The organism is Bacteroidia bacterium (genome assembly GCA_023228875.1).
In the GTDB taxonomy this organism is placed as follows: Bacteria; Bacteroidota; Bacteroidia; order NS11-12g; family UBA955; genus JALOAG01.
This window is the reverse complement of sequence record JALOAG010000011.1, coordinates 1-56630: the sequence shown is the minus strand read 5'-3', so window position 1 is coordinate 56630 and position 56630 is coordinate 1. Positions and strand designations below refer to the sequence as shown.

The following is a 56630-nucleotide window of genomic DNA, read 5'->3' as shown; positions in this document are numbered from 1 at the left end:
ATTAATTCCCATACCGCCATCGGTTTTTGTGTCTCACGCGTAAGACGTGCTTCTAATTTGTGAACTTTACATAAGTAAGTTCCTTCTGGTAATTCGGCAAAGGAATCAGGGAGATTACCTTTTTCCAAGCCCGCCTTAACAAGATCTGTTAAGTGCGATAAATCAATGTTATCAAATAATGCCATAACTATTTATTTCCTTTCTTCGCATTAGCAATTTTTTCTGCAATTTCTCGATGAATACGCGCAATTCTTTCTTGCTGCGTTTCTGTAACCGGGACACTGCTTTTTGTCGGTTCAACCTTTTCAACCGGTGTAGGTTTAACTTCCTCTTTTTTAACCGGTGCAGGTTTAACTTCAACTTTTTCAACCTTTTCAACCTTTTCAACTTTTTCAACAGGTTCCTTAACTGGTTCAACTTTTTCAATAGATTTCTTAATTGGTTCAACTTTTTCAATAGGTTTCTTAACTGGTTCAACTTTTTCAACAGGTTTGGCGCGCGTTTTGGTAAGTTTGTCTTTATAATCGCTCGCGGTTTCTGTCATCATTTCTGACGAATCCGCTTTTACAAAACTACCCGCATTTGCAGGATCGGCTAAACGATCAAATAATTCGCGCACGCCCTCATAGGTGAGTTCGATATCTTCCAGCGCCACTGGAGTGCCATCAGTATCAGTAAACCGTGTCACACGGAATTCTTCTGACTTCGGTGTCAGAGACAACATGCGCACTGCAGTGCTCTCTTGGGTTCGCTCATTCGTGACATCTTTCCAATAACCACGTAATGTGAACCCTGTCCCGCTCAATGGTTTTAAAAACTTATCGTCGACGTTCGGGGTGTAAAAAGTATACTCCCTCCCTACCCGGTCTTTGATAGTAAGCTCCTTCTCGTGTGAGAGGAGAATAACATTAACTGGCAGCGCCCGTAATCTGTTAATTTGTGTCAAAACCTCTGAACGAATCATCTTATACACTTTACCAAAGGGTATATCACCTTCGTCTTGTATATTAAATTCGCGCAATTTAGCAGTTCTACATAAGTTATAAACACCTTCGAGTAAGTCAACAACAATTGTTTTGAACCCTCCGCCGTTAGTCATAACTAATTCTTCGACGATATTCACAAAACTGCTTGCGACGGCTTCTTTATCGCTGTTACCAGGATGTGAATACCAATGTTTAACAACAACCCCTGCAGCATCTAAATATTGTAAGTTGCCATCCGTGTTTAAAAATAACGGATCAGGGAATTGGTTTGCCCAGTAGGATTTACCGAATCCAGGCGGCGCATATAATAATATTTTTAATGCGCTGTTTGCCTCGCGCTTTACGCGAGAAACTTTTGGTAAAATACTCATAATTTCATTTCCTTTCTTTCTTTTACTCTTTTATATCGTGATCCGGTTTTAACAACCGGTTCATAATAACTTTAACTAATTCGTCGTCATACGAGTGAGACACGTGAAGAGGGTGTAATATTGAATCTTCCTTTCGCACCTCTTTAAACCAGCTTATCGTTTTTTGAAACGATAAATGATTTTCTCGTGAACGGATTTCGTAAGTATAACTTTCATCATAGAGCGAACCTTTGATCTTATCATAAATAATATTTTCATCGTGATTGCACTCAATGGCATACAAATCATACTCTTTAATGTCTTGTAAATGCCGAATCATATTCGTGTCCGTGGCGTGAACGATCTTATAACCATTATTAATAATTATTGAATAACCGACGTTTGGCACATCGTGGAATAATGGTAATACTTTGATTAGATACGGACCGGCGACATATTCTTTGCTCGTTTTCGTTATTATAACGCGCGTATGAGGCCTTTTAAGCGCTAAAAATTCTTTTTTCATATAATTCGGTACCATCCATGTAATTTTTGGATATAACGCGCATATTGTAGCGATCGTCGACGGAGCGAAATGATCGCCGTGAATATGTGTGAGTAATACGAGCTTCACTTTATCCAGGTACGGTTGTAATGTTTTAAAAGGCAGTCCACAATCAACCATTATCTTACCTTCATCATATAATACTGCGTTACCCGCGGAACTTGAACCAATAACTTTAATCATTTCTTACTCCAAATCATAATCATAATCATTGATTAAAAGAAATTCTAATAATTTTTCAAGCTGCGAAGGAGTCGCTTTGACGGTCAATGAATAATGAGACAATTCTTCGACCTCGATAACAAAATCTTCTTCTGCTTCTTCTACTTCTTCGGGCGTTGTAATTTCTTCTACTTTATACATTTCACGCGCAAGTGCTTCGCGCGCTTCGCGTTCTTTAATTTCTCGTGCTAATTGTTTTTCAACAGCAATATCATTATTTAGTTGTGTAATGGCCTCGACCAAATTAAAATTAGTGCGTAACCAAATTGCATATAAACGCCCTTCGTTTTCACCGTAAGTTTTGATTATATTTAAACTCTTGAGGATATCATCGATGTAGTTATCAATTGATAACCGAATTTGTTTTTTATTCGCATAATTAATTCGAATTTGATCAAACTCAATTACACCGGGGTTGTTAACCGCCAAGCGCTCATTAAGGTATTCGAGAGCGTAATCTTTTAGTTCTTGATCCTGCTCACGCTGAATCTTATCAATAGCCTCTTTTAATGTTTTATCGGTTTCGTCGTAAAGAGTTTTAATTTTTTTCTTGTATTCTTCTTCAAAAACATTATAGTCCTTTAAAAGCAACTCTTTAATTTTTTTGCGCTGTTCTTCATAATCTTTAATTTCTTTATTTAAATTGGCCCGGGTATCTTTTAATAATTTCTTATTTTCTTCCGTGGGTTCAATCTCTTCGATTCTTAATTCAGCAATTCTTTTCTTTACAACAAGTGCGAGCTCATCGACTGATGAACGTATTGTGGGCACCGCGGTGATTCTGATCACGTCTGGTAGTTGGGTCATAACATTTACTCCTTTATTCTTTATATCTTTATTATATATGAATTGTTTTCATATGTCAAGCAAGGTAATTATTTTTTTAATTCTTTTTCTTATAATTTTATTATACCGTAAATAATATTAAAGGTCAAGCGATATTTCTTTTGTTTTTGCCTCTTTTAATTTAAAATGTTCGCGCACAAGTGATTTGTAACCGAGTTTATGTAATTCGTCATAACTCATCTTACCCCCGACTTCTTTACATTTCTTTAATAAATACAATTCAATCTCTTTAAATTCATCGTCACCGGCGCCGATGACGAGCGGGCTATACCATCGTACCCATCCGCGCTCGCTTTCGCTACCAGTCGCATACAACTTGTCATTTATACCTCTCAAGTATGTTCTTAATAATTGCCGCCGCGTTCGTTTTAAACCAATTTTATCAAACTGATAATTGAACCAGTGCGCGCGACGTCGGATCGAACTCTTTATCTTCTTAACTGCTTTCCTGCTAATACGAATATGATGCTTATTTATGGTGACACCCAGAAAAGTTACTTCGTTAATACCACTATCAGTTTTGTTTTCATTTGCTCTTAGAGCGCGCTCATTGAGCGCAGAAGTAAATAAATCGATATCGCGCGAAAGTTTATTTTTGTTTTTAGCCATAATTAAAATGTCGTCGGCGTAACGGAAATAAATTACTTTCGCGTGATCCATTTTTTTATCGAGCGGGGTTAAATATATATTCGCCAATAGGCCTGCGGTTGGTAACCCAGCGCCCACACCTTCGGGGATTATGTTAATTAAATCATTAAAGAAGTTTATTAGTTTTTCGTCACCGGCGAAAAAGTCTTTTATTTCTACCCGTAATTTTTCCTGATTTATTTGGTTGAAAAAATCCTTCAAGTCGGTCTTATAATAGTGAGGGGTATTCACAAATAATTTTTTTACTTTTTTAATATTATAATTCACTGACCGACCAGGAATATAAGCGATCGCTGATCTGCTGAATTTATTTATATATATATTATTATTAAGGATCACCCAGTTTAAGAACTTCAAATACGTCTGGTACGGCTCAGGAAAAGTGAACACCGTGCGGGGTTTATCGTTGCGGTATTTCTTAAGTATCTTTTTTCGCGGTGCTGGGAAATCGAAATCAACTTTAATTTTGTCCTCAATTATGTTCGTGACGGTTTTGGTTGCGGCAGCGTCACGGGTGATGCGTTCAGGATCCGTTAAGTGTGTGTGGAACGCTTCCCAAGTGTTTTTGTCGAAAAATAAATCAATAATGCTCATAATTTTTACCTCATCTTTATTATATATAGAAAGTGAAGAAAGATCAAGGCTTATAATAGATAATTTTTTTGTTGCTGTGAAAAGCGCTAAAGTGGCGAGAGCGTTAAGAGAAAATGAGAAAAAAGTGTGAGAAGTAAAAACAAAAAATAAATAAAAGTCAAGAATTTTTGAAAGTCTTCTATATATATATTTATAATATTTCTCTCTCTCTTTGCGATTTTCTGGGTTTATATTTTCTATATTATATATATTATATATATAATATAAATTTGTTTTTCAAAAACAGCGCTTGTTGTATATTATATTTATATAATATACACCCAAATATAAACCCAGAAAATCGCAAAGAGAGAGAGAAAAATTGTAATTGCTATAATAGGTCATAGATTGACATTTTACAAGTTTTTGTATATTTATTTAAAAAAGCCTATTTTCCTTGACATTAGGAAACAAATACATTATAATATTAATAAGAAACAAAGGATTTACAAAGAAAACATGGCACACACTAAAGACACTGAAAACACGGAAAACGCGCACGTAATTCCCGCAGGAAACTCGCTCGCTAACCCCTCGCCCACCGCACGTGACGAAATAGCCGGCGACTTGCAAATCAACCGCGACGAGGTTGAGGTATATTTCAACTACTATGAAATTAATAACCGTTTTCCTATTCGGACTCTTACGAGCAAGGAAACCGATTTTGCACGGGCTATTTATAATATTAAAGTAATGAGCAAGCTGGAAATTCTTGATCATCTCGCGCGCTACAACATTCTTGAAGAAGATTTTCATAACGACCCTTTGAGCTTGGCCCGCGCGATTGCCGGATTAAAAATTGACGATGATTATTATTTAATGATTAAATGGTATCCGTATTTATTAGAGCCATTTGTTATGTATGGTAATAGTACTGCGCCGTTATTACGCCCGCTAACTAAACCTGAATTATTTATTATTATATCAAATATAGCGATCGGTAATTCGATGATCCCTAACCAGAAAGTAGAGATAAAAGATCAAATGAACGCCGTGCAAAAACTCATCGATGCTTATGCCTTAATACCGCAGACGCAGGAGCATCTTAACGAGGAAGATTTATATCAAAATCTAAGCGTAAAAGAGCTGAAAAATATGGCCCGTTTATTAGAATCATCAGAGCTACAACAAAAACTTGCTGCCGATAAAAAGAAATCAAAAGCAAAAACAACAAAAGCAAAAACAACAAAAGCAAAAACAACAAATAAAAAAATAACAAAGAAAAAAGAGGAATAATTTTATGCAGTTAAAAAGAACAGTAAGATGGAAATTAAATGATCGGTGGATGAGTGCAGAATCTTCATACGAGATGCTACCGACCGCGTTCCGCGTAAACACGAGTCAAATGCGTGCCCCGAATATTTCATCGCACGCGCTCGTCGATCTCTGCGGTCTCAACCCGTGGACATCGCCTGGTAAAACATTATTACGAACTTTCGGGTTTTTAGAAAAAGAACATATTGATCTCTATCAAACCCTAAAAGGTGGGATCGTTGAACATTTTGCTGACCAATATTTATATGAGTTATACGGCGAGAACATTGATTTGGAATCGTTTACTTTAACACAATTTGTAAACTTCAATCAATTTCCTGAGAGCATCCCTTTCAGCGGCGCACTCGACAAGCTCTTGCGCGCCCCAGTGAAATTACCGATTGAAATTAAAGCGAAAGAAATGCGCGAATGGAATAAAATTGTTGTCAACCAACAGTGGCCGAAAGACCATCTGGTGCAAGGTATGAATCAAGCCTATTTTGTAGGCGCCAGTCGTTTTATGATGCTATACGGCTTCCTTACCGAAGAAGCGTCGCTCTTATTACGCAAAGCGGTTGATACCGGATTAATAGCAGAAATATTCGGGACGGATACGTTTAATATGGATTATAAAGCGTTGGTAGAAACATTTGGATTTACCTATGAAATGTTTAACTTCGCTCACAAAATATTCGAAGTAAATAATAATGAAATTGAAAGTTATCGCAAGAAAGCTTTAGACCTTTATAACAATTTCTTCGAAACGCGAATGATTCCTAAATCATATTTTAAACCTGACGAACTTGCCGCGCTCGCGCGTTATAAAACGGTGAACTAATACGATGAAAGCGTCGCTCTCGACAATTTTAAAAACGCTATATACGAAAAGTCCGCATGATTTTTGCATGGATATGTGGGAAACATGTGATCAATCTACCCCGCAGGATCATTGGTTATTGCGTTATTATGCTGATCTTTTCATGTGGCACACGAAACATTTTTTACCAGAATTAACCAAACAAGACTGGTTGGATGATAAAACTTATGAGCGCGAGTTGAATAAAATAATTAAAAAATACCCTAATTATAAAATTGTTAATGTCCGTAATAATAAACGGCATTTAAGTATTAATGTCGGTCCTCGGCACACTAAATCCATGTATCTTAACATTGAACTGCCGACGTGGCTTACTACAGTCGCACGGCTTCAAGTCGCAAGTGTCAGCCACGTTGCGGCGTTGAGTGGTAAGATGAACACAAAACGGCAGCGTATTTTAAATTCGACAAAATATAAGAAAGTGTTTGGTCGCGTAAAGTTGTTAGAAAATACTAAAACAGATTTATTAATGGATACTGGTTCACAAATGTATTCGGTACCATTGGGGACGATGACCGGTTTCGGTGGCGACGTTATCGTGTTAGACGATTTAATTAATGCTGAAGAAGCGAGCAAACAACAAGAGTCGTTTAAAACAGCAATGGCGTTTTTACAGCACACGTTACCGTCGCGGCTTAATAACCCGAAATCAACCGGCGTGATTATTAATATTCAGCAACGGCTCGCGACGAATGATCCTACCGGTTATTTTGCAGATACGCAACCGGAAGATTTTAATTTCGTCGTAATTCCTGCCATCATGAAGGAAAACACCATATATGTTTCCCCTGTTGATGGCTCATATCAAGTGTTTAATGAAGGGGATCCGCTGTGGCCGGAGCGTTTCGGTGATTACAGCAATTTGCGCCGGAGTATTAATAATGAAAGTATTTTCCGTACGCAGTATTTGCAAGAACCTTCAAAAGAATCGGCGTATTTGAAAGAAGATGATTTTAATTATTTAAACATTTACGAAGCCGGCGATATAATGGAAGAACCAGAGTTTATTTACGCGTCGCACGACTTTCCTATTAAAGATAAAGAAACGTCGGACATGCTCGGCTCGGTGCTCGCCTATTATAAAGATCATAAATTATTAATTGTTGATTGTTTTGAACAGCGCATGGCATATAATGCTTCGGAGCGGTGGGTTAAAAACTTAACCGATACGACGCCGATGTTGACGCAGATTGTCGAATCGAAGGCGAATGGGGAAATAATTATTCAGCGTCTGCAGAGCATTATACCCGGGCTCATTGCGTATGATCCGAAATCTAATAGTAAGGGCCAGCGCTTGGAAATTGCGGTGTCGCGGATGGTTTCAAAAAACGTTTACTTCTTGTTAAACGAAGTTAATGAACTTTCGCCTAACTTAAAGATGTTGAAAGATCGGCTCTTGTCATTCCCGATGGTTAGTAATGACGATATTGTTGATGCTTTTTCACAACTTGTTATTCATGCGTTTGAAGAAAAATACTTTGGTATATTTGCTTCGGCTATGAGTAAATATAACGTTTTAGAACGTAAACCATTCACCAGTCGTGTTAATGCCGCGGTAACGCGCGAGGGGCAATTATACAAGTTTTTAAAGTTTACATATGATGCCCCGAGCGACTCGCTTTGGGTTTTAGAAGAAGAAACTTTTTATGCTACGGAATTCGACGCAATAACGCGCCTTAGAGAGCTAACAGAGGACGTGCGCGCGATAATCGATGCAAGCGAAGAACAAGTGCTGTATAACGCGTTTATGGGAAAAGTACGCGGGTTGATAAATTATAGCGATGATCGGGCGTTATCGCAGAAAATGACGCAGATACAATTAGGCATCGGCGCCGCTAATATTAAGTGGGCAAAAGAGTGTGTCGAGTTTAAACGCGACCTCGCAATTTGTGCATATGATAAAAACGCGCTCAAAGACGGAATTGAGCGCCTGGCAACGCGCGAGGGGTTTGTGGCATGCCTGCGTGCAGCAGTATATTTTTATAAAGGCACCGGCGAGTTTAGAATTCTTGATCAAAATAGAAGATTATAATTTTATTTAATTCTATATATCTAAAAAAATCGTGTTTAAACACGATTTTTTATTAAAATTATACCTAATACGATTGCATTATTCTTTAAAACTTATACCATGTTTGCGGGCGTAATTTTGAGTATCGATACGATTACTACAAATTGATACTTCGAAATCAGGATCAAGTATAACCCATTCTTCACCGTGGGTTGCTAAGGTATAACCATTTTTATTTTCTTTAATTATAAATAAATTGTAAATATCTTCATAACGGTCTCTTAATATCTCGTTGCCGCTTGCGATATGTATTTTGTCTTTGTATTCAATAAGCCGATTTTTACCGCTACGTCCCTTCTTAATAAGGGTCGCATGCGATATAATACTCTTATCTATATCTTCTTTCGACGATAAAGGTTTAAAGATTGAATAAAAATCACCGCCGGCTAACTCACTTATTTCGGCAACTGTTAAAGACCGGTCATTTCCGCCGCAGTCGTGATTCCACCGCGTGGTAGCAGTATTTAAACTGCCATCAGGTTTTACTGAAATCGCAATAAGGGACAAACCATATTCATCTTTCGGTGCACCTGGACCGCGTTTGCGTGGCACATCTTCAAAACCTTTTTTGGCCATGAAATAAAACAAATCGGCTTTATTCAGGTTCCCTACTTCTACATAACTATTATAACTACCGCTAGTTACGCACCAGCTGGTATATTGGCGCCATTTTCGCGCTTCCTCCTGCGACCGTATAGGAATAATCTCGTAATCAGTTTCTCGCCGTTCAACTTTTTGTGCGGCTTTACGTTCACGTAGGCTGATTTCTTTTGCCTCAACCTTAAACAAGTCGATAATCTCACGCGGGCTGAGACCGTTGAAGTTTTCGTCATATTCATCGTAATGAGCCTGGGCCAACAATTCTACCGATCTTATAAAATCTTGAATAAAAGCGATGTTATCTTCGCGTAAGGTTTTATTGATATACCACTCGGTAATTTTTTTCCACCATTTATCGAAAATATGATAATTACTATAAATATTCTGCAAATAAGCGGCAAAATCTTCCGCGGTATACATTTCGCCGTTCGCGGCACGAATAGGTTTATTACCGATTTCTTTACGGAACATTTCTGCGGATCCCGCGAGCGCTTTATTGCGCGCCTCACGCGTGTGACGTGAATGCTCTTCTGAGCCTCGCCGTGTGAAAAATTCATTTACTATTTCTGGCGCCCAGTGCGCTTCCACCGCGTTTTCGTCATTATATTCTGCTTTTAGTTGATTAAATAAATCGCGCTGTGTTTTATATTTTTGTTTGTACGCCGAATATAAAGCATCATCAACGGAGATATTTCCAAAAACATCAAGCGCCGCAACTTGTTTATTATTAGCAAAAATCACATAAGCGTCGCGATATTTTTTTAAATGATACTTTTGTTCACGTGCTAATCGCAAAAGAGCGAACAGATTACTGAGGTCAAAATTACGATCGTTCCAACGCCGATCGTCCAGTAAACGTTTTTTGGTTAATTTAATTATTATCTTCATACATATATTATAGTATACCTGATAACAAAAAACAAAACCTTTTACCATAATAAACTTGACTTTTTTGAAGATATTATATATAATAGAATTAGGAGGTAGTATGATGAACTATCAAGAATATTTAGAAACATGGGTAGAATTATATATAAGAGGTGAAATAAATAGTCGAAAGGTTCCTTTAACGGAAAAAGAATATAATGAAAAACATGCGGAATAGACTGGTGGAACAACTTTCGCCAGAAAATCTTAAAAAATGGAATACTTTACAATACCGTTTTCGCAACTATTTAGCACTTAGATATAAACTTGCGGATGAAGAAATAAAAGATGTTAACGCGTGGATAGAGGTGCATCTTGATTTTTATATAAAAAATTATAAACCGCTTAAAAAATATAAAAAATCCGGACCTTACAAAAAGCGCGTTTAACAGATAATTTCCCTCGCGGTAAGTATTTATACAGTTTTAAAATAAATCCTTTATAAAAGCGAGTATTGCGCGCTAATAAGGTATGATAAACAATCTAACAACAACTTATTTTGTGGTATAAATAAAATTATAACTATATTGCTTGACCTTTGATGACTTATTATATATAATTAATATATAGAAAGAAGGAGATTAATTATGAGAGATTTATTATTTGATGACAAACAAGCCGCAGAATATATTGCTAAAAGTATTAATGACAACTTTTTTGACAAAAAATTACCACCGGTTTGTATTACTTTTTCGCCACAGAAAAAAAGTTATGGGCATTTCGGTGCTAACCGTTGGCGGCGGTTTGATGATTTATACCATGAAATTAACCTTTCACCGATCCACATTGACAGCATTTTACAAGCCACTGTCACTTTGTTTCACGAAATGATCCACCTTTATCACTTCGTAAACAACGTGAATGATGTTTCCCGAAACGGGCGGCACAAGAAGGTATTTTTAAATGCTTGTTTGGATCATCATCTTTTCGCACGCTCGACGAAAGCACATTTTAAAGTTGAAACCCCGGCGGTTTTAGAATTACAGGACGAAGCATTTAAAACGTGGTTTGAAAAATTGCTTGAAGAATTAAAAGAAAAGTTTGGAGAAGAATATTTAGAAAAATTATTTGTAATAAATTATTTACCAATCCAATCACCGACTGCGAGTTTAGAAAATAAAAAAATATCGACAAGTTTTATTTGCGAAGATTCGGGCAGACGCTTTAGATTACCAAAAAAATACGTGACCGATCTCTTAGCCGAAGACGAAGATTTATCAGGCCGCGTATTTTCACCTTATACAGGAGGACTAGCTATTTATATTAATAAATAATCATTTATTTACCGAATTCACCGATTGCGTCACGGGCGATAAACCCGTCCGCGATGAGTTCTACTAACGCGTAGTGCGCGTCCTCACCTTGTAAAAAATATTTATTACCACGCCGGCGTTCGTAAAAAACATTGTAGTCAGCTAAATAATTAGTTAATTCTTCAAACGTTAAATCAGGAATACTTATAAGTATTCCTTTTGTATTAGTTAAATGTGCCTCGCTGGTTAATAATAAATTCCCGTGGCGCACGAGTATTGCTTCATTGTCGAATTCGGCGAGCGTTTTTTGAATGATTTTGATTTCCTCGCGCGTCAGGTCACTGAATGGATACCAGCCGTCAATATAATATTCTTCGAACACTTCTAAATAGAGTTCTCTTATTTCGTCATATGATTTTTTATCACCGAACATAGATAAGCTATCTTCGAGCGATATCCCGTCGAGCCAAACGTTTAACCAACCGCTTAAATAATAAGCTTCTTCGTTGTTCATTTTTCGTATTATTTGATTATAAAGCCATGCTTGTTTTCCTAATTCCATATTAATTACCTCTTTCTAAATATTCTATAGTTGCCTGTTTTGTCTAAAAATCTAATTGCAATTTGAACACTACTCACGGGCGGCGGAGTTATTGGTCCGTTCCAAAACATTTATTTTTCATACTCATAATCTACGTCTCGCTTTCTGCCCACATTTCATTTTCTTCATCCCATTTAGGCTTAAATAGACCTTGACTTGGTTCAACGTCTAAACCAATTTCAGTTTCTTCATCAAAGACAAAATCGTCTCTCAAGAACAGTTTTGTGTGCTTGTCAATAATTCGTAAAAGTGTCATTATCCTTTTCTCCTTTAATTATGCTGCGGGATACCTTATGGATATATGAATCGTCCCGCTGTTGTAGAATACAATATCACCATTACTACCAACATAGACTTGAATATGAGTTCCATTACCAAGCATACCAGGGAATAAACCAGCAAGTGCGAGTCTATAATTAGATGGTAGATTAAATGCAGTAATAGATGGATTATCTCCCAGATCAACCGTTATTTGTCCGCTTATATCAACGAATCCGTTTTGGTCTTTTGTAAAGAACACATTATTGGAAGTTGCCCCGTTTGATAGGGTAGGTATATAGCGTTGTCCGCGGGCTTGTATTAAGCTGAAAATGTCTTTTAGATTTAGGGTTAATTCTTGAAAATATCCATAACGATTAATAAGTAAGTCCATTACTCCTTGGCTTGGTTCGTTGCCGGCCCCAAAGGTTTCAGTAAGGTTAATTGCCCCAATATAATCAGCCTCAACTTCAGTCCAATCGCCCGTGTTTCTATCAGTTATTTGAGCAATTGTGTAAATATTCACAAATTTACCACAAGTAGATAAAAACTCAAAATTACCAGAACCAGAATGACTAATACCAGCTCCGATAGGAGTTGAAATGGTGACATTGGTTCTTGATGATTTAAATCTCGCGAAATTATAAAAAACATCGTTTGAGTTAAAAATATTAGTCGGATTACTTAACAGAATTCTGGCATACTGCGCGGTTGCTGTGAATTTAGCAATTCCGCCACTTAAAGTAATATCGGTTAAGTTTGTATAAGTAAATCCTAACGCTTGATTTTCGTTCGGACTTGGTTTTGCTGTCAATAAATCACCGTTCGGGACTAAGTTCCTGAGTGTAAAAGTATTTGCCTTTTGTTTAATTAACTCATCTAATTTAAGTTGTTTATGCTCAAAAAAGGGTTCACTATTAAGTAATGCATCCATTTGTTCTTTGGTGGGCTCATTACCTGCACCGAAAGTTTCAGTAAGGTTAAGTGTCATGGTAGTATTGACTACAAATCTTTTGTTTAACGCCTCTTCTGCATTTGCCCACCGTGCATTAATAAATGTGCGGTTATTAACATATTCTGTTTTCGTAACAATATCACTAAGACTATACCAGGTATCTTTTATAGGGTCATTAACTGCGAGGTCTGAAGTAGATGTTCCAAAATTTCTTAAGAAAAGTCTGGTTGCCCCATCATCTAAAACCTTTGCTTTGAAAAATCTGTAATACAAGTCATTTGGTGAGGTTGAAAAGAGCACTGCTGTTCTGGTTTGTATGGTCAGTCCTTCGTTTTCTCCAGAACCTGTTACTAATAATCCTTCCGCTGTTGTTTCAATAGTATTATTATATAAAGGCATCCAGTGCGTCGTTCCTTGCGTAAATGCCCCGTCTTCAATAAGGTTTTCCATAATAATATCATCGGCTTTTAGTGCCAATTTATTATCATTATCAACGATATTTTCTTTTAGCGAAAGCTCTGCATCTATATAAGTTTTATCAGCTTTTAATGCTAATTTATTATCACTATTTACAATAGTTTCATATGTATTTTGAGCGTCTACTTTAGATAACTTTGTGCCGATTAAATTACTCATCGTCGTTGCAAAGTTCGGGTCATCATTTAACGCTTGGGCTAACTCTTGTAAAGTATCGAGCGCGGCAGGCGCGCCGTTTACTAGTTCCGCAAACATATCAGCAACAATCCCTACTGTCGTCAATTTATCAGTATCGCTCGGATCACTCGCTTTGAGCGCATTGATTAATGCCTCCTTACTTATGTCCCCGCTTAACACAATGTCGGCAACTTTGCGCGTGTTACGCACGTGCCCCGCGTGCGTTAAGTAATCTGCTTTAGCAGCCACAGATAAACCTGTTCTTGATGTGCTATCGGTAGCGTCGAACAAAACAATATCGGACGTTACGTACCCATTCGTGCTCTCACTCGCTAACCATAAATTCATATTACCGACGGATGGCAAGACAAAAAAGGATAACGTGTTAGTATCCGAGTGGTAACGTATATTAAAATTATTTTCACCGAACCCGTAAGTAACTAACCATTTAATACTGTTTGATGCAGGGGCCTCGTGAATATTCCATTCTAGAATACCGAACCAACTTTCACTTGTCGTAGAAGTATTGTTTTCACAGTTTATAAAAAAGATTGCACTCTTGCGTTCGTCGGCACTTGCTGGCAAAGTGACTTCTGCAACTTTCGCCCAACCTGAAGTTGATTGATAACGCACGCGTGCAAAGCGCTGGAGCGGTAAATACTCGTTGCTTTCGCTAAAATAATTATTAGGTGATCCCGCGGGTTTATCAACTTTAGTATCAAAACTCGGGCTCTCTAATTTTTCAATTTCTACTGTCCCGTCACTTTTAATTACAAACGGGGCTTGGTTCAAATCAGTTTTTTCAATCTTTAAAGAACCGTCTGTTAAAGCTTGAATATTATATTCTTCAACCTCGGTCTCACCGTGAGCGCGCATGCGTATCTGTGGCGAGGGAGTATTGGGAGATGCTGCCTCAATTATTAAATCTTCTTTTTTAACATGATAAGTATCACTTATTTTACGATCAAGATCATCGCGGGTTGTTTTACCGCTTTCTTCAGCGTACGGCGCAACTGCCCCACCATCTATAATTTCTCTTTTAACTATAGGTAGTATATAATCAACGGCAGCGACTAACGGATCGCTTGCGGTTTCCACGAAATCACTTAATCCCACAACATCAAAATAACCGATAGCTTCATTACCATGCGCATCAAGCACACGAATATATTGATAACTTTTACCGGGCTCGGAGTGTTCATCGATCGCTATTACTTCAACGATCACCGGGCCGGATAAAAAATTACGTACTTCGCCGCGGGTATAATAAACAATTCCCCCGGTTAAGTCGCCAATAATATATATACCGATACCTTTATTTATTTTATCTGCCCATTCTTGTAAGGAAGCGACCTCTGGTATTTTTATGAATTCGCTGTTTACAACTTTGAAACCGTCGTGGAGCTGCATTTTTGACAAATAGGTTATACCGTTATAGACACTTACGACAAAAGGCCCATCAACGACGTGGTTTTTATCCGTGGCGATAAAAGTGCGCGCGAGCGCGTGTTCGGTTTCGTGTTCGATATAATGGTTATCAACTAATTTCAAATAACTTAATAACATTACTTCGCTGTTATTTGAAAAAGCAAAATAATTATTAACTCGTTCGAACCCTTCATAATTTGCTTCTATTTCCACCATAAAAGGCGAGTTCTTATCAAACTGATGGTCTACTTCTAATATAAATGGACGAGATAATGAACCATTACCTTGTGCACGAAAAATTACCTTTTGCATGCTGATCCTCCTTTTCTAATTAATTTAGCCATGTTTTATTATGAAGTGCTTTAATGTAACCGAAGTTAGCAATCTCCTTCTTTAAACTTCTAATATAACTCTTCTCTAAAATCTCTTCCCAGTTGTCGCTTGTAAAAACAGCAGCGAGCGAGCGTTGGATAACAGTACCCTTTTCCATATTCCGGTCGATTGCGACATATGCTACGAGTTCGTCATCCTTATTAAAAATACCATAATTGTAAAGCGAGACCTTTTCGCGGTCAGCCACTTTTTTATCCTCGTGTCGTAGCCATTTGTTCAACTGCGCAATTGAAGGTTTATTATATTCTTGATCAGTAGTAAAATCATAACGATAATCGAAAGCTTTTTTAAACCGATCATATTTTTCTTTATTTAGAGCAAGCCGTCTAATTTTGCGATCGGTATCACCGAGTTTTTGGCTGATTTCTTTTTTTATTTCTTCCTCGGTAGGATCTTTATATTCAACTTCTACAATATCGCGAATCAAACCCTTTACGACGTCATTTTCATCAAAAGTGAAAGCAACAGATTTTGAAATATGATCAGTAATTAATAATAATCGCTGCGTACCGCGCTTGATGATTTTAATAACTTCTACAAAACTATAGTCGCCATCAGCATTCGTTAAATATAACCAGTCACCGACTTTTGCTTCTGTAACAGGCATTTCTGTTAAAAAAGTATCAAATCGTTGGCGCAAAGCGTCCAAAATCCGCGTATTGCCCGCGCGACCTTCTTCAACAAGTGCAACGTGCTCACCGACAATTTTAGTAACAACGTGGCCTTCTGCGGAATAAAAATAACCGCACGAGATATCACGCATTTTTTTGGTTTCGATTAATTCAATCATTTTCGGATCACTAACAACGATATCCGCTATTAACATTTCTTTTTCATCATCAGCGCGCACGTTTTGTACGTGCCCTCCTTGTAAAGCTTTAATATTTTCAACCGTAACATCATCTGCAGGGTGGCCCTTAATAAAGGGCTTACCTTCAAATGAAGGAGCGGATTCTTTAACCACTTGCCACGGCCGTTGTAATTTAATAATACGGGTAGACCCGTTACCATTGATTTCATCTTCTAAATAGTCCTGGGATCCACTGCGTGCGATAGGAACATCAGTACAAATAAGTTGGCCGATATTATCGCGTGCGATATGCTCAGATAACTTTGCTTCATATACATATTTCATAATTTATACCTCTTCTCTTTATTATTATTATTATATACTATTTTTAGTAAAAATTCATCATTATTTAGGTTTTTCCCAAATAATAACTGATCCTTTTGTTATTTTCTTTAATTTAGTATCACCTTTATATATAACCAGGTCCTTATTGTTTTTCTTTATGCCGCTCTTATACCGTTCCCATACAGCATAATATACTTCGTTATTTATTGTGCCATCAACGGCGTTGGGCAAGGATCCCATTTTACCTAAACCGTGAGTAATATTATTATTTCCTTCGATATAAGAATATGAGGGTGTATTATAAGCATCGTCGGTATAACGAGTCCCGTCTTTTGTCCACCCGATAAATCGGTAAGACCAAATAGAACCTTTTTTCTTATCAAGAAGAGCCATGTTACTTAAATTAATGATTATATCTTCATCATACTCAAACAGTTTGGTAGGGTTAGGATTAACATTAACTTCATGAACCTTGCCGGTTTTATATTGAATATATTTATTATACAGCACCACGCGCGCGGCACGCTTTTGCCACTTCGCATAAAAGATTTTATTGCCCGTGCTGCCTTTGAGAACCTGTGTAACAGGGTTCCCGTTAAAACCGGCATTGTCATACCAGCCCTTAAACCAGTACCCTGTACGAGAAACGCTTGTACATAAATTAAACGTCGGCGTCTCAACTGTATAAGTACGGTCACTACAACCGTTACCCTCGTTCATATTATAGGTGACATTGTAAGTAATTATTTCCCACTTCGCATAAAAGATTTTATTACCCGTACTACCTGCTGGTATTTGTGTTATAGGGTTCCCATTAAAACTAACATTATCATACCAACCTTTAAAAGCATACCCCGGGCGCGAGGCGTCGTGTAACGTGGAAGGTAATTGTTCAACCGTGTACCCGTCTTTATTAGAAGAGGGATTAGTACCACCGTTTAAATAATAAATAATGTTATAATCGACAACTGACCACTTCGCATAAAAGGTTTTATTACCCGTGCTACCTGCAGGAATATTTGTAACTTTATTTATGAAGCTCTCTTCTTTATACCAGCCCTCAAAAGAATACCCTGCACGCGAAGCATTTTGTAAAGTAATAGGTACTTGTTCAATCGTGTAATTAAGGGGATTAGATCCGTGGTTGGTACCTCCTCCCAAGTGATAGGTGATATCATAAGTAACCGCGCCCCATTTTGCATAAAAAGTTTTGTTACCAGTACTTCCTTTACTAATTTCTGTTACTATACCACCGCTGAAGTTGCTATTGGTATACCAACCATCGAAAGTGTAACCGGTTTTTTCAATAGTTGTGCACAAAACAACCGTTTCAGATTCAATTGTATAAGTGCGGTTACTACAACCCAAACCCCCGCTCATGTTATAAGTTATATTATAAGTTACGAGGGACCAGCGCGCTGATAACGTTATATCCCCCACGCTGCCTTTGGTTATTTGTGTTACCTTATTATTGTTACTATCATACCAACCATCGAAATTATATCCCACCTTTGATGAAGGAAGTAAATTAAAAGTATTTGTTTCAATGTTATAAGTGGCAAGGTTATCTGGATGGCTGGAACCGCCATTTAAATTATAAGCAATGTTATAAGTAATTATTTCCCACTTCGCATAAAAGATTTTATTACCTACACTACCTGCTGGTATTTGTATTATAGGGTTCCCGTTAAAACTGGCATTGTCATACCAACCTTTAAAAGTATATCCTATACGAGACACATTCGTGCACAGGTTAACTAACCCGGACTCAACCGTATAAATGGTATTATTACAACCCGAACCCCCGTTCATGTTATACGTAATATTATAATTGATTATATTCCATTTTGCATAATATGAACGATCCCCAATACTACCTGCTGGAATATTAGTGACTTTATTATTAACATCATACCAGCCATCAAAAGCATAACCGGTTTTCGTCGGTACGCACAGGGTAATCGTTTCAGATTCAATTGTATAAGTACGGTTACTACAGCCTAAGCCTCCTTTTAAATCATAAGTAATATTATAAGTGATTATTTCCCATTTTGCATAAAAAGTTTTATTACCAGTACTTCCTTTAACAATTTGCGCCACTGGGTCGCCGCTGAAGTTGCTATTGGCATACCAGCCATCGAAATTATATCCCATTTTTGATGAAGGAAATAAATCAAAAGTATTTGTTTCAATGTTATAAGTAACAGGGTTATCTGGATTGCTGGAGCCACCGTCCAAATAATAAGTAATACTATAATTAATTGCTTCCCACTTCGCATAAAAGGTTTTATTACCTGCACTGCCTGCTGGTATTTGCGTTGTGGAGCTCCCATTAAAACTGGGATTGTCATACCAACCTTTAAAAGTATAACCAGATCTCGTGGCACTTGTACACAACGTCGTTTCACCCGATTCAACCGTGTAAGCATGTTCAGCGCATCCGCCACCATCTACGTAAGAAATAGTATAAACTGTCGGTACCCATTTTGCATAAAAAGACCGGTGACCAGTACTACCCTGAACAATTTGAGTAATAGGGTTACCAGTAAAATTAGCATTATCATACCACCCTGCAAAATCATAATTTTCACGTGAAGGGTTAAGCAAATTAAATGTTTCGGTTTCAATGGTATAAGATGTTTTATTATTACTATTATTTGTGCCACCGTTTAAATAATAAGTAATATTATAATTAAGCGCATGCCATTTCGCATAAAAAGTTTTATGATTAGTACTTCCTTTGGGTACCTCGGTAACTTTGTTTATGAGAGCGGCCTCTTTATACCAACCCCCAAAAGTGTAACCAGTGCGAGAAGCGCTCGTACATAGATTAAACGTTTCGGTTTCAACCGTATAAGTAGTATTACTACAACCTGAACCTCCGTTCATAATATAAGTAATATTATAAACAATCGGCTCCCAGAGAGCTGTTAATGTAAGGGGACCGGCAATGTATGGAGGCAAATTATAATCCACGATATCCACAAAATCTAGAATACCTCGACGCACTTGCCACCCGTTGGTAGCGTACCCATTTTTCCACCTACCTACCCCAGGATTGAACGTAGGGGCGGCACCGAAGGCGTACGTAATACCAGAAGGCGCGGCCCCGGTCCATACACCGCCGTCCAAATCAAAAGAAATACCAAAACGAGTACTATTAAAAATAGGATATATGCTGTTATTGGTTCTTAATAACTGATCTATTTTAGACTTATCTAAATGAGAGCTATTTCCTGAAGCTATGCTAAAATTAATAGGATTACCAGCCTCCATCTGAGACCACGCCAACTGCGTGTAAGGAGTAAAAGCATAAGGGCCCGCTCCAATTCGCCACCCTACGATAGCGTCCCCGGTATTTAATTTCGCATGACCAGGAGGTAAATCATAAGACGCAAAAGTACCAGAACCGAGAGGAAAAACAGTATCTGGCTCGCACCAGTAGTGAGAAAATACCCTCGATCCGTTGACAAGGGTTGCGCTATTTGGATCAAGCGTTACCGCATTGGATTTCCGCTTACAATATGACATTACTTATTTAACCCTTCTTCGATATTTATATTAACTCCATCAATTTGAATCAATTTGTCCTTTTCTTTAAAATCAACCGACTGAGCAATATTAAGATTAATAATAAAACGTCTCCTCATCCACCACTGTTGGTTTTCAAAACCATCAACTACATTAATTTCATCAGGTAATTTAAATACGCTTATGAGTTGTTCATTTAGCCATTTGGTTACTTCATAATGTTGTAAATAAACAATCATGAATTGAACAAAAGAATCGCTATCGCGCCCGTAAAGATTAACAACCAAGTCAAAAGACCACATTGATGAAGAACCCTTCTCATCGCTCTCGTAGGCCACATTTTCTTTAGGTACGACATCAAATAAAATAAAATTATCGCTTTCTGGTATATAAGGAACTGTTTTAATTTCTTCTTTGTTACCTATCTTGTTTTTGGTAATACGCATCGGAAATTGACCTGCATCAGCCTTTAAATAACGAATATCATCATATTCAATTTTTTCTTGATCAACAATTTTCCATAATAATTGTCGCATAATTTGTCTTAATATACTTATAGTAATCATACTTGATCGTCAAATCGCTCCTCAACATATTCATCAAAATTATATGTAATAATTTCCTCGTAACCCAAGCGCTCGATGATATACTGCCGAACACCACCGTAATCATAATCTTCTACTTCGGTTACCCGGAAATGCATATCGTGTTTTTGTATAATATCACCTACGTTTAATTTAACATTATACTTACAATAGAACTTCCCAGTGCGCACACTGGTATTAGCGTTCTCGCCTTCGCCGTATCTATAAGTCTTTTTCCACGCTTGTAGCGAACCTCTTATTTTATACTTACGACGATTATATGTCATCGCTCCTTCCGGGTTTAATCCTTTCGGTGATTTAACAAAAACCCAAAAGTCATAAGAAAAAGCCTCGATCACATCATCGAGCTTACCATATATTTCTGGGTCACGATAATCAATATAATCGTTGTTCATATTAGCCTCCTACTAAACCAATTCCAAGTGGTTGTTTCGGGGCCCAAATAGCATAAAATTGTCTCCCATATTCGGTCTGGTTCCAAAAAATAGTATCAATACCTTTCTCATGCATCGTATGCGAGAAATCATAAGATTTACTCACTTCACCTACTGAGAGGCTGGTTAATAAACCTTTAGGTTGGCCTAAAGCAGCAACCGCGGAAATCGTGGCACCTGCGCCGCGTTCAGCAAGCGTCGCATTCTGTGCCCATAGAGAAATATAATGTGCAATACATAAGGCCATAGCCATTTGCCATTCGTCTCCCATCATTGAATGGAAAACTTTGCTATTAGCGATCGGTTTATAAATATCGAAAACTTCTCGACCCCGCTCAGTTTCTACAAATTGTTTCATCGCTGGTATAAATAAAGTAAACTGCCGAAGCGTGAACTGCGGATTTTTACGACTAACGCGCGGGCGGATAACTTTCGGGAAAGGGTAACGATTATTGTTATACATATAAACCTCCTATATATATATTATAATATAATTCGTGGTGATAAAAAAGAATAACCACCGTAAAAGTAAGCCCCGGGAGTTATTTTTGTCCCGGGGCGCGCTTTTAGGCTTCTTTTTCTTCAGGGGCAGGTTGAAACTTAACTGGTTTCTTAACTTTCGTTTTTACCACAGGTTCTTCATCGGCTCCTAAAATACCGGTAGCGACAATAATAATCCCGCGCCGGATAAAGGCTCTTACTGTTGGCCACTCTAAAATACTTTCGATTGGCTCACCTGCGAAATTGTTAAGCAAGTCCTTATCGGTATACTCGTGTAACCCCTTGCGAAAAGTGATCATAACCGGATCCAAAACTGCCACCCGGGTATAATTACCGTCGCTGCTGCGCGCCGTATCCGGATTTAAACTGTTGTCACGGTAATTTAATTCTTTCATGACCGTAAAAGTGCGTTCGGCGCTAATTCGTAATGACATAAACTGTTCCTCCTTCGTCATTAATAAATCAGGCAAAACCTTTAATACTTTTATATATATTTATTATACACTATAAGTATATATAAGTCAAGCGATATTTGATTTTTTGCTCTTTTATATATATGGCAAAAAAAAAGATCTCCGAAGAGATCTTTTTGGTTAATATTTAATCAATTCTAATTAGGAGGCGAGGTCGTAATAAGAAACTGCTCCGTGCGTGTCACTGCTTTCGTTATAAGGAAGTTGAACTTGTGCAACTTGACCAACGAATAAAGTGACGTAAGCCATTGATGTCATATCAGGTGCGGTATGGAACGATTTAAAGTCAAATGGAATATGAAGTTTTAAGAACTTAATATCACGTTTGTAAAGTGTTAAACGTCCTTTGTCTGCGACACCTAAGTCATCAGCTTGTGCCCGACCAACGATTTCTAACCGATGCCCTTCAATTCCGTTTGCGCGCGCTGTTGCTGTCGCTAAATTGTGCGTGCTTAAGAAGTTGATAAGGTAATCAGTGTACATCGGTGAGACACGGTTTGCTAATGTTTCTGCAATAGCTGTTGGAACGATAACCCGATCCGGTAAGGTATTGATGTTATAGTTTGTTGCTACGAGATGGTTTTTAATCATCGTGTTGAACGCGGCAATTAAGACTGCGTCATCAACAGTATGAATAGTCGCGCTCGTAACACCTGGTAAGGTATAAACTTTAACGGCGCTATGATTTAATAAACCACCTTCACCGCCGATGCCGGTGTAGAACATTCTATTAACAAATAAATCCCAACCCGCGTTAACCATGTCAATATAAACTTGTTCAATAGCGAATGGGGTATTTTTACCTGCTAATTTTTCTAACTCGACGAATTTAAATTCATAAGCGAGTTCGAAGTTATATACAGGTAAGCGACCTTGGATTAAACCTCCGGTGACGCGTGGGATAATATCTCCCTTTGCCCCGAAGATGTTATTAACGGTATCAGCTAACCCAGTGTAGTCACTGGAGTAGAATTCAACCGCATCTACTAATTCATTACCAACTTCGATACAGCCTTTGGCGTCTTCGACATAAGTAATATTTAGTAAAGGTTTATAAATCTCTTTATCAATTTTGGCAAGATTATTTGATAAAAAAGTGAAACTAGCGTCGTGTGCCTTGCGTTGAGCGCTTGTCATTAAACGATAGCGTTCAGGGAACATACTTTTAACTGAATATTTACCTGAATTATAATGAGCGAATGCTGGGCGATTGTCATGTGCTTTTTTTAACATACTTTATCCTCCTTAGAACATTCTCTTGCGAACCGCAGTTAAGTTGACGCCGTCAACTGTTTCCGTGATACCTAAGAATCTTAATGATTCAATTTCTTTAAGTGTCCCGGTTTGCGTTGCGACCTTGCCGTCGCTTCCGATGAAGACTTTTCCGCCTTCAACAATTCCTGTTAAATCGCTGACGTCAGCTGATACAGGAACCGCAATGTCCCCTTCTACTAATATATCGCCGAATTTACCAGGGGCGATGCTGGTGTTGTTTCCGGTATATTCGATATGAGTCATATCGTGAACGACGATACCGGCTAATACGTCGCCGCTTGTTTCACTGCCGTCGAGAGCCTCGTAACGACCAGTGGCGGATCCGAATTTGACGAGTGACCCATAAACAAGTGCGTCTTGCTCAGGTGTGCCCCGTGAAATCCGATTGAACGTGCTAATTAAATAACCCGCTCTAAATGCTGGAATTCTGGTTCCTAGAATTTTAGCCATAATCTATTTTCTTCCTTTCTTTCGATATTATTCATATCTATTTCTAATTTTTGGTGCTTCTTCAACCGCGGCGGGGCTTTCGATATCATAACGGTTTGTAAATAAAGCCGCTGCGTTATCTTTTCCCTTAATTTCACGCGGGCGCCGATCGAGTAATTCTTTGAGCGCTTCCTTCTTACGAGGGTCTTTTAAGAGTTCGGTTAATCCAACTTCGTCTTCAGCTTCACCTTCTAATTCTTCTTCAGGTTCTTCTTCAGGTTCTTCTTCAGGTTCTTCTTCAAAATCTTCGAATTCTTTTTCCTCGTCCCCAGGATTGTCTTCAAAATCTTCTTTTTCGACTTTTTCTTCTTCAAGCACTTCTTCGGTTACAGGTTGTTCTTCTTCAGTTTCAACAACTGCACCCATTTCTTGAAGAGCCTCGAGCAGAGCTTCTTTTACAAGCGCGCGGAAGTTTTCTTCCGTGATTTCAAATGCACCGTCGCGAAGCGCGCGTTTTTCTTTCAACAAACGTTGCCAACGACGTTCAAGCGAAGCTTCTCGAGAATCAAGAGCTCTTTTTCTTTCCGAGTCTGCAAGAGTTCTTGGTTTCACCGTTTTACGAGAATCAAGAGCTCTTTTTCTTTCTACTTTTTCAAGGTCTCTTGTTCTTGTTATTTCGCGAGACGATTTTGTTGATACCGGTTTGCGAGAATCTTTTAAGCGCCGGACCGCCCCAACAGGCGTAGGTCTTTTCAATGCCATATACTGCCTCCTTTTATTATATTTATATTATATATGCATTTCGAATAAAATTAAACACTTAATTGTCATTAAAGAGAGATTTTCTCTATTTTGTTGCAAAATAAGCAATAACTGCGGTTAATAATGCCAAGAAAAAGATTATTTTCAAGGCTACTGCCAAACCTTTAAGTTTATAAGCAATCCATTTTAACATTAAGAAGAATATCGTAACGCTGATTGCCCCGGCAAGAAAATATACGTACCATTCAAGATTTTGAAGATATTCAATCATCTATCGTATCCATTCTAACCACGAAGGTAACGGCATTCCGGTAGCGTTTGCAACAATCGCAAACACCAGAAAAGCCAAACCAAAATATAACAACATGGTTAAGATCCATTTTAACGGCGAGTTTTTAATTTGTACCCCAAGCGACTTAGCTAACATAACAATCGGGGTGACGGTGAAGAACGATAAAATCACTATTACTATTCCCCAAAACCCGCTGGTAATTTTTGCTAATCTGATTAACCACATTGGTGACCCTTTGCGTAACCCGGCATTTTCGAGCGCATCTTGGTTGGCGTCGTATGTCGCGTCTTGTAATCGTTGTTTTTGACGCTGTGTCCCAACTTCTAATTCACCGAGTAATTTCTTTTCCGAGTTTACTAATACTTTCTTTTGTAATGCATTATTATGGGCCACTTGGAAAATAATACCAGCTTGCTCTAATTTCATCGCCAACTTCTGTGTCTCTACATCAATATCTTCCGCACTCACTTCGCGATCTGATAAATTGGTAAGCGCAGTTTTAAACGCTTCCGCCACCTGTGCAGCAGGTGCGCGTGAATTAGGATCTTCACCCATTGCTAAAGTAAAACTATCCACCAAACGCGCCATATCTTCATCTTCGGTTTTGGTTTTAGACGTTGATTTTTTTGCCTCAAGTGAAGGTTTCACCACCGCGTCTGCTCGTTTTTCGATGACTTCGTAAACCTCTTCGATTTCATCCTCATGTAGCTTTTTTCGAGATTTAAAAGTTTTCCCGTTAGGGTAGCGATAAAAATAACGCCCCTCTTTTTCGTATAAAAACTCGAACTGCATTTTTTCTTTGTCCATATTCATATCCTTTCATTAATGATAGATAACGGGAGGGAGAACCGCGTTGTCAAAGTAACGCGGTTCTCAAGCAAGAAGGAACTGTGTTAAGTTAATTTTTCCAGCAACATTTCTAATGCTGTTCTCAAGAGAATAACTTCTTCTTCTAAATGTTTTACCCGGTTTTCCAACGCTTTAAAACGTTTTCTTTTACCGGTTTTAGATACCTCTGAAGATACAGCAGCATTTGAATTTTCTTCCGCAGAAATTACTGATTTAGATGAATGCTTTTTCGTTTTTGATTCCGTAACTTCACTTACTTCGCCTTTTGTTTTTTCAAAAGTATCTTCGGTGATTTCTTTTGAATCTTTTTGAAAATATTCAACGTCAACCGACTTCGTTTCAGGCATAGCTTCAAACGTTGTTGTATCTTTAGAAGTATCTATAGCAAAAACTTTATTAAATTCTTCCCTCGAAACCTTAACAATTTTACCATTTTCGGCTAACGTAATTATTTCACCGTTCACGCGTTCACCATAAATACGCTCCGGGCTTTCTGCTTGTAATTTGCGTAATTCGCGTTCGCTGTTAATGATCAAATGTTTTTTCATTGCTTCTGCTCCTCTCCCTTTTTTTTTATTTTTTAGTGCGTTTATTTAATAATTCTTTAACTTCTTCGAGTGTGCCCTTACCGAACTCAACGCTCTCGCCGATTGCTTGAGCGGAATTTTCGTATTCGGTAGCAGCCTTCACTACTGCGTCATCTGTTTCCTTTTTGATTCTCTCTTTTTCTTTTTCTGCGGCTTTTTCTAAATCCTTATCTAAAACCGCAACAAAAGGCTCATCAATTTTGCGATGATCGTTCATAATTAAGATAGTGCGTTCAATCGCAGTGCTCATATAAGCTTTATCAACAGGAACCCCGGCCTTAACGGCTTCATTTTCTAACCAAGTCATAACGTATTCTTTCTTTTGAGGCCCAGTTAAATTAAGACGCTCTGCGCTCATGACTAAATTGCTCGCAGTAAGCAAATAGAACTTGTCGCGCGCTTCGCGTTCTCTTAATTCTATTTCTTTAGTTTTTTCTTCTTTTAAAATATCATTTTGGCGTTTAAAAGCTCGCATGCGAACGAAGAATAATGCTCCACTACCAACAAGCGCAAGCGAACCAGAAATGATTGTGATAATAGTTTCTAATTCCATGTTTTATTCCTTTCTTTTCCATCCTAATAAGGGGACAAATAATAACTGTGAAAATGTTAATAAAATTACTGATAACTGCGTCACGGGTTCAATTGCCGCGAAACTGATCCATTCAATGTCTTTTAAACCTAATAACATTGTTTTAAATGTTTCCCACTTGGTAACCAATGTATAACTAACGCCCCCTACCATCAATAATCCTAATACTATTCCCCAAGCCTTTGCAAGCCGGGTACGATGTAATTGTAGACTGATTAAACTTAATAAGAATATACCTATACCTAAAACAGCTGCTCCGGCAAAAACCGAAAATACTAAGTTGTTGTCCCAAGTTTCAATGTGCGACAATAATTGAGTGAAAATCTCATTAACGTTTTCTGGTAATTCAAATAATTTTAAATACCCGAAAACAACAAAGCCAATTCCTGCTAATAAAAGCCAGCTCATGGTATAAATTAAATAATCAAAAAAGCGTCGCACGCGGTTGATTTTTCTTTTTTCTTGTCGGTCTTTAACCTTTTTTTCTTTTTTTATTTTTAATTCTTCCTTTTTCTTCGCTTTTAAAGCTTTCTTTTCATGCTTCCGAAAACGTTTTGCTTCTTTCGCACGCTTACGACGTGTTTTGCGCGAAGTATTATAAAGTTGTTTTTCTAATACCCGTCCGTCCGCGGCACGTTTTTCGACCGGAACATCTTTTTCTTTTTCTAGTTTGGCTGCTTCTTTGTTGACCCACTCTGCTGTTAACGAGGCCCTTTCAAAAGAACGGCGCTGATCCCCTTTTCTTACAACCCAAAGAATACCTGCCCGGCGAATGGATATTTCACCGATAACAATTTTTTCTCCTGGTCGTAGACTCACTAATTGTTGAGCACTGATAATAATCTTTTCCATTTATAATATTCTCCTTTTTTATCCTGTTATTCGAGATTTAGTTCCTACTGCCCGTGAGCTGATTTCATCGAAAGTTCTTTCTTCGATCTGCGCAACAAGAAACTCATATGTTCTCGTACCAACCTCGGCTGATACTTCCCAATCGGGATATTTACTTAACATACAACCCATTAAGCTCACAACTGGTGCGGAACTACTGCCGCTCCGGGTAATATCAATGTTAAACGTCGCGTCCTTCCAAGCGGTTGGTTGTTCTAAATATTTTTCTTTAACTACTTTTAACAGCTCGTCTAAAGCTGTTGATACGAAGCTTAATTCTAATGACACCGTTCCGGAGTGATCATTAGAGAACGAGTAAACAGTGCTACCGGTCACGTCAGTTGTTTTTGTAATATTAGCCTTCTCGCGCTGTACCGTTAACCTGCCTAAATAACTTTGACTACCACCGAGCGTTACTGTAAGAGGTGTTCCGCGGTCGGTTGTAATAACTATTATATAATCTAATAAAGAATAATGTTTTACTTGCGGGGTCGCCATATTAATTTCCTCCTATTACTAGGCCTTTCAATTCGATGGACCTAATTTGTTGTTCAATAGCCACATATAAGTATGCGCCTGTATACACGCGTTGCGCATAATCGTCGTTAGTAACAGGTAAAGTTAATAATTTATAGCCATAATGAAGAGATTCCCCTGTTTCAATTACCTGATAGTTAATCCCTTCCCGCGTTAAAACACGGGAGATAGGTGATTTAAAACCAAGATCTAATAAACGATTGCGAGTAAAAAGATCCATTACGGCTGCCACTTCTGCATATATGACGGCATATAATTCTTGTGAAAAACGGATCTTATTTAACACGAGCCGTGCAAGAGCTTCCGTTACCAGTTGTTCTATTACGATCATAAAATATTCCGTTAATATTCTGGTGCCACCAGCTGTTATACCACCCATTAATAAAGGGCGTCGCTCATTGGCATTTAATATTAATTCTACAACCGCGTTGTAATTAGCGCTGCGATCATAGCCTTTGACTCCTTTTACGTTACCTACCCAAGGAGTATATTCAACATCGTTGATCTCTTCGGTACCATTGAATAAAATAGAAGATAAATACGCCATAATTAGCGCGGATTCATAAACAGCAGGAGAACCTGTTCCCTCTTCCGCCGATTTCACCCACACCAAATTGGTGTCAGTAGTAGCAGAAGTAGGTTCTTTCTCACAAGTAATGTACAAGATTTTACGATCTACCTCGTCCTCGTTACCTTCTACTTGTTTTGCTAAAGCCTTGACAAGCGTTTCATTCGTGAAGAAATCGTGCCACGCAAGATCAACTCCGCCACTTCTTTGCCACAAAAGCTGTATCTGTATTATATTAGTGGGCAGCGCCTCTTGTTCCGCGGACCCTAAAACAATATTTTTAAAATCACTCACGAGAGAGTTTATTTCTGGTAATTCGTCCCCGACATATATTCGTTTGAATACTGCTTGAGCGATGCCACCTCCGTGATTAGTAAAACTAGTCGCCCAGGTTTTTATTTCTTTGATAATATTTTCCGAACCCGTCATGTCTTCCGTTGCTGTTTCGTAAGTAACCCATTCCTTGTCATCTATGCTGGCATTTTCTTTATGGAATATCACGCACGCGGTCGCTTCACGATTAGTAAAGGACCTGCTCGTTACGGGGAGTTCGTTAATTATATTAACTTTTACTATATCAGTAATTTTCATGGGACCTCCTTCTATATAAATATATTATAAACTATTATCTTTTCTTTTAACAGCATAAACAGAATTATTGTTCACCTTCAACCCATTTTCCGCTTTCATCGAAGTATCCGTATATGCCCAAAATCTCCAAAAGCCGCTCTTCTCTTGTCATGTCTCGCGGTTCTTCACTAAAGTGAATTGTTATTAACGTTTCTTTTTCTTTCATATCAATACACAAAGTACAGCGTGTTAGGATCCTTTTCCGCAATGGCATCGTATTGCGCTTCCGTTCCGTGCCATATATTTAAAACGCTATTTAAAGAGTTGCTTTTTTTAAACGGGATCCCCTCATCCAGTGCATCTATTTTAGGATCAATGGTATTGTCCAAAGCAGTGATAAATCTTGAAACAGACATTTTTTCTGCTTCGCTGGCGTTTTTGTCGCTCCTTACATTTACACCGGTTTTATTCTCTATAAACTCCGCGAGCGTGTGCGATGCAAGCGTCGTTTGTCGTAGCACCCCGTTTAAAATATCAGAAAAAGCTACCGCCTGCTTCGTTATTATTTTCTTGGTACCGGTAAATTCTGCGTCCACTATAGTATTATAACTAGTGGGCGACGCGTCCGTGTCATTTTCGAATTTAATAAAATAATTTGTTGCCATATTTTCCTCCTTTAATTATTCTAAACTGGTTTCACCGCGATCATATTTTTTGTCGCCATCATATTTAGATGCTTCAATATCATAAACCAGGGCATCACTATTAACAACTCTATAGGTATAAACTATACCCAAAACAGGTATATTATAAAAACCATTAGTAAATAATGTTTGATCAGTTTCATTAAATAAATAAGAAGCGCCCCCCGTACTTTTTATTAAAGATAATGTGCACGTGGCGGGTTGAGTACCGATCCCGCTCTCATCACCGGTCATTGTTTGGATAACTAATTTCATACCTGCGCCTAGTTCTATATTATTAAAAATCTCTTCCACTCTTTGTTTTGACCCGTCAAACAACCGCTTGCGAGTGGCGAATAATAAAAGGCGCAACTGGTGTGCGAGTGATAAGCGACCCGCTACAGGATGGATATCACCGATGTTATAAAAAGAACATATTGACAATATGAATTTATAATGTTCATAATCCTCGTCGTAGAGATATTTTGGTTCAGCGCTCTCGTAATCGGTTTTTCTATCGCTGTCATTTTTTATCCAGTCAAGATAATCAATTAACAACATTTGAATATCAAAAGGTACAAGGCGCGCTCTTATCCAGTTTTTTCGTAAATTATCCAATAACTCCCAGTGGAACTGCCACTCGTGCCAGAGTGTAGTACCCTCGTTTAATAAATAACCAGGTAAAAAACGAACAAAATAGTCTTGTTCAAAATCATCTAAATACTCTTTATATTTTTCCCACATTTACTATTCGTCCCACTCTATTGTTATAGAATTATTCGTATCTTCAATATACCAATAACCGTATTTAACATCTGTTCCTCCGACTATAGATATGCCGCCCCCTATGGCGTCGTCGTCAATTACATAGGCATTTGGTACTCTATCATAAGATTCAACAGCCGTGCGCAGCTCGGTCATATTAATTGGTTGATTTATAATATATTTTAATGAAAGTTGTTTTATGGCATCTTTTATATGTTTTTCCAATGCCGCTTTCGCCCCTGGATCGAGCGCGGCGTAATTGTTACCAGCTTTTAAATTAATAGTAATCTCAGGATCATGCCGCGTGGCTATTTTATAACGCACGTGCTCTTTGATGTCTGCGTATTCAGAATGAGCGGGTAATTCTTTTCTGATATAACTGGGATCGTCCTCAAACCCGCTCCCAGTTTTTTGCATCGTACTAATACCTACGGTGATTAACCGCTGTAATATTTTAGCGACACTCAGAGAAGTGCTCTCCCCTCCTAAATCAACCCCCAAGTGAGGCTGTAAGATAATGAGAATATCATGCTGAGGGACAGTCACGGTACGAGGGGTTGGTTCATTTGCCGCAGTCAGGCCTTTTACGTTCAGAGCGGTTCCTCCTGATTTTGTCGAGTTAATAACCATCGAATCTTTAATAACCCCAGGCATTTCTTTTCTTAACGTTGTCATAATTGACTCGCTCAAGGTTAAAGAACCCTCGGCAATAAGTTCACGGTAACGGTTCCTAAACGCGTCGTCGTCTTCTTCATAACCCCCAAGACGCCCAACAATGGGTAAATTATCGGGATCTATCAATATATCATCGGTTTTATAAGTACCGTCAACATACAAATGTTTAAATGTAGTTCCCGCGGTTATAGTATGAGGCCCTAAATTGTCGCACTCTACCGCGAATTGATATATCTCAGTGTCGTCATCTTCGTCTACTAATTGTTCTATTTCACCGGAAGAAATCCAGGGGATACCGTCCAGATCTGTTAGCACCCATCTGCTGTTTGTTAATTCATCGGGATCGATGATACCCGCCGGTAATCTTACCGTTAGCGGCGATATTTTTGTTGTATTGTTTTCCATTCTTTTTAAACCGCTCACGAAAGAAATGAGGCTTTCCAAGTGACCCCCGCGAGCGCTATTTAACTCAAAAGCCTTTTCGATATCATACATCGTCCCAGTGACCGAACTCAACAATTCTGCAAAAAAGAAAAGTTCCCGTCTCTGAAAAGATTCGGAGCTCATGTCTATTTCTGCACCATATATTGCGCTCAGGTTATCGTAAAGCATTCTAAGGATGTCTTCCTTGTTTTTAACAAACAAGTTACCTTCTTCGTACCTTATTAGATTTCTATCGTTTGCCATAAAGTATCTCCTTCTTGCGTTATAATCTCTACTCTGCACTCGTAGGCCAGTTTTTCATTAACATTACTTTCAAAAGTGTTAATTCTGTTGACCCCAGGTATTTGCAGAATTAATTCAGTTAATAATAGATCAACGTCTGCTTGTCTTTTTTTAAACCACGAAGGGGCCCCATAGTAAGCCAATTCCGGTAATTCCGATTCGGCGAATGATAATTCTCCGCGCTGCGTCAAGAGCACGTCAACCAAGCGCGCCTCGACCGCTTCCTTGGTGTTTTTACTATAGTCATTTGAAAATCTTCCACTTGTGCTATATTCAGGAGAAATAGATTCATACACGAAGTCGGAAGAAAGATCTCTGGTATATGAGTTCGGTTTACCCTTTAACCAGTCAATAAAACTGTTTTCATCTTTGAGAACAAAAACGTGACCCTCATAATCCTTATCTTCGTCATTGATAGCTGATAATATCTTAATTCTTTTTTCTATTATTAGTTTTCGTACTCTCATAACTCTCCTTTATATTATTATAACATATTATCCTTGCAAAGATAACGCCTTTTCTAAATCTTTGTTTGTCATTAATATATCTACTATCACGCAGGATTTATCAATGCCTCGGGTTGAGCGGTTTGATTTGTAATTGTTTGGCTCAGATTTTGTAATATTAGTACTATTTATATAAAATTCATAATAAGGGCGCATTTCTTCATCAAAATAAACAATATAAACAAGCACGCTTCCTGTATCTGACAAGAGCTCCCCCCAATAGGAATATGACTCAAGCAATTGTCTACCAATAAAAAATTCAGTAATTTTCATCGGCGGTGTCTGTATGTTTTTCATTTTTCGCTCTTTGCCCTCATTTACCAGATCATTAATATTACGAGAGGGTATAGGGTATAATACTAATCTTTTACCTTCTTTTTTTAACAGCGCCAACGATGCAAAAGCTTCGTTACGTTTGCTCTTAACATGAGTGGCTTCGGTTAGCCGCCGGTCATCGCGTTTGAGGGTTTTTTTGTCCATGATTCTCATAATTTAATTTTCTCCATATATTTGATTTGTCGCAGTAAATCTATTGTATTTGCTGTAAGAACGAGCCCGACAAGAGACGGTAAAACGATTAGGGTAATTTTCCAACGAATAGCGCACCTCGGTAATTAGATATTGGTGTGAGGGATCCCAAGCCCATACAAAGGCGCTATCGTTACCCATCGTTGAAACCCATTTATTATCTAATCTTACCAACCGACCTGGGACCAATGAGTCATGATAAACATGATTGAAAGATATTTCTAAATCAGAAATTGTGGGAGCGTCCAACAAACCTGTTTCCGGTCCTATATTCAGCGCTCTTATTGGTTCATTGCTAGAAAAAATACTAAATAGTCCGTCGCTGTTGTTTTCAGAAGCGGTTAATTTATAGTCAAACCACGCGGGTGTATTTGCCCCTATCGGCTTACGCTCGTTTACTAAAGTAACCAAGTCTTCTATTATTTCGACCGGTGATTTATGGGCATTATAAGATTCTTTGATGTGAATTTTTTCTAAATCTTTATCTAAACCGTTACGCAGGTTTATTTTTTCACCGTAATGTATATAAATCGAATCCTCTAACACCGCTAGCGCCTCTTTAATAGCCCACCCGTTCATACTCGAATGCATTGTTATTGGAACCACCATGTTCGCTAAAATATCGCTCGCGCGGGTGAGACATATAAACTCTACCTCGCGCTCGACAGCGCTCGATTTACCGACGTTCACCATCCGTATTTCGCCGTTAAAAACAATTGTCGCTTTTTTGTTTTTTTCTTCTATCTGCACTCGGATGTAACGATAACCTCGTGATAATGCATCCGCCAGTAGAGCATAATTGATGTTATGTAATTTAATTACAAAATTATCCTGTTGGATACCTATAAACTTGCTGCCCCCTGCGGTTATTTTTGAACCTCTAAAAGCTACACTATTATAATATTTATCAAAAAGAACTACTACTAATTCTCGTTTTAAATATGCGCTGCGTTCATCGTATGTCATTTTTAATTAGTTAATTTCCTATCTAAAGTTATTGCCCGTGACTCATTAACCCAAAGTTGCAAACGCTCTTTTATTTTTTGCCAATACACTGGGTGAATCCAAATAAAATTCATATACATCAGATAAGTACTATAATTAAGCAGAAATCTAAACCCGTGCGTAGAAAATGTCGCATTGTACAAATATCCAAGAGAATCATCACCTAACAAATTAACCACCGTGCCCCACTTGTCTTCTTTCACAGGTCTTAAAAAACTCCAACCCTTTTCTTGCGCGCGAACAGCCTTCGACTCTTCATCCAAAACATAATGAGAACCCCCGCTGACAAAAAACTTATCACCGGAGAATTTTTTTTTCATTAATTCGGCCGCAGGATGAGGGTGTCTTCCGTACGCTTCTTTTTTTGATAATAAAGTATCACCTTTATCAGAAGAGAAGAAAAGCCATATTTTATACCCACCTACAAGATAATCCCTCGGGGTATTGTGCGTGCCTACTCTTTCTGTTTCCTTTCTGGCAGAAAAATTAAATACTATATGAGGATGGGCATCAATAAAGTTTTCTCCGGTTCTGTCCAAATAAGAAGTTAATGTGTTTTTTGTTGTAGTAACGGTTATATTTACTGGTTTGTCCCAACTTTGATCATGAGCTATTTTTAAATCAGCTTCACCATTTTCATTAGCCTTTACCATATATCTTTTCAATTCATAATCAACATTATAAGCTCCGCTTTTTTCTAAAGGAGCACCGATTATCGCCCTCGCATGAGAAGGTAATTTATAAACCATATTAGCTATTGCTCGTTGTATATCTTCTTGACTGCTGGATTTTGGTTCAACGAATTTAATATCTGCCGTTACTTGACTATTAGTTAATGTTTTTTGATCGGATGAATCTGTTTCATCTTTTAGATCAAAAAAAGGATTTTCAAACATCAAAACTTCTTCAAAGTTCAACGAAACCCGCAACGCATCAATATTCTCTTGGCTATAATTAATTTGTTTCAATATATAGTTACGATATATCATTTTCCCATTCTGTGCATATATGTCTAAAAAGATTGCTTCGTCACGCAAGTATTCTAATAACTGTTGAATAACAACAGTACGAGGAACGGTTTGAGAAAGTGTTGAAAAACCCTGCCCCTTTTTCCCACGTGTCTGAGTAGGGTTAATATACGGTTTACGCTCACCGCGAGCAAAATGGTGTTCACCGATTAAACCTTCTATCCGTAAGGAGCCCGGTTCACGTGACACATTTGTCATGCGCTGGCTTCCATCCAAAACAGGCTGCGTAGTAGTATTAATATTTTTTGAAAAAGAAAACCCCGAAATAACATCTAATAAGAATTCGTTATCGCTTAATCCGAATCGATTTTTATCAAACGATTCGTTTTTTATTTTAAATAATGCCACATAAACTTGACTCATAATTATCTCCTAATTCACCATTCCGTATTGATTCGACCATAAATCATTACTTATCTGATTATATTGATTTACCACCTGATGAGTATTATTAGTGTTAGCAGTGCTAACAGTATAAGAAGTAGTATTTTCACTGCGATCCGGTAATTTTATACCAATCCATCCAAGCCACTTCTTAAACATATTATAAACAGCGTTGTTTAGTTGATCAATAAAATTCAAAACCTCAGTTACTAATTGTATCACCCAGCTCACGACTGCGATAACTGGTTTTAATAATTCTCGTGTCATCTCCAGTTGCCGCACCAGTATTTTTATCAACGGGACTATCATATTTAAAATATTCCCTATCAAGGGCATAAGATCTTCTAAAACACCAAAAACAGTATCTATCAACGGGGCAACTGCGTCGACGATTTGTTCAACCGCACCGCTTTCGCCGAGCATTTGCGTTAATTTGTCACCGAGCATATCACGCATCGTTGATAATTTTACTGCAAACTCTTGCCATTTTAAAAACATTCCTTCAGAAGCTCGGTTGCTTTGTTCGATAGAATTGATATGCTCTTCTCGTAGCTGCTGGAACATTTCCATTTGGCTTGCCGTAATTTTACCACTCTGAATATCGCTGAGACTAATACCCAACGTATCTAATGCTCGCTGCGTCGCCGCGCTTTCGCTAGCGGACTGACCGGTGCGCTGCATCATATCCATCGTATTTTTGTCGGTAAACAGACTATTATGAGAAATTGCACTTAAACTGCGCGTTTCAACATGTTCCATTATTTTCATGAAAGCTTCAATTGCTTGAACTGCTACTCCGATAACTGCGCTTAGTTTTTTAAAACCGGCGCGCATCGCGGCTAATTTTTTAGTCGTTTCGCTCGTTTCTTTTAACAGACCTTCGCTTTTTAACTTTTGTCTTTCTTCTGACCCAATATCTACTTTTTTGTCTTTACTTTTAGCTTTTTTTGATTTTTTAAAACCGTCCTCAATACCTTTGACGACAGTCTCTGCTATATCCTTGCGTAGCGCCGCGAGGGCGGCGGCAGGAAGCTTTATAATAATATCACGATCTATTTTTTTGTTTGCCATAATTCCTCTTTATATTATTATAACATATTATTGTTTCATTTTTGATAGAGACCGTAACTTTCCTAATTCGGTGACTGCTGCAATTTCTACCAAGTACAAAAAATCTTCTATATCATAATCCTTAAGATTTTTTAAAGTTTCATATTTATTAATAATCAAAAATTCAAACAAAGTATGATAGGACATGTTTTGGTTTCTTAATTCGCCATGCGCTCCAGCCGACGATAACGCATTCATTTGATTAAAAATATTATTTATTCGCTGGAACGCGGTAAAAAAGAATCAAGCAAATTAAGAATCTGCGGAATAATTGCTGGATCTGTGAAAGATGGAGCCAGGGCATCCACAATGCTCGTGCCGCTTAACTTGTCGTAAGCAGCAACCCAGACCCCTCCTATTTCAGCTTCAACCCAACTAAATAATTCTTCATAACTCTTTGATATGGCGTCAAAATCATCGCTCTCTAAACCTTTACCGTAAACGGTTAAAAAGGCCATTACTTGGGGAGCTTTTAACTGTTTTAACCGCACTTTTACACCGTTAATCGTTGTTGTTTTTTGTTCCATTCTGTTTTCCTCCTGCTATTTTTTTAATTTTTATAACAAACCGCGAGCGTGGTTTGTCATTACCTTTGCTTAATTTATTGGTTAAATAAGCAAATGAGCTATCTTCTTGTTTTACTTCTTTTTCTTGTTCTGCTTCTTTTTTAATTAATATATTTAGTTTTTGTCGCGCGTCTTTTAAAACTTTCTCCATCTCTTCTAAAGTTTTAAATTCTTTTAACAAAGGTAAAAACTTTTTACTAAAAGGAATAAATAGTTCTTTCCACCATTTACTGTACTCAGCCATGATAATACTATAGTTATTGGAGTCCTCTTTTTCTTCGCTTTTATCGTTGTCTGCTTTTTGTTTCAATTCTTTTAAATTGGGAATTGATTTTTCGAATTTTTTAAGGTTTTCATCAACTTCAATAGCTGAAGCCGCTTCTTTACCGCGCATTTTTCCTAAATCTTCGGTCATTTTTCGACCCCATGATTCTAACTTGCTTTTTAATTTTCCTATATAAGAAGTTGCAACTCTTGCGGTACTATGAATACTTCTAAACTCATCTGGCATATATTATTTCCACCCTTCTTTGTTTTCTTTAATTATTTCCTCGCGGGCGAGCGTATCTTCCGTAGTGCTCAGCTCCTGCTTCATTATTTTTTCGGATTGCTCTCGATAATAATTTATATAATCTCGCCGCACTTTTGGCCACCAAAACGGCATCGCTCGTAAAACGGCCTGGGCATGCTTGCAAGCATAGAAAGCGTCCTTTTTTGCCTTATTTGGATCGCGTGGGGCACGGGACTCGCTAACGATACCATAACCCATCTGGTCGGCCTTATACGCAGCGCCCCAGTAGAGGAATGACGGGCAAGTGCAGTAAATACCAACGTCAGTTTCGTTCAATAAATTAATAACTTCTTTTTTATTACGCGGTGCAAGATTGGCAAAATCAAAAAAGCGTAACTTTAACTGATAGCGTTGTGAACCATCTTGTGAATCACTGCTAAAATGTAAGTCCCGCGGATCGTGGGGATCCATCCCATCGTAATTTATACCACGAATGAATTTCGACCGTGCTTGTTGCTGTTGGGCGTTACGTTCTACGAACGCTCGCAACTGGCGTGCAGTATAGTCGCGGCCTTTGTATTGCGTCCGTCTGCTTAAATCAACAGGTATAAAATAAGGTTCAAAATTAGTGTTTAGTTTAATTTTCATTGTTTTACCTCGCTGATTAATGTGCGAAAATGAAATACTTGAATATTGTAACCTCCGGCCCCGATCGTTAACACTTTTGCTGTTCCTTTGTCACCGTGAATAATACCGTTTAATTCGCCGTTACTACCCACTCTTATTGCGGCAACGTCAATAATATTTCCGACAATGTCTGTCACTTTATTAACAAGCGTTTCATATTTACGGGTTGCTTCTTTTTCTAAAACTTCTCTTATTTTGGTTTCCCAGTTCATTGCGCGTTCGTAAGTTAAGAGACTAACCCAACGTCGCGATAACTTACCGTCCCACGTTTTATAAAACAAACGACGCGCTTTTTGTTTTTCATCATAAGAAAGACCTTTTAATGAGCCTTCCATTTCGCGATACGCTTCTTTGTAACTTTTATATGTATCTAAAACGAAGCCAGTTACGCGCTCTACCCACTCATTCAAAAAATCACGCAGCACTTTTATTTCTGGCAATGCTTTATAATTAGCAATTTTTTGCATCCGTAGCTCATGCCGCGCAAGGGTTTCACGAGCTTCTTTTATCTTGAGATAGGTGCGCATATAATCATCAATTGCCCAATCGTTTCGATCTAAACGGCGCTCATTATAAGGCAGATCTCGTTGTTTCATAACCTCTTCAAAAGCCTGCGGCGAAAGCGCTTTTTCGTATTTTTCTAATAATTTTTCGAGGCGTTTTATTTCTTCTTCCTTTTTAATAATTAACTCTCTAATTTTAATAGTTTCCATTTTATTACCCCTTTCTTTATTCTGTCGGCGGTAATAACTCTTCGCCGTTTTCTTCTTCAGTAGCCGGTTCAGAATCTTTTTCTAAACCTTCTTCTAAACGCATTTGTTCAACCATTTCTTCCGTAACAGAATCACCAATTGCTAACTCGTCGCGCTTATTTCTTATTTCTTCTAAAACCATTGATTTTTTATAAATACCCATATCAAGTGCTGTTTTCCACATCTCAAAATGAGCATTGGTGTTTTCAACTTTTTTGCTTTCGGGTACCGGTAAAGAAGAATTAAATATTACTCTAATTGATTCTGTTTCATAACCCAAATAATCGCATATCCATTTTGAGGCTTTTATAATAGATCCCTCTAATCGCTCATGCCGCAAACTCATCAAATGGTCTTCATATAATAATAAATCGTCAAAAGAATTACCACTCAATCCTGTCTGCTGGTCACCGTATAATAACACTTGCGGCATCGGTATGGCACCTGCTACAAAGCGCGAGTTTGTGTCCATTAGTTGTGATAAAGTCCCGATCGGGCCGCCCTCGTGACGTGAGTAATCATCGTCTTTATCAAGAAACAGTAGCGAGTTAAAAGAACGATAACGATTAATCATCGCTAGTTTATTATCGAGCTCTGCCTCCATCTCCGGGGTTAATTGATCACTCATGTATTGTTTCATACCACCCATTTTAATAATTTCTAATGAGTTCTTAGCGAGCGCACTTGTGATCATATTTTTAATTTTTTCGTCGCGGTTTATTTCGTTAAAGAGTCTCACCCCGTCGGGAATACCCCAACCCATTAACATACGGCTGATTAATTCTGGGGCCGCGCCGTTTGCGAAACGCAGCACACGCGTGTGGTGAAAACGAAATGATCCTGCATCCGTCCTCACCGAATAATACTCGGGTGTATTATAATCAATACTTTTAACGTCCGTTACCATATTGGCTGACGGAAAAACTTGCTGCCAACGGTCAGCTGGCAGCAAGCGAAAGGGTTTGCCTTTTTCTAATTTTTCTAACGGTTTTTCATATTCAGTAACATCTTCTTCTTCGGTTAATAAGCAACAAATTGCTCCACCATAAAGACGTGACCATTTCAAAGCTTGAATGATTGGTTGAATCATTTCGCGCATTTTTGTATTAAATAACGAGTGATCAAAACGAATATTTTGGATAACTATTTTTCCAGTTTCATTTTTTATTTCTAATTTATCTTCTTTCAATTCCGGAACAATTTTCCAACCGGCACGAATCATATCCGTTGCTGGTCGATCAATCGCACGTGCAAATACCCAACTACTCACGTACAGCGCTGTCCATAAATACCAGTTATAGAGCATGCCGTTTATATCATAAGAATCAAAAGAGGAAAAGGCGTCGCTGCGACCAATCATCATCGCCGCGTTGTCGTAGGCGTCTTGTAAACGCCGCATCTTGCCAAGGCTTTTTTCGCTACCCTCTTCTTTCAAGTCTTCGATTTCTTTTTTATAGTGTAATTGGCGAGCAGTAATATATTCTTGATTACTGTCCTGCAAAACTTTGGCAAAATCATCAATAGGCATAGCGAATAAATTGGATGGTTCCATTTTTGCTATTTTTGCGATTTCTTGAATATATTGTTCGTAGTTCATTTTTGCTCCTTATTATTTAATTATAATTCATTTTTAAATAAATATCTATAGTTTCCCACGCATGTTACGCCACACTCTCGCGGTTATACCAATTTCCGCTGCGTAAATAAGTGCTTTTATCATTTCTTCGGTCTCAATATTTTTATCTACTGCGGATTTATTCGAAGTTTTTATAATACCAATCTCTTCCAAAACCCGAACTAACGCAGCTGTTAATGGTTCTTTTGCTTCTAAGGTTTCAGGAATATCTTTCACCCACTCTTGTAAAAGTGTATGAGGCTCACTGCTTGTAACTCTTAACCAAGTACCAGCAACATACCGCTGATTGTTCCATTTTTTAAGGTGCATTTTATCTTTCGTCAAATAATAACGACTGTTTTTAAAAGCATATTCGATTTCTTGGAAAGCATCAGTATATTCGGCTATCTTATTTAATATCAATAAATCCCATTCCGACTCCGAAAGATAATCAATATTGCGACTATTAAACTCATAAAAATCCGGCAATACATTAACTAAGTAACTTATAACCCGTGCACGATTTTCGTTAAATTCTACATCATCGAGTTCACTTGTGACCTGGGTTAAACGTGGGCGTTTCATATATTTTTCTAAAAAGTTTGACGCGTCAACTTTCGCTTCACCTTTATACAAAAAGTGCCCCGTCAGGCGCACCATGCGGGCGCCGCTTATTAAACAATGTTTGGCGTCATAATATTCAATACCCAAAGCACTGTTCTTTACATAATATCGCTTGATATCAAACGGTGTATCGGTCTTAAATAAAATTCTTATACCGGTCATACTCGGCGAAAGTTCTGCATATGCCCCGAGCTCGTTTATAATATTTAATGCCAGCATGCTTATATGCCCGTCGGTCAAACAATTGTCGATATCGATCGCCGATATGTTTGCGCTCCCGACTTTTAAACCCAAAGTCCAGCTAGGGTTTTCTTCAATCACATTACTCACGTGTTTAAAAGAATAAAAAGGATCCAAAGCACTTATTCTTAGTTGCTTAAACGGATCATACGGATACTTCGTGTTAGGTAACGTCACACAAAATTCGCCTTTTTTAACAAACTCTGGTAAATCTTTAAATCTTTTAGAACTCATAACATTCCCCTTTTCTTTTAAAACAAATAATATTTGGTCGTCTGATAATTATCGAATGGTTGATAGACCAGCTCCAGCGGATGATGGAGCTGACCACGCATCTCCGTTGGTGCTTCCAACCTCACACGTGTGGTGATTTTTAGGACACTCGTTCTCGTAACTTAAGGCTACTCTTATTACAATTACGGCAAGTGTCTTTTGGTAGCGGGCGATAATTATCAGACGATCTACGACAATATGCCGAATAGTTGATAGACCCGCTCCATCGGATGAGGGAGCGGATCCCGCGTTCATGCGGTTGAACTTCATTCAACCCAAGCTCCGCGGGAGTAATTTTTGGACACTCGTTCTCATAATTTAAGACCACTCTTATTACAATTACGGCAAGTGTCTTTTGGTGGTGAACGGTATATTGCCTTTTATAAGATAGACAATTAATATTTATCTTATATATTAATTATAATATATAATTGATAAAATGTCAAGAATAATAATTATATTTGTTTAATAAATGCGCGTTCTAATTTATCATCGGTATCATATACATCACCGTAATAATTTTCATCATCAACCAACTGTAACCAACGGAGAACACCTAATAATGTTTCCTTATCACCGGTGACCTTATTATTTTTTAATACGATTTCTGGCCACCGTTCTTTAATTTCTTTTATAAACTCCGGGTTTGTTTCTACATTTAAAAAATAATAATCGCTAGGGACCTCAACACGCAGCGACCGCTTATAAATATCTACTAGTTCGTCTACGTCTTCTAAATCCAGATTTTCATACTCCGAAAATAATACTAACATATCATAAATATAATTTTCTTCCCAACCCAAATACAAAGACGGTTCGCGGTCAGCGGCCTCATTCATTATACGTTCAACCCAGATATTTGGTTTACCACCCAAGATAGATAAAATATGATCAGTGTAACCATGAATATCTCTTTCTTGTAAATAATTGTCTACTGCATCAAATGTCTGTGCTTGTTGTTTATATTTTGTCATATTCACCTCTTAAATTAATTATAGGATATTTAATAAGAAAAAACTACTTATATTTTACTTCGAGCGAAGCAAATAGCAATCCTTGCGAGCTGCGCATAATAACTTTATCATACAATTTATCACAAAGAGCCTCCCCATCAATCCCATATTTTATTCTATAATCTAATTTCCAACTGCTATCTAACCATTTAATCATTCCGATTTCGCTGAAAATAGCTATTACATTCCAGCCCCAGTTAGCGCCGGGCAAATACCAAATATATCTATTTTCGCCGAGTTTTAATAGTTGATCAAATACTGGGTCCTTTAACTGGAGCGTCGGCGACATCCGCTGATAACCCCAATCGGTACGGCTTAACATCGCTAATCGTTTCGCTTCTTTTCTTGATAATTTTTCCCATTTTAGTTTCTCTTTGTTTGGTAAAAGTATTCTTCTCTTATTGAATACTTTGGTAAATTCCTCGCGTGTATAATCAAGCTCTGCAAACATTCCTTCGTCACGAAAACCTATGTTATTAGCCTGCATATACCTAAAAAGATGATCAAGATCGTAAAAATATCGATCTAAAAAATTAACAAAAATAAGTCGCATTCGCCCCATTATTCTGTCTCGTCCTCGTTAAGGTTGCTTTCGTAAATTGCATAATCAACATTAATTATTTTTAATAACTTCATAATATGATCATTATCCAGAAGAACAGTGTTTGCATTCAATATTGCCCGGCGTTCGTTAACCAACTGCGGCGCAATCTTCTTAATTTGTTTATAAACCTCTTCATAAGCAATCTCGCTGTCGTCGACATCAAGATAACCTTCGATGCGCCGACTTGTGTCTCGAACAGGTTTATAAATAACGATGCTACCATTAATATTTTCTAACTTGAAACGCGTGCCCTTCGTGATGTGTTCGACAAGAGTTTTGGACCAGTCGCTACCATCAACAGCCTCGTTCCAACCAAAAATGGTTTCTAAAACATATTTAATATTAATTTCTTGGCGCATATTTATACGCCAGTACAATTTTTCAACATCATTTTCAAATATTAAAATAAAATCTTGTAATTTTTTATCCTGATCAATACCAATTAACTTATAATCCCCTATTGCGGCTGATGCTTTTAATTTGCGGCTGTCACCATCATAACGAACATACCCTCCTTCGGTGCGCGCACTTTTGAGATTTAATAAGTTTATCATAAACAGGTTCATTTGTTCATCAAAATACGGAGTAGAAGGCTCAATAGCAAGAGAACGCCCGCTCGCCATTTGTTTAATTCCTCCGCTCGCGGTCATTAATAGGTGAACCAGATCGTCATGCGGCTTATTTAAGTTGCCATGATAATCCGCCCATTCGCTGCTCTTCCACGCTGTCAATAAGTCACGTATTGGTGCGTTGTGGCGCACGGCCCAGTCTTTCATATCGTAAATAAATAGTTTACTAATATCAAAACCTTCGCTCGCAAACTTACGAATACAATAATTCGCTAACCAATCTTTGTTTACTTGTTGTCTCACGCCTGCACCGAAGTCCGCTCGGGTATCAGGCCAATCCGGTGCCGGTTTCGTCGCATTTAACACTTTGATGCGGCGCGTGAGTGCCCTATCTTTAAAGAATTCCGACGATAATGCATTCGTCGTAATATAAGTAACAAAGTTTGTTTTCACGTCGTAAGGTTCCTTTTGCATCGGGCGAATATTTAATACGTCGTTACCTGTCAAGGCTTTGAATTTACCGATAAAACGCTCATCAACCGCGCCACTTTGTAATTCGTCGAAAAACAACATGCGTTTGTTATAAAAACCGGCCGAATAATGAGTATCGTTTAAAAAGGTTTGTAATTCCATAGAGAATGAACTTGCTTTTAAATCATATATCAATCGCGCTAACGTGGTTTTACCATTGCGCCCAGTACCGAACATAATCAGCGTACTTGCCTCTTTCCGCTCGTTCGTTAAAGTATAACCAATATAGGATAATAAGTCGTCATAGCGTTGAAGGGCCCAAACATCGGTTGTGTCGTCTTTACGTACCCCACTCACACCTTTTAAAAGTGCCTCGAGAAACGCGTTTGGTTTAAGTTTTTTATATTCTTTGCTATCATCATCATACCAATTAGCATCAATAGTGTGAAATATAAAATCATCGGCACTGAAGGGTCGAGATGTCATCGTATTTAAATCAAGCACGCGTTTATTTTTGAATAATAATAAATTGCTGTCTAATTCTTCAATTACTTCGACGTATTTCGGATCATACAAGTAAGGGATGAGCGAGTCCATAATTGCGCGTTTAAATCGCTGTGAATATTTTTTCGTTTTCATCGATAACATAATATTAAACGTATCATAGTCTTTAATATTAAGTTCAATCCATTTTTGCAATTCAGGATTAAAATAATAAAAAGTATTATTATATCGCTTGAATGTATACTCCGATAAATACTCCTGTGCCAAATCATCGGGTTGATCATCCTTGTTTTCTTCTTTTTGTTTCAACAAATCGCGCGGAAAGACCGGTAAATCCTGCAACTGGGCAGGTGCTGTTTTGGGGTCCATAACCGCACTACCTTTTAAATGTAGTGCGCAATATTGTTTGTCGATAAAAAAACCTCGGCCGTGGTTTTGACCCACGTGTAACGCTGCTTGAAAGAAATAATAATAATTTTCTTTGTCGCGTCCCACACACTCTGTGAGATCATATAAGTTTTTATTTTCCCTACGGGTGATCACAACAGCCAAAGGCGCCTCTAATTCAACAAGCAGACTTTCCGAATTACTTAGACGGGTTTCGACATTTAACAGGGTGTTTTCTTCATTTACTTTTACTCGCATATAAGACTCCTTTTACATTTATATTATACCATATTCTTACTTAAAGGTCAAGCAATTCATTATATCGTTTTATTTCGCGCCTAATTATACCAAGCGCTTTTTTAGCGGTAATATTGCCACGGGCGTTTGCCTTTGATCCGCCTATCAATTCTAATAAATCGTTCTCCTCACCTGCTGAGTATCGGTGTTGAATTACAGATATAATGTTTTGTTCTTCGTGTAAAACTCTAATTTGAAACCCCTTACTGTCGCCCCGTACAGTAAAACTATGAGGAATATTATTTTTTTCCAATAGCACTAATAATTTAAATATTTCTCTATATTTTGTTGTAAAAGATAAAATTGCCATATAACTATTTATTTGTCCTCCCAAACTTTTTATTTTTATTTTCTAAATCTTTATATATCATAGATATTACTCATCACTTAGCGTTATAGCGGTAATACTGCCTATCACACTAAACCTTGAATATATGAGTGTAAATATATTAACATTAGGTTCTACTTGATATATATCATCTACATCTATAATTTTGATAGGTATATTGGTTTGGTTGCTAATTGGTAATTGAACCATATGAGAAAACTTAACATGGTATTTATTCATTTTCTAACTCCTTTATTTATCTTCCAACTTACTAATCAACCCTTTTGATAAAAGCAATTCAATGCCATCTTTATTTTTTGCCTCGTTACTAAGCCCAAGTAAACTTCCATCTTTTCCTAAAAAATATAACTTAGATTTATCATTTGATATTTCTTTCATTGCTTCTGTGATTGAAAATGAATATTCGTTAATATCACCAAAATATAAAGTTTCGACAGGTTCATCATAGTCATCTAAGTCTTCTTTAACTAAAAATGATTTCCCCCTGACCACCGCGGTTCCAATACACTTGATTTTGTCTAATCTGTATTTTACACCCATAACACTTGCAAGGGTTACTTGTCTTGTTATTTTTTCGCCATCTTCGGCTTTATAAACTTTATCTGTATAAAAATCTAATTTACCAGACATTGTAAAAACAAATTTATATAATTCAACTTCTTTATTTTTCTTTAACATTTCTGCTACTTGTTCATAAGTCGATTTCATTTTCTAACTCCTTTATTTTTTCTAAAATGTGTAAATTAACTTGTAGATTTTGATTTACTAAGCGTCTATACAACTGTAATAACCTCTCTTGCTTTTTAAGGCGTTCTAGTTCGTTGAGAGCTTGTTGTATCTCATCGATGACTTTTTCATCCGCTGTAATAGGTAATAAATGTGCTGACGTTGATGTGTTGATTACTACTTGTTTCGTAATAATGTTTTTATCTGTTGCTTCTTCATAAATTGATTTACTCATTTTCTTTTTCCTCCTTTATCGTGAATGTTGCCGACGACAGATGCTAATTCATTTGTAGTCGAAAGGTGATGAAAATTATTATATGCATCAAAGAAACCAAAAGCGCCAACAAAGTAAACAACGACACTGGGTTCTTTTTGCCAATATTCTTTGATTAAGTCACCTTCGTAAATCTTAACACCATTTTTGTCTTTTAGTCCTGTGTATTGACCAAGTGTGCTTTCATCAATTTCCACATCTTCATATGCTGTAAAATCACCAATATTTGCAATATAGTTTTCTTCATTATCAAAAATAAGATGTTCTCCGTTTTTATTTTTGTGATAGTGTCCAATAATCCATTCGCCTGCAAAGTAATGGAAACCATTATGTTTCACTTTTGCCCTAAACTTAATATCTCTCATTTTATTTCTCCTTAATAATGTTCTTCTCAATTAATTCAAATGTATAACTATTCATTCCTCATCACTCCAGTCTAATCTTTGCCCACATTCGCTACAAAACTTAACAGTATTTGTATGTTGCTCTTCTCTACATTTAGGACATATCAATTCAATACTTTCAGATACAGGCATCATAGGTGTATCTCTTTCTACTAATTTTTCTATAACTTTTAAAGGCTCTTTATAATTCCAAAACTCTTGTAAATCGTCATAACTTTTAAAGCCTATGTTTAATTCTTTATCTGCTATAAACTTTAATCTTTCCAACGCTTCTTTACTTGTCATTTGTCATCACTCCAGTTTAATTTTTGTCCACAATAGAAACAATAGTTATAATATGTTCCTATAACCGCTTCCCCACATTTGGGGCAGTTATAAAAATCGCCAAAACTAAGAGATACGATAGTTTCTAAGTCAACTTTCATCGGTTCATTACGTTTAAGTGCTTCTTCAATCTGTGAGAAATAACCATTACTATCTTTATAACTTTTGATAAGCAATTCTTTGACTTCATTTCTTAAATCAGTTGGTGCATAATCAATTCTAGTCAAGTATTCGACTAAATCACGCAGTTTTTGTAGAGCTTCTAATTCTTTATTCATAATTTATTTATTTTCCTTTCTATATGTCTTCGCTTAAATCGCAGTAGTAATATTTTCCTTTATGTTTGAAAACAATTTCCAGATAGTCGTTATACCCACCATCATAGTTAGTGCTTATGCGATGATCAATCAAAACTATAACTTTGAATAAGGGAAACGGTTGACTCGATACATTATGGTAAATATCTAAATCCTTAATATATTGTTGAGTATAACCCTCGTTCTTTGCAAGTAGGGCTCGATAATGGGTCTCACTAATTTCTCTTGTTTCGTAATTAGACAACAACTCGCTAATAAATAAATCCGTTTTACTCATATTATTTCTCATTCATTTCGTCTTTTACTATTTCTTCAAGACCAATTAATATATTTCTATAAGCCGCAGATGCTCCATCATAATACCCATCTTCCCAAGCCGAAATATATCTTCTATTTACTCCATCTATAATCAGAAGTTCTTTTTTTACTTCGTTAATTAACTCTTTTAATTTTTTAAATGTCATTTTCTTTCTCCTTTACACTTTCTTTTACGAACTTTTGATACTCGGGATGCTGAAGTAGTAAATGCCAATTCGCCATTGATTAGAACTGATAGTTCGTATGGTTTCATCTCTCATCGTCCCAATCTAACTTTTGTCCACAATCACTGCAAAACTTGAAATTAGGTGTCAACCAATTCCCCTTACAACAAGGACACGAACGAGTGCCATCTTTTTCGTAAATCGGTTTCATAGGTTCGTTGCGTTCGAGGGCTTCTTTCAAAATTAAATAGGCTTGTTTGTCAATGTTTCCATAACCTTCTCCAAAACGAGCCGTATCATTTAATATTTCTAATGCTTCTAACCCTTTATTCATAATTTATTCTCCTTTTCCTTTTTAATTTCATCTTCCTCTAATTCCGGGTAGTCTTCTTCCATTGGGGTTGTTTCCCATGACCAACTTAAACTGGGTGATACTTTGAATTTCTTTCCGCAATTATCACATTCAAATTCATCGATGTTTTCATCATATAATTCAGTAAAATCACCAGCATCGTGTTCATGTTCACAAAGCGGACAAATAGCCCCATCGTCGGAATTAAATGTTTGGTTGATTAACCAGGATTGCACTTTTTCCCACCGTTTGCTACACTTTTCAGAGCAAAAATATCTATCATATTCTTCATTATGTTCTTTTAAACAGACAATACATCTTCTTTGATTACTCATTTTCTGTCCTCCTTTTCCTTTTCGATTTCATCCAAGCGTTCTTGAACCCATTCTCTGATTGCTCTGAGGATTTCATCAAACGTATAACCTTTACTTAGTAAGTCATCACTTTCTTTGCTGATGTTTATTAAGTCATCGGCTCCTTTGCTGATGTTTAGTACTTCAATCAATGTAAATGGGCGGTTTGCTTCATATTTAAGGTCTAATTCTTTTAAGATAACTGCTTTTTTATCTCGCCACCGATAGACTGCGAGTTCTGCTAATAGTTCATTAATGTTTAATTCTTCAGTCATTTTAAGAACCTCTTTCTATAATTTTTTTATTTTTCATCATCGCCCCAATTTAATTTTTTGTCCACAATCAAGGCAATCTCCCTGACTGCCTCGATGATTTCATCTGCATTTATGATTCCTGCTAATTGTTTTTTCTCGTCCATTTCTTCACGGCTGTGGTAACCCGTGCGAACATAGAGTAAATTGTTCATCTTTTCTAAACTGTAACCACTTGTGTCGACCAGGCGTTCCAGTTCTTCTTGCGTCGCTATTCCCATATCTACTAACCAATTCCACATTTTTAATTTTTCCATCGTGTCTCTCCCCCTTTACCTTAGCGCCTTGCGCGCTTGACTGATCGCGCGTTTGAATGAAGTGTTCGTTTCATTATTGGTTAATTCTAATAACGGACTTATTTTTTCATCCCGTGTTTCTACTTTTTTGAAAATTATGTAATTATTAATAAAATCGTCCAATTCTTTTTCTTCGGATCCTACGAGCACACGGATCGAGGTTTTTAGGGAGGGGCTCATAATTTGGCTCGCGGTTTTGTTTTCTAAATTATTAACCGTTTCGCTGTAGGATAAAACAACAACGCCCTCGGAATTAACTGACGGCTCACTCGTAATAAGTTCAATTAATTTATCATCGAATTTTTTATAAAAGTTTTCAACACTCATCGACCACTCAATGATATGCTTTTCTTTCTGCTTCTTTACTTTATGTTTGGGTTTAATCCAACCGCGATCGGCGAACGCCTGTAGCAATAAATGAAGCGACTTATCGTGCCGCCATATGTGGAAATATTCCGACGCTTCTGAAATAATTAATTGATCGGTATCAGTATTATAATGCAATACCTCTTTGCGAGGCAATCCTTTCCCGACTTCTAATTCAACAACAACCAAATTATCTCTCTTAATATAATAAACTTCGCGTTTCATAACATTTACCTCTCTTATATCTTATATTTATATTATACTATGTTCTTGATCAAAAGTCAAGTTTTTAGGTAAATAAAAAATTATTTATCTGTAATATCAAAGCCATTAATGTTTTCGTTTGCCCAAGCAATATCGGCCGAAGCAAATTCATTTAATCCTGCGCCTGGTACATAGATATTACCGTCTTTCATTACTTGAATTTTTAATCTATATAAAGCGAAGCGATCAATAATTTTACTCATTATCTCTTTTACATGTTTCTCCTCAAACAAATCAAAAAACAACGAACTTAAAGTAATAAGTGCTGTATTAAATTGCCGCTCATGTTCATTCTTTACCAACATTACACGCCCTCTTATATAAGAAGTGGGATCACCTTTTAATCCTAATCCTGGTGCCGCGTGCGCATGGAATATATAAGGTTCAATCATTGTTTCGGAACGAGTTTTAACCATGTCCGAATACGAAGAATGTTCCAATATCTCAAACTTTGGATTTTCCGAAGTACCGCTCACTATAACAAAATAGACTCCCACTTTTGGTGCCGCTAGTTTATCTAATAATTTGAATTTTATTTTAATCATTGCAAATCCTTTCTTGTGTTAACTAAAAATATCGAGCAATCTATTTCAAACAAAATTACTCTTTAGTATTTAATAAAGTAATTTTGCTCTTGTTAAGTTTTTCAATATTCTATATTCGGTAATTAGTATCTCGCCCGCCCTTGCGGTTTATTGCTGAGGCGGGCGTTCTACTATCTATTAAAAGATCGGAGCAAATGTTTCGAGATCTATTATTGTGTAGCTAATGCGGTCGGCACGCTCCAGTGATCGATGAACATAACGAGCCTCTTCTAAATCCGCTATTACGTTATTCACAAACGCGTTTCTGCCGTAGCTGTTAAAATAACTCGTTACTACTATTGCGTATCCGCTTTCTCCTTTTAAATCACGCAGGCGGAATTGGATGTCTTTGAGCGCTTTTGGTTCATCTTCGTCCCCGTAGTGCTTTTTCATTTCTAAATAATATTCCACTTCGCGGTAATAGCCACCATTTAATAATTTTACCAATTCTTCTAAAATTGCCACGAATGAATTGGCGGTCACGTTTCTTACTGAAATCGCCCCTCCTTTAAATTCAACTACCACAAACGTATAGTTTCCTACTTCATCTAAATACACTTTTTCTACTCGGGGCACGTACCCTGCAATCAGTTTTCCGATTTCGTCGACCCGTTCTTGATGACGAGACCGCCGGTGGACTTTTTTAAGAAAATCAGCGTTTAATTTGTTTTTTTCGTCCATAATGATATTTTTTTTCCTTTCAATTCATTTTGTTTATTTTTTAACTCATCCAAATATCCCAACTTGCGGAATTCCTTAAAGATGAGATTACCAATTTCATATTCGCTCTTTTTAAGAGATTTCTTACGCAAATCATATATTTCATCAATTAAGGTTAAAATCTCTTTTAAATCGCCTTTAATAGCGCTTTTATAACGCTTTTCCCACTTTTTGAATTCGTCCTCGAAAGATTTTTCTTCATATTCCTCTTTTGTGACGCGTTTGGGTTTAAGAAGCCAACCATCATATAAACTATATGCGCTGGTAACATTTTTGTTAAACTCATCTAATTCAACATATAACTCAACAGGTATACCGTAAAAAGCCACTTTATATTTTAAATTAAAATTACGCGCAAGGACTTGAAACAAAACCTCTTGTAACTTTCGTTCAGCGTCTCGCTCGCTACCTTTTAATATAATATGAATATCTAAGTCGCTGCCTTCCTCGTAATAATTATATGCTGTATTTGAACCTAACAAAACAACATCCAATTCTTCAATTTCAAGGCCGAGATCATATAATTCGTCATAAAAGGCGTCTACCACTTTGGCTATCCGTTTTATAACGGTTTCTTTTAATTGTTCATTTTTCCACAGTTTTGGATTGAGTTCATCATGTATTTCAGGCGCGTCTAATAAAACTTTTTCGTCGCCGGTGCGGTCACGCCCCATCAAAATATCATAAACTTTATAAGCATCTTTAACAGGTGCATCTATATATTCAGACCAGCTGTTACTAGCACGTGACCACCCCAAAGAGCCTAAAGATTTGTCTCGAAAAGCATCGTCATTTATCTCTTCTTTGATTATTTGTTTGATCTTTTGGGCAAAATACCTTTTTATTTTATCCTCTTCCATGTCACTATACGGATTACCATATCTATAAGTCGGAGGAAGAATTATAATAACTTTACCCCCTTCTTTTTTTAAATCGACATCTTTCCAATATCGCTCCATGGCTCGAGAGTTTTCCCAAATACCATCCGACATTTGGCCCAAGACAGCTTCAAAAATCCCGTAATACGAATCGCTTACTCCAGTGTTGATGATGCGTCGTTCTTGTGCCACAATTATTCCTCAAATCCTTCGTCTTCGTCTTCGTCGTCGAAAATGGCCACTATTTCTTCAATAAGTGCTTCATAATCATCATCGCTTAACCGTTGTGTAGTGGCAATCACGAATGCTCTAAATAAATCCCCGGCATCAAAGTCGTGAATATGTTCCCGAATTATAACCTCAGGGCCATATTCTCTCACGTCTTCTATCATTTCTCGTCTTTTAGAACTACTCATACATTTCTCCTTTTTTTTTTGGTGGATCCTACAAGGATTGAACCAGCTTCTGCTGATGGCAACACGGCTTGTGCAAGTTGTGCGCCGATGCTCATCGCGTCATCTAACTTCGAATCCATTGCTTTTGTTTTGCGCTCCCGGTGTAATCGGTTAAACGCCCATTCGTTCGGATTTCGTACAAATGCAGCTTTACCTTGTCTAACTAATGAATTAAACTCTTTTTTATTGACACGGAATACTTGAGCGAGGCCGTATGTTTCACCGTGTTTGAGCGCCTGCTCATAACTAACGGCACGGTATCCGTGATTGGCTAAAATATAATAATCATCTTTGTGATTGTCGCTCGCTTTTTAATCTTCAAACTTCACTTGCTCGTCGCGTTCATCCGTATATGGTAATTTTAAACGCCGCAGCGCCTTTTTGACTTCTAAGCGGAAATTACGCCATTCGCGTTCGCCACCATTCATCTCTAATAAATGCTTCTTATCTTCAAACGCTGGATACATTTCTAACGCTTCAATAATAATATCATCGACGTGTGGATGACCTGAATCGTCACGCTCCTCGACGTGACGGTGTACGTCAGCAATTACTTCATCGAACTCCGTATAATGACTGTCGCATCCTTTTATATCAGCAGCATGATCTAAGCCGAGTAACTCCTCTTCGTCTTCGTCGTCGAAAATATCCACTATTTCTTCAATAAGTGCTTCATAATCATCATCGCTTAGCTGTTGCGTAGTGGCAATAGCGAATGCTCTAAATAAGTCTTCGGCGTCTAAGTCATGAATATACAACCGAATTATTGCTTCTGGCCCATGTTCTCTCACGTCTTCTATCATTTCTTGTCTTTTAGAACTACTCATACATTTCTCCTTTTTTTTTTGGTGGACCCTACAGGGGTTGAACCTGTAACCGACCCGTTATGAGCGGGGTGCTCTACCTTTGAGCTAAAGGTCCGTTTTATATGTTATCCTTATAATTCGCCGCTTGTCTAGATCCTCTTGTCTCTTATATTATAATCTATTTATAAAGAAGTTTCTATCTTTGTTGATAAAATTATTATTTTCTTTATTAATCCCACCAGTAGTCACTTTCTTTTGCAATAGTTTTCCAAAAATTGTCACGAGCAATTCTTGCTATTATCTCTGCAATTTTCGCATCCTCGTGATCGTTGTTGTACCAGTCATTATAATAACTAATTGCTTTTCTTATACCAACCAACCGGTCATAGTCTCCGCGCTCTATTCCGTGAACATTGTTACCTGCGGAATAATATTCTTCCATAAATAATAAAAATTCAAATAACCATTCGGTCGCATATTCAAAACTGTAGGGGTTTGTTTTTGCTGCGAGCTTTTTAAGTCGGCGGCGAAAACGTCGCACGAGTTTTTTGTATGCTCTATATTCTTTCTTTTTTCCCATCATTTTTATCCTCTTTTTTAACCTCAAGCATATAAACCGGGACACCTCGTAGACGCATGCGTCTTATCTCCATCAGTTCATATTCTTTCCAACCTTCACTTATTTCTTCATTAATATAAAATTCACCGATGGTCTCGTTCCCCTCATTTAGCTCGATCCACACATGTTGGGGTACGGACTCTTTTAGGTTCTTTAAAAAATCATAGACGCTGACTAACATAAAATTACTTTCCTTTCCTGAATTATTTGGCTGCCTTTCTTAAGAAGTTAGAAGTAAATTGAGTGGGGGTTGACGCATCTGGCCACTTCTCAATTTACTTCCAACGCGTTTAGATCTTGTTAGAAGCTGTACAAGAAATCTTCGGTGAGATATTGACTATATCTGTCATAGTCTTGACTAATAACATCATCGAGAATCTCGTTCCAACGTTGTTGTTCTGAGAACAATTCGTTATCGTTGATCACATAAAGTAATTTTAGTAATAACTCTAACTTTTCTTCTTCAAATTCGGTGTGTACTACGCCCGTTGGAAGTGTTCGAGCAATCTCCCCGGTTGCTAATCCAGCGTCTTTCTCGCTGTTCATGATGTTGATGACTGCTTCAATAGCTAAACCAACTTTGTGTTTTTGTTTGTGGTTCATGTTGAATGACCTCCTCCTTTTATTCTATATACTAATTATACAATGAAACTTGTCAAAGGTCAAGCAATATAGTTGTTTCTTTTACTAAATGTTTTTATTTCGCCCCAAACGCAAAATAATTTTTAATAATCTGAACTAACTTATAGCCTGTCCAATTTCCTATCTTTTCATCCCATGTAGTATATTTACAAGCACCTTCATATAAACTGTATACCTCATAGAAACTATATGTGCCGAGGGGCTTGTCCCAAACCTCTACTTTACAATAGCTCTCATGATCCAAGTAGTAATCAATAATCTCTTCTAATCTTTTATACTGCGCTTCATTGGGTCTGCCATATAATCTAACGCACGTGTCCTCCTCCGGGTGTGTATTTGAGTACTCAGGATAAAACTCTCTTAACTTTACTTCACCGTGATATTCATCCATAACCAATAATGAGCCGTCTTCAAGAATATAACCCGCTGTATATGGCGTAAAAGAATTGGTCTTAACCGCGTCATTTATACTACTGTCAATGTCTTCTTTATAGTCTGATAAAGATCCACCGAGGCGATGTTTATCTGTACTTGGTTCTTCCCATTCCTCTAATTTCTTTTGTCGTTTTAAAAATGTTGTTATATCCTTTTCTAATTTTTTACCCAAAACTAATTCCCCTTCATATTTTTCGCAAAAATTAACGAAGTCAGCGTTTATTATCCAAGGGTTGCTTTGTAACCATAATTTTCTCCCCACTTTTAAATTACGAAAACTTTCAGGCAAAGAAGTGAGTTCGTTGAAAGATAAATCCAAACTGTGCCCCACTTCTAAATTACCAAAACTTTCTGGCAAAGAGGCAAGTTGATTGTCCCCTAAATATAAATGGCTCTCTACTTCTAAATTCCCAAAGTTCTCAGGCAAGGAATGAACACCTCTGTCACCCCAGTAAAAAAAGAGGCATTATTACTTTGTCATAAGTATTTAATAACTCTTCTAATTCTTCATAAGAGATATTACTATTTTTTACTGTATAAACATTTAAATTATCTTTACTTTTCTTTAAGATCCGAATTTTCATTTTATTCTTCCCAT

General features: G+C 37.4%; 72 protein-coding genes and 1 tRNA gene (1 of these 73 running past the window's edge). 5 read left to right on the top strand and 68 right to left on the bottom strand.

Translation table 11 applies throughout. From position 1 onward, the window contains the following. The 5 genes from M0R38_10365 to M0R38_10345 form a co-directional block, all read right to left on the bottom strand. A protein-coding gene (locus M0R38_10365; protein ID MCK9482147.1) for a DUF669 domain-containing protein crosses the window boundary here: on the bottom strand, window positions 1-185 show its start. The gene continues 271 nt to the left of window position 1, outside the view; the window shows 185 of its 456 coding nt (coding positions 1-185); the start codon lies at window positions 183-185; the stop codon falls past the left edge of the window. A gap of 2 nt (window positions 186-187) precedes the next feature. Beyond that, a complete protein-coding gene (locus M0R38_10360; protein ID MCK9482146.1) occupies window positions 188-1357 on the bottom strand; it encodes an ATP-binding protein in 1170 nt (389 codons plus the stop codon). A gap of 22 nt (window positions 1358-1379) precedes the next feature. Continuing rightward, the gene (locus tag M0R38_10355) at window positions 1380-2084 is read right to left on the bottom strand and encodes an MBL fold metallo-hydrolase (GenBank protein MCK9482145.1); all 705 of its coding nucleotides are present in this window, start codon (window positions 2082-2084) and stop codon (window positions 1380-1382) included. Between the two features lie 3 nt (window positions 2085-2087). Next, on the bottom strand, window positions 2088-2930 hold the full coding sequence (locus M0R38_10350) for a DUF1351 domain-containing protein (GenBank protein MCK9482144.1): 843 nt from the start codon (window positions 2928-2930) through the stop codon (window positions 2088-2090). Window positions 2931-3047: 117 nt separating this feature from the next. Continuing rightward, on the bottom strand, window positions 3048-4211 hold the full coding sequence (locus tag M0R38_10345; protein ID MCK9482143.1) for a reverse transcriptase domain-containing protein: 1164 nt from the start codon (window positions 4209-4211) through the stop codon (window positions 3048-3050). Window positions 4212-4709: 498 nt separating this feature from the next. Between M0R38_10345 and M0R38_10340 the strand changes: the two genes are divergently transcribed. The 3 genes from M0R38_10340 to M0R38_10330 are packed head-to-tail and all read left to right on the top strand — an operon-like array spanning window position 4710 to window position 8413. Next, window positions 4710-5486: a hypothetical protein gene (locus M0R38_10340; protein MCK9482142.1), complete on the top strand. Its 777-nt coding sequence runs from the start codon at window positions 4710-4712 to the stop codon at window positions 5484-5486. A 4-nt stretch (window positions 5487-5490) separates the two neighbouring features. After that, window positions 5491-6342 carry a hypothetical protein gene (locus tag M0R38_10335; protein ID MCK9482141.1) on the top strand — a complete coding sequence of 284 codons (852 nt, stop codon included), beginning with the start codon at window positions 5491-5493 and terminating at the stop codon, window positions 6340-6342. A 4-nt stretch (window positions 6343-6346) separates the two neighbouring features. Further along, window positions 6347-8413 carry a hypothetical protein gene (locus M0R38_10330; protein MCK9482140.1) on the top strand — a complete coding sequence of 689 codons (2067 nt, stop codon included), beginning with the start codon at window positions 6347-6349 and terminating at the stop codon, window positions 8411-8413. Window positions 8414-8491: 78 nt separating this feature from the next. Here M0R38_10330 and M0R38_10325 read toward each other — a convergent pair whose 3' ends face one another. Next, window positions 8492-9940 carry a hypothetical protein gene (locus tag M0R38_10325; protein ID MCK9482139.1) on the bottom strand — a complete coding sequence of 483 codons (1449 nt, stop codon included), beginning with the start codon at window positions 9938-9940 and terminating at the stop codon, window positions 8492-8494. 221 nt (window positions 9941-10161) lie between these two features. On the opposite strand from M0R38_10325, the gene M0R38_10320 reads away from it, so the two are divergent. Continuing rightward, complete coding sequence (locus M0R38_10320) at window positions 10162-10368, top strand: hypothetical protein (GenBank protein ID MCK9482138.1); 207 nt, start codon at window positions 10162-10164, stop codon at window positions 10366-10368. 198 nt (window positions 10369-10566) lie between these two features. Beyond that, window positions 10567-11253, top strand: a complete 687-nt coding sequence (locus M0R38_10315) for a SprT-like domain-containing protein (GenBank protein MCK9482137.1) — start codon at window positions 10567-10569, stop codon at window positions 11251-11253. A gap of 4 nt (window positions 11254-11257) precedes the next feature. Here M0R38_10315 and M0R38_10310 read toward each other — a convergent pair whose 3' ends face one another. The 62 genes from M0R38_10310 to M0R38_10005 all read right to left on the bottom strand — a co-directional run bounded on the left by M0R38_10310 (window position 11258) and on the right by M0R38_10005 (window position 56459). Further along, window positions 11258-11794 (bottom strand): hypothetical protein, encoded by a 537-nt coding sequence (locus tag M0R38_10310; GenBank protein ID MCK9482136.1) that lies wholly within the window; start codon window positions 11792-11794, stop codon window positions 11258-11260. 130 nt (window positions 11795-11924) lie between these two features. Continuing rightward, complete coding sequence (locus M0R38_10305) at window positions 11925-12089, bottom strand: hypothetical protein (GenBank protein MCK9482135.1); 165 nt, start codon at window positions 12087-12089, stop codon at window positions 11925-11927. An 18-nt stretch (window positions 12090-12107) separates the two neighbouring features. After that, window positions 12108-15440 (bottom strand): hypothetical protein, encoded by a 3333-nt coding sequence (locus tag M0R38_10300; protein MCK9482134.1) that lies wholly within the window; start codon window positions 15438-15440, stop codon window positions 12108-12110. Window positions 15441-15459: 19 nt separating this feature from the next. Continuing rightward, window positions 15460-16656: a DUF2213 domain-containing protein gene (locus tag M0R38_10295; GenBank protein MCK9482133.1), complete on the bottom strand. Its 1197-nt coding sequence runs from the start codon at window positions 16654-16656 to the stop codon at window positions 15460-15462. Between the two features lie 60 nt (window positions 16657-16716). Beyond that, window positions 16717-20187: an InlB B-repeat-containing protein gene (locus tag M0R38_10290; protein MCK9482132.1), complete on the bottom strand. Its 3471-nt coding sequence runs from the start codon at window positions 20185-20187 to the stop codon at window positions 16717-16719. Further along, window positions 20187-20753 (bottom strand): hypothetical protein, encoded by a 567-nt coding sequence (locus tag M0R38_10285; protein MCK9482131.1) that lies wholly within the window; start codon window positions 20751-20753, stop codon window positions 20187-20189. The genes M0R38_10290 and M0R38_10285 overlap by 1 nt, the downstream gene beginning before the upstream one ends. Beyond that, a complete protein-coding gene (locus M0R38_10280; GenBank protein MCK9482130.1) occupies window positions 20750-21187 on the bottom strand; it encodes a hypothetical protein in 438 nt (145 codons plus the stop codon). Before M0R38_10280 ends, M0R38_10285 begins: the two co-directional genes overlap by 4 nt. Before the next feature lies 1 nt (window position 21188). Continuing rightward, a complete protein-coding gene (locus M0R38_10275; protein MCK9482129.1) occupies window positions 21189-21689 on the bottom strand; it encodes a DUF4054 domain-containing protein in 501 nt (166 codons plus the stop codon). 103 nt (window positions 21690-21792) lie between these two features. Next, complete coding sequence (locus M0R38_10270) at window positions 21793-22161, bottom strand: hypothetical protein (protein ID MCK9482128.1); 369 nt, start codon at window positions 22159-22161, stop codon at window positions 21793-21795. A 180-nt stretch (window positions 22162-22341) separates the two neighbouring features. After that, window positions 22342-23433, bottom strand: coding sequence for a DUF2184 domain-containing protein (locus tag M0R38_10265; protein ID MCK9482127.1), 1092 nt, complete (start codon window positions 23431-23433; stop codon window positions 22342-22344). 12 nt (window positions 23434-23445) lie between these two features. Beyond that, window positions 23446-23925 carry a hypothetical protein gene (locus M0R38_10260; protein MCK9482126.1) on the bottom strand — a complete coding sequence of 160 codons (480 nt, stop codon included), beginning with the start codon at window positions 23923-23925 and terminating at the stop codon, window positions 23446-23448. Window positions 23926-23952: 27 nt separating this feature from the next. Then, window positions 23953-24666, bottom strand: coding sequence for a hypothetical protein (locus M0R38_10255; GenBank protein MCK9482125.1), 714 nt, complete (start codon window positions 24664-24666; stop codon window positions 23953-23955). An 85-nt stretch (window positions 24667-24751) separates the two neighbouring features. Next, entirely contained in the window at window positions 24752-24937 is a 186-nt protein-coding gene (locus M0R38_10250; protein MCK9482124.1) for a hypothetical protein, read from the bottom strand. Further along, a complete protein-coding gene (locus M0R38_10245) occupies window positions 24938-25765 on the bottom strand; it encodes a hypothetical protein (protein ID MCK9482123.1) in 828 nt (275 codons plus the stop codon). 86 nt (window positions 25766-25851) lie between these two features. Continuing rightward, the gene (locus M0R38_10240; protein ID MCK9482122.1) at window positions 25852-26355 is read right to left on the bottom strand and encodes a hypothetical protein; all 504 of its coding nucleotides are present in this window, start codon (window positions 26353-26355) and stop codon (window positions 25852-25854) included. Between the two features lie 25 nt (window positions 26356-26380). Next, on the bottom strand, window positions 26381-26947 hold the full coding sequence (locus M0R38_10235; GenBank protein MCK9482121.1) for a hypothetical protein: 567 nt from the start codon (window positions 26945-26947) through the stop codon (window positions 26381-26383). Between the two features lie 3 nt (window positions 26948-26950). Further along, window positions 26951-27838 carry a hypothetical protein gene (locus tag M0R38_10230; GenBank protein MCK9482120.1) on the bottom strand — a complete coding sequence of 296 codons (888 nt, stop codon included), beginning with the start codon at window positions 27836-27838 and terminating at the stop codon, window positions 26951-26953. An 18-nt stretch (window positions 27839-27856) separates the two neighbouring features. Further along, window positions 27857-28375 carry a hypothetical protein gene (locus M0R38_10225; GenBank protein MCK9482119.1) on the bottom strand — a complete coding sequence of 173 codons (519 nt, stop codon included), beginning with the start codon at window positions 28373-28375 and terminating at the stop codon, window positions 27857-27859. Between the two features lies 1 nt (window position 28376). Then, the gene (locus tag M0R38_10220) at window positions 28377-29573 is read right to left on the bottom strand and encodes a hypothetical protein (GenBank protein MCK9482118.1); all 1197 of its coding nucleotides are present in this window, start codon (window positions 29571-29573) and stop codon (window positions 28377-28379) included. A gap of 64 nt (window positions 29574-29637) precedes the next feature. After that, window positions 29638-29778, bottom strand: coding sequence for a hypothetical protein (locus tag M0R38_10215; protein ID MCK9482117.1), 141 nt, complete (start codon window positions 29776-29778; stop codon window positions 29638-29640). A gap of 1 nt (window position 29779) precedes the next feature. Next, complete coding sequence (locus tag M0R38_10210; GenBank protein MCK9482116.1) at window positions 29780-30217, bottom strand: hypothetical protein; 438 nt, start codon at window positions 30215-30217, stop codon at window positions 29780-29782. A 15-nt stretch (window positions 30218-30232) separates the two neighbouring features. After that, window positions 30233-30979 carry a hypothetical protein gene (locus M0R38_10205; GenBank protein MCK9482115.1) on the bottom strand — a complete coding sequence of 249 codons (747 nt, stop codon included), beginning with the start codon at window positions 30977-30979 and terminating at the stop codon, window positions 30233-30235. Window positions 30980-30982: 3 nt separating this feature from the next. Continuing rightward, window positions 30983-32362 (bottom strand): hypothetical protein, encoded by a 1380-nt coding sequence (locus M0R38_10200; protein ID MCK9482114.1) that lies wholly within the window; start codon window positions 32360-32362, stop codon window positions 30983-30985. After that, window positions 32341-32868: a hypothetical protein gene (locus M0R38_10195; protein ID MCK9482113.1), complete on the bottom strand. Its 528-nt coding sequence runs from the start codon at window positions 32866-32868 to the stop codon at window positions 32341-32343. The genes M0R38_10200 and M0R38_10195 overlap by 22 nt, the downstream gene beginning before the upstream one ends. A 27-nt stretch (window positions 32869-32895) precedes the next feature. Beyond that, window positions 32896-33387, bottom strand: a complete 492-nt coding sequence (locus M0R38_10190; protein ID MCK9482112.1) for a hypothetical protein — start codon at window positions 33385-33387, stop codon at window positions 32896-32898. 12 nt (window positions 33388-33399) lie between these two features. Then, window positions 33400-34401 (bottom strand): hypothetical protein, encoded by a 1002-nt coding sequence (locus M0R38_10185; protein ID MCK9482111.1) that lies wholly within the window; start codon window positions 34399-34401, stop codon window positions 33400-33402. A gap of 2 nt (window positions 34402-34403) precedes the next feature. Continuing rightward, a complete protein-coding gene (locus tag M0R38_10180; GenBank protein MCK9482110.1) occupies window positions 34404-35816 on the bottom strand; it encodes a hypothetical protein in 1413 nt (470 codons plus the stop codon). Between the two features lie 24 nt (window positions 35817-35840). Further along, on the bottom strand, window positions 35841-36923 hold the full coding sequence (locus M0R38_10175) for a hypothetical protein (GenBank protein ID MCK9482109.1): 1083 nt from the start codon (window positions 36921-36923) through the stop codon (window positions 35841-35843). A gap of 27 nt (window positions 36924-36950) precedes the next feature. After that, entirely contained in the window at window positions 36951-37160 is a 210-nt protein-coding gene (locus tag M0R38_10170) for a hypothetical protein (protein MCK9482108.1), read from the bottom strand. 17 nt (window positions 37161-37177) lie between these two features. Next, window positions 37178-37489: a hypothetical protein gene (locus M0R38_10165; protein ID MCK9482107.1), complete on the bottom strand. Its 312-nt coding sequence runs from the start codon at window positions 37487-37489 to the stop codon at window positions 37178-37180. Beyond that, entirely contained in the window at window positions 37464-38039 is a 576-nt protein-coding gene (locus M0R38_10160) for a hypothetical protein (protein ID MCK9482106.1), read from the bottom strand. The genes M0R38_10165 and M0R38_10160 overlap by 26 nt, the downstream gene beginning before the upstream one ends. A 3-nt stretch (window positions 38040-38042) precedes the next feature. Beyond that, window positions 38043-38687: a hypothetical protein gene (locus M0R38_10155; GenBank protein ID MCK9482105.1), complete on the bottom strand. Its 645-nt coding sequence runs from the start codon at window positions 38685-38687 to the stop codon at window positions 38043-38045. Next, complete coding sequence (locus M0R38_10150; protein ID MCK9482104.1) at window positions 38684-39439, bottom strand: hypothetical protein; 756 nt, start codon at window positions 39437-39439, stop codon at window positions 38684-38686. The genes M0R38_10155 and M0R38_10150 overlap by 4 nt, the downstream gene beginning before the upstream one ends. 16 nt (window positions 39440-39455) lie before the next feature. Then, a complete protein-coding gene (locus tag M0R38_10145; protein ID MCK9482103.1) occupies window positions 39456-41075 on the bottom strand; it encodes a DUF1073 domain-containing protein in 1620 nt (539 codons plus the stop codon). A gap of 45 nt (window positions 41076-41120) precedes the next feature. After that, window positions 41121-42191, bottom strand: a complete 1071-nt coding sequence (locus M0R38_10140) for a hypothetical protein (protein ID MCK9482102.1) — start codon at window positions 42189-42191, stop codon at window positions 41121-41123. A gap of 494 nt (window positions 42192-42685) precedes the next feature. Then, window positions 42686-43204 (bottom strand): hypothetical protein, encoded by a 519-nt coding sequence (locus M0R38_10135; protein ID MCK9482101.1) that lies wholly within the window; start codon window positions 43202-43204, stop codon window positions 42686-42688. Window positions 43205-43247: 43 nt separating this feature from the next. After that, window positions 43248-43805 carry a hypothetical protein gene (locus tag M0R38_10130; GenBank protein ID MCK9482100.1) on the bottom strand — a complete coding sequence of 186 codons (558 nt, stop codon included), beginning with the start codon at window positions 43803-43805 and terminating at the stop codon, window positions 43248-43250. Continuing rightward, window positions 43805-46036 (bottom strand): DUF5906 domain-containing protein, encoded by a 2232-nt coding sequence (locus M0R38_10125; GenBank protein ID MCK9482099.1) that lies wholly within the window; start codon window positions 46034-46036, stop codon window positions 43805-43807. The genes M0R38_10130 and M0R38_10125 overlap by 1 nt, the downstream gene beginning before the upstream one ends. Window positions 46037-46076: 40 nt before the next feature. Next, on the bottom strand, window positions 46077-46409 hold the full coding sequence (locus M0R38_10120) for a hypothetical protein (protein ID MCK9482098.1): 333 nt from the start codon (window positions 46407-46409) through the stop codon (window positions 46077-46079). Between the two features lie 42 nt (window positions 46410-46451). After that, complete coding sequence (locus M0R38_10115) at window positions 46452-46643, bottom strand: hypothetical protein (GenBank protein MCK9482097.1); 192 nt, start codon at window positions 46641-46643, stop codon at window positions 46452-46454. Between the two features lie 12 nt (window positions 46644-46655). Beyond that, window positions 46656-47132 (bottom strand): hypothetical protein, encoded by a 477-nt coding sequence (locus M0R38_10110; GenBank protein ID MCK9482096.1) that lies wholly within the window; start codon window positions 47130-47132, stop codon window positions 46656-46658. After that, on the bottom strand, window positions 47116-47385 hold the full coding sequence (locus M0R38_10105; protein ID MCK9482095.1) for a hypothetical protein: 270 nt from the start codon (window positions 47383-47385) through the stop codon (window positions 47116-47118). Before M0R38_10105 ends, M0R38_10110 begins: the two co-directional genes overlap by 17 nt. Continuing rightward, on the bottom strand, window positions 47382-47789 hold the full coding sequence (locus M0R38_10100; protein ID MCK9482094.1) for a YopX family protein: 408 nt from the start codon (window positions 47787-47789) through the stop codon (window positions 47382-47384). The genes M0R38_10105 and M0R38_10100 overlap by 4 nt, the downstream gene beginning before the upstream one ends. A 51-nt stretch (window positions 47790-47840) precedes the next feature. After that, a complete protein-coding gene (locus M0R38_10095) occupies window positions 47841-48113 on the bottom strand; it encodes a hypothetical protein (protein MCK9482093.1) in 273 nt (90 codons plus the stop codon). After that, entirely contained in the window at window positions 48110-48430 is a 321-nt protein-coding gene (locus tag M0R38_10090; protein ID MCK9482092.1) for a hypothetical protein, read from the bottom strand. Before M0R38_10090 ends, M0R38_10095 begins: the two co-directional genes overlap by 4 nt. A gap of 19 nt (window positions 48431-48449) precedes the next feature. Further along, window positions 48450-48746, bottom strand: a complete 297-nt coding sequence (locus M0R38_10085; GenBank protein MCK9482091.1) for a hypothetical protein — start codon at window positions 48744-48746, stop codon at window positions 48450-48452. Between the two features lies 1 nt (window position 48747). After that, window positions 48748-48933: a hypothetical protein gene (locus tag M0R38_10080; protein ID MCK9482090.1), complete on the bottom strand. Its 186-nt coding sequence runs from the start codon at window positions 48931-48933 to the stop codon at window positions 48748-48750. A gap of 103 nt (window positions 48934-49036) precedes the next feature. After that, entirely contained in the window at window positions 49037-49285 is a 249-nt protein-coding gene (locus M0R38_10075; GenBank protein ID MCK9482089.1) for a hypothetical protein, read from the bottom strand. Next, window positions 49282-49638 (bottom strand): hypothetical protein, encoded by a 357-nt coding sequence (locus M0R38_10070; protein ID MCK9482088.1) that lies wholly within the window; start codon window positions 49636-49638, stop codon window positions 49282-49284. The genes M0R38_10075 and M0R38_10070 overlap by 4 nt, the downstream gene beginning before the upstream one ends. Then, a complete protein-coding gene (locus M0R38_10065; protein ID MCK9482087.1) occupies window positions 49635-49931 on the bottom strand; it encodes a hypothetical protein in 297 nt (98 codons plus the stop codon). The genes M0R38_10070 and M0R38_10065 overlap by 4 nt, the downstream gene beginning before the upstream one ends. A 26-nt stretch (window positions 49932-49957) precedes the next feature. Next, the gene (locus tag M0R38_10060; protein MCK9482086.1) at window positions 49958-50224 is read right to left on the bottom strand and encodes a hypothetical protein; all 267 of its coding nucleotides are present in this window, start codon (window positions 50222-50224) and stop codon (window positions 49958-49960) included. A 15-nt stretch (window positions 50225-50239) separates the two neighbouring features. Further along, complete coding sequence (locus M0R38_10055; protein ID MCK9482085.1) at window positions 50240-50854, bottom strand: hypothetical protein; 615 nt, start codon at window positions 50852-50854, stop codon at window positions 50240-50242. 80 nt (window positions 50855-50934) lie between these two features. Continuing rightward, window positions 50935-51438, bottom strand: coding sequence for a hypothetical protein (locus M0R38_10050; GenBank protein MCK9482084.1), 504 nt, complete (start codon window positions 51436-51438; stop codon window positions 50935-50937). A 177-nt stretch (window positions 51439-51615) separates the two neighbouring features. Beyond that, window positions 51616-52158, bottom strand: coding sequence for a hypothetical protein (locus M0R38_10045; protein MCK9482083.1), 543 nt, complete (start codon window positions 52156-52158; stop codon window positions 51616-51618). Further along, window positions 52137-53267 (bottom strand): hypothetical protein, encoded by a 1131-nt coding sequence (locus M0R38_10040; GenBank protein ID MCK9482082.1) that lies wholly within the window; start codon window positions 53265-53267, stop codon window positions 52137-52139. Before M0R38_10040 ends, M0R38_10045 begins: the two co-directional genes overlap by 22 nt. 2 nt (window positions 53268-53269) lie before the next feature. Then, window positions 53270-53491, bottom strand: a complete 222-nt coding sequence (locus M0R38_10035; GenBank protein MCK9482081.1) for a hypothetical protein — start codon at window positions 53489-53491, stop codon at window positions 53270-53272. A gap of 350 nt (window positions 53492-53841) precedes the next feature. Further along, the gene (locus M0R38_10030; GenBank protein ID MCK9482080.1) at window positions 53842-54357 is read right to left on the bottom strand and encodes a hypothetical protein; all 516 of its coding nucleotides are present in this window, start codon (window positions 54355-54357) and stop codon (window positions 53842-53844) included. A 19-nt stretch (window positions 54358-54376) separates the two neighbouring features. Continuing rightward, window positions 54377-54451: transfer RNA gene (locus M0R38_10025), tRNA-Ile, on the bottom strand. Between the two features lie 114 nt (window positions 54452-54565). Continuing rightward, entirely contained in the window at window positions 54566-54916 is a 351-nt protein-coding gene (locus tag M0R38_10020) for a hypothetical protein (GenBank protein ID MCK9482079.1), read from the bottom strand. Continuing rightward, window positions 54894-55136 (bottom strand): hypothetical protein, encoded by a 243-nt coding sequence (locus M0R38_10015; protein MCK9482078.1) that lies wholly within the window; start codon window positions 55134-55136, stop codon window positions 54894-54896. Before M0R38_10015 ends, M0R38_10020 begins: the two co-directional genes overlap by 23 nt. Window positions 55137-55255: 119 nt before the next feature. Next, on the bottom strand, window positions 55256-55558 hold the full coding sequence (locus M0R38_10010; protein ID MCK9482077.1) for a hypothetical protein: 303 nt from the start codon (window positions 55556-55558) through the stop codon (window positions 55256-55258). Between the two features lie 94 nt (window positions 55559-55652). Continuing rightward, window positions 55653-56459, bottom strand: coding sequence for a hypothetical protein (locus M0R38_10005; GenBank protein ID MCK9482076.1), 807 nt, complete (start codon window positions 56457-56459; stop codon window positions 55653-55655). Between the last annotated feature and the right edge of the window lie 171 nt (window positions 56460-56630).

Bases quoted from the DNA above. Each gene is read 5' to 3' on its own strand.
- M0R38_10245 (MCK9482123.1), bottom strand. From the start codon at position 25,765: ATGGACAAAGAAAAAATGCAGTTCGAGTTTTTATACGAAAAAGAGGGG.
- M0R38_10035 (MCK9482081.1), bottom strand. From the start codon at position 53,491: ATGAGTAGTTCTAAAAGACGAGAAATGATAGAAGACGTGAGAGAATAT.
- M0R38_10095 (MCK9482093.1), bottom strand. From the start codon at position 48,113: ATGACAAGTAAAGAAGCGTTGGAAAGATTAAAGTTTATAGCAGATAAA.
- M0R38_10355 (MCK9482145.1), bottom strand. From the start codon at position 2,084: ATGATTAAAGTTATTGGTTCAAGTTCCGCGGGTAACGCAGTATTATAT.
- M0R38_10165 (MCK9482107.1), bottom strand. From the start codon at position 37,489: ATGGAACAAAAAACAACAACGATTAACGGTGTAAAAGTGCGGTTAAAA.
- M0R38_10110 (MCK9482096.1), bottom strand. From the start codon at position 47,132: ATGAAATCGACTTATGAACAAGTAGCAGAAATGTTAAAGAAAAATAAA.
- M0R38_10155 (MCK9482105.1), bottom strand. From the start codon at position 38,687: ATGAAAATTAAACTAAACACTAATTTTGAACCTTATTTTATACCTGTT.
- M0R38_10335 (MCK9482141.1), top strand. From the start codon at position 5,491: ATGCAGTTAAAAAGAACAGTAAGATGGAAATTAAATGATCGGTGGATG.
- M0R38_10285 (MCK9482131.1), bottom strand. From the start codon at position 20,753: ATGATTACTATAAGTATATTAAGACAAATTATGCGACAATTATTATGG.
- M0R38_10305 (MCK9482135.1), bottom strand. From the start codon at position 12,089: ATGACACTTTTACGAATTATTGACAAGCACACAAAACTGTTCTTGAGA.
- M0R38_10140 (MCK9482102.1), bottom strand. From the start codon at position 42,191: ATGAGTTCTAAAAGATTTAAAGATTTACCAGAGTTTGTTAAAAAAGGC.
- M0R38_10210 (MCK9482116.1), bottom strand. From the start codon at position 30,217: ATGGCAACAAATTATTTTATTAAATTCGAAAATGACACGGACGCGTCG.
- M0R38_10280 (MCK9482130.1), bottom strand. From the start codon at position 21,187: ATGAACAACGATTATATTGATTATCGTGACCCAGAAATATATGGTAAG.
- M0R38_10100 (MCK9482094.1), bottom strand. From the start codon at position 47,789: ATGAGAGATATTAAGTTTAGGGCAAAAGTGAAACATAATGGTTTCCAT.
- M0R38_10170 (MCK9482108.1), bottom strand. From the start codon at position 37,160: ATGAATGCGTTATCGTCGGCTGGAGCGCATGGCGAATTAAGAAACCAA.
- M0R38_10260 (MCK9482126.1), bottom strand. From the start codon at position 23,925: ATGGCTAAAATTCTAGGAACCAGAATTCCAGCATTTAGAGCGGGTTAT.
- M0R38_10185 (MCK9482111.1), bottom strand. From the start codon at position 34,401: ATGACATACGATGAACGCAGCGCATATTTAAAACGAGAATTAGTAGTA.
- M0R38_10085 (MCK9482091.1), bottom strand. From the start codon at position 48,746: ATGAGTAAAACGGATTTATTTATTAGCGAGTTGTTGTCTAATTACGAA.
- M0R38_10190 (MCK9482112.1), bottom strand. From the start codon at position 33,387: ATGGACAAAAAAACCCTCAAACGCGATGACCGGCGGCTAACCGAAGCC.
- M0R38_10200 (MCK9482114.1), bottom strand. From the start codon at position 32,362: ATGGCAAACGATAGAAATCTAATAAGGTACGAAGAAGGTAACTTGTTT.
- M0R38_10060 (MCK9482086.1), bottom strand. From the start codon at position 50,224: ATGGAAAAATTAAAAATGTGGAATTGGTTAGTAGATATGGGAATAGCG.
- M0R38_10360 (MCK9482146.1), bottom strand. From the start codon at position 1,357: ATGAGTATTTTACCAAAAGTTTCTCGCGTAAAGCGCGAGGCAAACAGC.
- M0R38_10300 (MCK9482134.1), bottom strand. From the start codon at position 15,440: ATGCAAAAGGTAATTTTTCGTGCACAAGGTAATGGTTCATTATCTCGT.
- M0R38_10065 (MCK9482087.1), bottom strand. From the start codon at position 49,931: ATGACTGAAGAATTAAACATTAATGAACTATTAGCAGAACTCGCAGTC.
- M0R38_10265 (MCK9482127.1), bottom strand. From the start codon at position 23,433: ATGTTAAAAAAAGCACATGACAATCGCCCAGCATTCGCTCATTATAAT.
- M0R38_10295 (MCK9482133.1), bottom strand. From the start codon at position 16,656: ATGAAATATGTATATGAAGCAAAGTTATCTGAGCATATCGCACGCGAT.
- M0R38_10230 (MCK9482120.1), bottom strand. From the start codon at position 27,838: ATGGAAAAGATTATTATCAGTGCTCAACAATTAGTGAGTCTACGACCA.
- M0R38_10235 (MCK9482121.1), bottom strand. From the start codon at position 26,947: ATGGAATTAGAAACTATTATCACAATCATTTCTGGTTCGCTTGCGCTT.
- M0R38_10340 (MCK9482142.1), top strand. From the start codon at position 4,710: ATGGCACACACTAAAGACACTGAAAACACGGAAAACGCGCACGTAATT.
- M0R38_10255 (MCK9482125.1), bottom strand. From the start codon at position 24,666: ATGGCATTGAAAAGACCTACGCCTGTTGGGGCGGTCCGGCGCTTAAAA.
- M0R38_10020 (MCK9482079.1), bottom strand. From the start codon at position 54,916: ATGGGAAAAAAGAAAGAATATAGAGCATACAAAAAACTCGTGCGACGT.
- M0R38_10015 (MCK9482078.1), bottom strand. From the start codon at position 55,136: ATGTTAGTCAGCGTCTATGATTTTTTAAAGAACCTAAAAGAGTCCGTA.
- M0R38_10145 (MCK9482103.1), bottom strand. From the start codon at position 41,075: ATGAACTACGAACAATATATTCAAGAAATCGCAAAAATAGCAAAAATG.
- M0R38_10055 (MCK9482085.1), bottom strand. From the start codon at position 50,854: ATGAAACGCGAAGTTTATTATATTAAGAGAGATAATTTGGTTGTTGTT.
- M0R38_10105 (MCK9482095.1), bottom strand. From the start codon at position 47,385: ATGAGTAAATCAATTTATGAAGAAGCAACAGATAAAAACATTATTACG.
- M0R38_10225 (MCK9482119.1), bottom strand. From the start codon at position 28,375: ATGGCGACCCCGCAAGTAAAACATTATTCTTTATTAGATTATATAATA.
- M0R38_10345 (MCK9482143.1), bottom strand. From the start codon at position 4,211: ATGAGCATTATTGATTTATTTTTCGACAAAAACACTTGGGAAGCGTTC.
- M0R38_10250 (MCK9482124.1), bottom strand. From the start codon at position 24,937: ATGATTGAATATCTTCAAAATCTTGAATGGTACGTATATTTTCTTGCC.
- M0R38_10030 (MCK9482080.1), bottom strand. From the start codon at position 54,357: ATGAGTAGTTCTAAAAGACAAGAAATGATAGAAGACGTGAGAGAACAT.
- M0R38_10350 (MCK9482144.1), bottom strand. From the start codon at position 2,930: ATGACCCAACTACCAGACGTGATCAGAATCACCGCGGTGCCCACAATA.
- M0R38_10220 (MCK9482118.1), bottom strand. From the start codon at position 29,573: ATGAAAATTACTGATATAGTAAAAGTTAATATAATTAACGAACTCCCC.
- M0R38_10215 (MCK9482117.1), bottom strand. From the start codon at position 29,778: ATGAAAGAAAAAGAAACGTTAATAACAATTCACTTTAGTGAAGAACCG.
- M0R38_10270 (MCK9482128.1), bottom strand. From the start codon at position 22,161: ATGTCATTACGAATTAGCGCCGAACGCACTTTTACGGTCATGAAAGAA.
- M0R38_10075 (MCK9482089.1), bottom strand. From the start codon at position 49,285: ATGAATAAAGGGTTAGAAGCATTAGAAATATTAAATGATACGGCTCGT.
- M0R38_10125 (MCK9482099.1), bottom strand. From the start codon at position 46,036: ATGCGAGTAAAAGTAAATGAAGAAAACACCCTGTTAAATGTCGAAACC.
- M0R38_10045 (MCK9482083.1), bottom strand. From the start codon at position 52,158: ATGGACGAAAAAAACAAATTAAACGCTGATTTTCTTAAAAAAGTCCAC.
- M0R38_10275 (MCK9482129.1), bottom strand. From the start codon at position 21,689: ATGTATAACAATAATCGTTACCCTTTCCCGAAAGTTATCCGCCCGCGC.
- M0R38_10290 (MCK9482132.1), bottom strand. From the start codon at position 20,187: ATGTCATATTGTAAGCGGAAATCCAATGCGGTAACGCTTGATCCAAAT.
- M0R38_10175 (MCK9482109.1), bottom strand. From the start codon at position 36,923: ATGGCAAACAAAAAAATAGATCGTGATATTATTATAAAGCTTCCTGCC.
- M0R38_10050 (MCK9482084.1), bottom strand. From the start codon at position 51,438: ATGATTAAAATAAAATTCAAATTATTAGATAAACTAGCGGCACCAAAA.
- M0R38_10010 (MCK9482077.1), bottom strand. From the start codon at position 55,558: ATGAACCACAAACAAAAACACAAAGTTGGTTTAGCTATTGAAGCAGTC.
- M0R38_10070 (MCK9482088.1), bottom strand. From the start codon at position 49,638: ATGAGTAATCAAAGAAGATGTATTGTCTGTTTAAAAGAACATAATGAA.
- M0R38_10325 (MCK9482139.1), bottom strand. From the start codon at position 9,940: ATGAAGATAATAATTAAATTAACCAAAAAACGTTTACTGGACGATCGG.
- M0R38_10135 (MCK9482101.1), bottom strand. From the start codon at position 43,204: ATGACAAAATATAAACAACAAGCACAGACATTTGATGCAGTAGACAAT.
- M0R38_10080 (MCK9482090.1), bottom strand. From the start codon at position 48,933: ATGACATTTAAAAAATTAAAAGAGTTAATTAACGAAGTAAAAAAAGAA.
- M0R38_10160 (MCK9482106.1), bottom strand. From the start codon at position 38,039: ATGCCAGATGAGTTTAGAAGTATTCATAGTACCGCAAGAGTTGCAACT.
- M0R38_10310 (MCK9482136.1), bottom strand. From the start codon at position 11,794: ATGGAATTAGGAAAACAAGCATGGCTTTATAATCAAATAATACGAAAA.
- M0R38_10150 (MCK9482104.1), bottom strand. From the start codon at position 39,439: ATGGAAACTATTAAAATTAGAGAGTTAATTATTAAAAAGGAAGAAGAA.
- M0R38_10205 (MCK9482115.1), bottom strand. From the start codon at position 30,979: ATGTGGGAAAAATATAAAGAGTATTTAGATGATTTTGAACAAGACTAT.
- M0R38_10240 (MCK9482122.1), bottom strand. From the start codon at position 26,355: ATGAAAAAACATTTGATCATTAACAGCGAACGCGAATTACGCAAATTA.
- M0R38_10195 (MCK9482113.1), bottom strand. From the start codon at position 32,868: ATGAGAGTACGAAAACTAATAATAGAAAAAAGAATTAAGATATTATCA.
- M0R38_10090 (MCK9482092.1), bottom strand. From the start codon at position 48,430: ATGAATAAAGAATTAGAAGCTCTACAAAAACTGCGTGATTTAGTCGAA.
- M0R38_10315 (MCK9482137.1), top strand. From the start codon at position 10,567: ATGAGAGATTTATTATTTGATGACAAACAAGCCGCAGAATATATTGCT.
- M0R38_10130 (MCK9482100.1), bottom strand. From the start codon at position 43,805: ATGGGGCGAATGCGACTTATTTTTGTTAATTTTTTAGATCGATATTTT.
- M0R38_10115 (MCK9482097.1), bottom strand. From the start codon at position 46,643: ATGAATAAATACCATGTTAAGTTTTCTCATATGGTTCAATTACCAATT.
- M0R38_10330 (MCK9482140.1), top strand. From the start codon at position 6,347: ATGAAAGCGTCGCTCTCGACAATTTTAAAAACGCTATATACGAAAAGT.